Raw genomic sequence first — 55,344 nt, forward strand, 5'->3', positions numbered from 1 at the left:
CTCGGTCAGTTTGGCGGGCAGGTGCTGCACCGCAAAGGCACGGCCATTGGCCCGCGCCATGCGCTGACACTCCAGCAGCACGGCCAAGGCGCTGGAGTCAAACTGCTGCAAGGCCGCGCCGTCCACCGTCAGCATGGCCGCTTCCGTGCCCCCTTGGGCCGCAGCCTGGTCCAGCGTCTGGCGAAACAGACGCAACACATGCGGCACTTCGGCGTGCGTGATGACGGCAGGCAACAACAACATGGCTCAGTTCGCCGCGTTCTTGGCCACCAACTGGCGATTGCGTTCGGCCAGCTTGGAGATCAGGCCATCAATGCCCGAGGCATTGATCTCCTGCGCAAAGCTGCTCTGGTGGGTCTGCACCAACCAGGCACCCAGCACGTTCACGTCATACACCTTCCAGGTGCTACCGGCCTTTTCCAAGCGGTAGTTCAACTGAATGGGGTCGCCCTTGCCCTTGACCACGGTGCGCACGATCACATCCGTGTCGCTGGCGTGAGCACGCGACGGCAGGTACTCGATGACCTGATCCTTGACCTGGGAGGCCGCGCCGGCATAGGTGTGCACCAGCAAGGTCTTGAACTCGTTTTGCAGACGCTGACGCTGGTCGGGCGTGGCACGGCGCCAAGCCGGCCCGACCGCGGCCGCGGTCATGCGCACGAAGTTCACATTCGGCATGATCTTGGCATCGACCACGGCTGAGATCTTGCGCAGGTCACCCGACTGAATGGCCTTGTCGGATTTGACTGTGGTCATCACCTCATTGGTGATCGACTGGATGAAGGCTTCCGGCGTTTGAGCCGGTGCGGCGACCTGAGACGGCGCCGCTTGTGCCCACGCCTGGGAGACGCCCAAGGCCGATACGGCCAAGAGGGCCGAACTCACCACACGAACAGCGAACATACGGGAATGCAACACAAGGAGTCCTTTCTGCGATCCTGACCTCTGTCCTTTAACGCCCCAACGGGCAGACAGGATGACCGGATCATCTGGTTTGGGGCGAGCGCTGGGCGCCGGTCTGCCAGTGCGGCCGTGTCAGGGGGCACTGGCCGCCGAAGCAGCGGCGGCCGCGGCTGCCGCCTCCTCTTCTGTCTCGGGCAGGTCGTAGCGAGGCTGCGGCACTTCATCCTCCTCGTCCGACGGTGGGCGACTGTCTTCGATCAGGCTCTGGCGACGCTGCAGGTAGGCATCCCGCGTGAAGGTGTACTTGTCCAGCGCCACCCCATCGAGCAAGTCGGTGGCTGACAAGTAAGCCGCACGGGTACTGACGGCGTTGAGCAAGCGAATCAGGTTGTCCTCACGGGCACCGTCCACCAGGGTCGTGGCCGAGAAATACACGCTGCTGGCGATGTTGGCCGAGTCACGCACCGACGAGGGCCCCATGATCGGCCAGACGATGTAAGCGCCCGAGGGAGCCCCCCACACACCCAGCGTCTGCCCCAGGTCTTCGTTGAAGCGCTCCAGGCGCATGGGCGTGGCCAGGTCGATCAAACCGCCCAGCCCCAGGGTCGAGTTCACGGCGACCCGCATGGTGCTGGCGGCTCCCTCCTTGAATCGTCCCTGCAGGAACAGGTTCACCGACGACCAGACGTCGCCGATGTTGCCAAAGAAGTTGCGCACGCCGGTGCGAACCGGATCGGGCGTGACCTTCACATAGCCTTCGGCCACGGGCTTGAGCACGTGGACGTCCACCGTTTCGTTGAACGAGAACACGCCCCGGTTCCACGACTCCAGCGGGTCGGGCGAATGAGCGGTGGCACAACCAGACAGGGCCAACACCACCGGCAGGCTCACGGTGCACACCAGCGCACGGGCACGCCGCCCCAGACAGCGATCAAGCACGCTCATTTGCCACCGTCCTTACCGCCATCTTTGCCACCCTCAGCGGCCTTGCTGTAGAGGAACTGACTGATCAGGTTTTCCAGCACGATGGCCGACTGGGTGCTCTTGATGACGTCGCCCGCCACCAGATTGGTCTCGCCGTAGCCCGGCTCCAGGCCAATGTACTGCTCGCCCAGCAAACCGGCCGTCAGGATCTTGGCCGAGGTGTCTTTGGGGAAGGCAGCGCCCTGGTTCATCTCGATCTCGACCTTCGCCTGGAAGGTTTCGTTGTCAAACGAGATGGCCGTGACGCGGCCCACGACCACGCCCGCGCTCTTGACCGCCGCCTTGGGCTTGAGCCCGCCAATGTTGTCGAACAGGGCCGCCACCTTGTAGCCCGATTCAAACGACAAGGTCAGCAGGTTGCCGGCTTTCAGGGCCAGAAAGACGATCGCCGCCGCCCCCAGCATCACGAAGATGCCGACCCACACGTCATGTTTTGATTTCTGCATATCGTTCGTCCTTGCGACCGCGCTCGATCAGATCGAGAACATCATGGCCGTCAACACAAAATCCAGCCCCAGCACGGCCAGGGAAGCCATCACCACGGTACGGGTGGTCGCCAGCGACACGCCTTCGGGCGTCGGCTCGCATTCATGCCCCTGCAGCAGCGCCACAAAGGTGACCGTGAAGCCGAAGACCAGGCTCTTGAGCATGCCGTTGCCCACGTCGGCCCACACCTCGACACCGTTTTGCATCTGCGACCAGAAGGCGCCGTCGTCCACCCCGATCATGACCACGCCCACGACCCAGCCGCCCAGCACGCCCACCGCCGAGAACACCGCCGCCAGCAGCGGCATGGCGATCACGCCACCCCAGAAGCGCGGCGCCAGCACCCGCTGGATGGGGTCCACCCCCATCATCTCCATGGCCGACAACTGCTCGCCCGCCTTCATGAGGCCGATGCCCGCCGTCAGCGCGGTGCCGGCGCGGCCAGCAAACAGCAAGGCGGCCACCACCGGCCCCAGTTCGCGCACCAGGGACAGCGCCACCATCAAGCCCAGCGCCTCGCTGGAGCCATAGCTTTGCAAGATGTAGTAGCCCTGCAGCCCGAGCACGAAGCCCACAAAGGCCCCGGACACCGTGATGATGGCCAGCGAATAGTTGCCCAGGAAAAAGATCTGCTCGGTGAGCAAGCGCGGGCGCTTGAGGGTGGCCCCCAATGACAGCAACAGGCGCATGAACAGACGTGCGCCATAGCCCACGTCGTTCAACTTGAGGCGTACGGCCCGCCCGACGCGGGACGGATTGAGCCATGACATCATCCGCGCACTCCGAAATCATGACCGGCATCGACGGCCGGGTGGTGGAAGCGCACCGGCCCATCGGGGGCGGCGTCCACGAACTGGCGCACCAGCGGGTCACTGCTGGCGCGCATCTCGGCCGGGGTGCCCTGGGCCACGATGCGGCCATTGGCCAGCAGCACCACGTGGTCGGCAATCAGGAAGGTTTCTTCGACGTCGTGGGACACCAGCACGCTGGTGAGCCCCATCGTGTCATTGAGCTCGCGGATCAGGCGGGCCGACACCCCCATCGAGATCGGGTCCAGGCCGGCAAAGGGCTCGTCGTACAGCATGAGCTCGGGGTCGAGCGCCATGGCCCGCGCCAAGGCCACGCGCCGGGCCATGCCGCCCGAAATTTCGCTGGGCATCAGGTCGCGCGCACCGCGCAGGCCCACGGCATTGAGCTTCATCAGCACCAGGTCGCGCAAGATGGATTCGGGCAACTTGGTGTGTTCACGCAGCGGAAAGGCGACGTTCTCGAACACCGACAGGTCGGTGAACAGCGCACCAAACTGGAACAGCATGCCCATGCGCCGGCGAGCGGCCATCAACCCGTTCGCGTCCAATTGGGCCATGTCTTGCCCATCGAGCATCACCTGCCCCGACAAGGGGGTCAATTGGCGACCGATGAGGCGCAACACTGTGGTTTTGCCGCCACCTGAGGTGCCCATCAAGGCCACCACCTGGCCGCGTGGCACCACCAAATTGAGATCGGACAGGATCACCCGGTCGCCATAACCACAGGTGACCGCGCGCAAGGCCACCAACGGCTCGGGGGCCGCGGCAGCTACAGACGGAGAAGGCGTGGTTTCAACTTGTGACATGGCCATGAAAAAAAGGGCCAGTGAAGGTCACTGGCCCCAGGATCATAGGGGATTCACGCATCCCCGCTGAGTGCGCCGTCGTAAAGGCGCAATGCACTGTGGGGTCAACGCGGCAGCGTGGTCGAGCCCATCAGGAAGGCGTCGACCTCGCGGGCAGCCTGACGGCCTTCGCGGATCGCCCACACCACCAGAGACTGGCCACGGCGCACGTCACCGGCGGCGAACACCTTGGCGGCATTGGTCTTGTAGCCGCCGACGTCGGTCGAGGCCTTGGCGTTGCCACGGGCATCCTTCTCGACGCCAAAACCGCTCAGCAGCGTGTCCACCGGGTTCACGAAGCCCATGGCCAGCAGCACCAGATCGGCCTTGAGGATCTGCTCCGAGCCGGCGACTTCTTCGAACTTGCCGTTCTTGAACTCGACGCGCACGGTCTTGACCGCCGTGACCTTGCCACCTTCGCCAATGAATTCCTTCGTGGCGATGGCGAACTCGCGGTCGCAACCTTCTTCGTGGCTCGACGAGGTGCGCAGCTTGATCGGCCAATAAGGCCAGGTCAGCGGACGATCCTCTTCCACAGGCGGCTGAGGCATCAGCTCGAACTGGATCACGCTCTTGGCGCCATGGCGGTTGGAGGTGCCCACGCAGTCGGAGCCGGTGTCACCGCCACCGATCACGATCACGTTCTTGCCCGTGGCCATGATCTGGTCCTTGACCTTGCCGCCCGCGTTGACGCGGTTCTGCTGGGGCAGGAACTCCATCGCGAAGTGGATGCCGGCCAGGTCGCGGCCCGGCACCGGCAGGTCACGCGACTGCTCGGAGCCCCCGGCCAGGATCACGGCATCGAAATCCTGGTTCAGTTGCTCGGGGCTGACGGTGTCCTTGGCCCAGTTGGTGACCTTGGAGCCCTTGGGCATCTCGCCGACGATGGTGTTGGTCTTGAAGACCACGCCTTCGGCTTCCATCTGCTTGACGCGACGGTCGATGTGCGACTTGTCGAACTTGAAGTCGGGGATGCCGAAACGCAGCAGGCCCCCGATGGTGTCGTTCTTCTCGAACACGGTCACCGCGTGGCCGGCGCGGGCCAGTTGCTGCGCAGCGGCCATGCCGGCAGGGCCGGAGCCCACAACGGCGACCTTCTTGCCGGTCTTGACGGCAGCCGGCAGCGGCTTGACCCAACCTTCGGCCCAGGCGCGGTCGATGATCGCGTGTTCGATCGACTTGATGCCCACGGCGTCGTTGTTGATGTTCAACACGCAAGCGGCTTCGCAAGGCGCCGGGCAGACCCGACCGGTGAAGTCGGGGAAGTTGTTGGTCGAGTGCAGCACCTCGATCGCGTTCTGCCAGTCGCCCTGGTACACCAGGTCGTTGAAGTCCGGGATGATGTTGTTGACCGGGCAGCCGTTGTTGCAAAACGGGGTACCGCAGTCCATGCAACGTGCGCCCTGGACCTTGGCCTCTTCAGGCTTCAGACCAATGACGAACTCCTTGTAGTTCTTGACGCGCTTCTCGACGGGCTCGTAGCCCTCTTCCAGACGCTCGAATTCCAGAAAGCCAGTGACTTTTCCCATTTCAAACTCCTGATCGTGCGCTTCAGGCCTTGGCCTTGGCGGACTTGGCCTTGGCGACGGCGGCCGTTGCTTCTTGCTGGGCACCCTTCTCGGTCAGGGCGCGGCGGTACTCGTGCGGGAAGACCTTGACGAACTTGGGCAGCTGAGCCGACCAGTTGTCCAGGATCTCGCGGGCACGCAGCGAGCCGGTCCAGCGGTGATGGTCTTCGATGAGCTTCTTGAGTGCGACCTCATCGGCCACACCCTGGTGCATCGGGATGCCCGCGTCCAACTGCTCGGCAGCCGGCAAGACCTTGTCCAACGCCACCTGAGCGGTGTTGACGCGCTTGGCAAACAGACCATCTTCGTCGTAGACGTAAGCCACGCCACCGGACATGCCCGCCGCGAAGTTGCGGCCGGTCTTGCCCAGCACCGCCACCGTGCCACCGGTCATGTATTCACAACCGTGGTCACCCGTGCCTTCGACCACCGCCGTGGCACCGGACAGACGCACGCCAAAGCGCTCGCCGCCCACGCCGCGGAAGAAAGCCTCACCGCTGGTGGCACCGTACAGCACGGTGTTGCCCACGATGATGTTGTCGGTGGCGTTGCCGCGGAACTCGATGCTCGGACGCACGATCACGCGGCCACCCGACAGGCCCTTGCCGGTGTAGTCGTTGGCTTCACCGATCAGGTACAGGGTGATGCCCTTGGCCAGGAAGGCGCCGAAGGACTGGCCGCCCGTGCCTTCCATCTGGATGAACACGGTGTCGTCAGGCAGACCATCGGGGTGGTGCTTGATCAGCTCGCCCGACAGCATGGCGCCGACGGTGCGGTTGACGTTCTTGGCCACCTCCATGAACTTGACGGCTTCGCCGCGCTCGATGGCGGGCTTGGCCTTCTCGATCAGGCGTTGGTCCAGGGCCTTGTCCAGGCCGTGGTCTTGCGTCGACACGTGCAGACGAGGCACATCGGCCGGCACTGGGGGCAGTGCAAAAACGCGGCTGAAGTCCAGGCCCTGCGCCTTCCAGTGCGCGACGCCCTTGCGGGTGTCCAGCAGGTCGGCACGGCCGATCAGCTCGTCGAACTTGCGGATGCCCAGCTGGGCCATGATCTGACGCGCTTCTTCGGCCACGAAGAAGAAGTAGTTCACGACGTGCTCGGGCTTGCCAGAGAACTTCTGCCGCAGCACCGGGTCTTGCGTGGCCACGCCCACCGGGCAGGTGTTCAGGTGGCACTTGCGCATCATGATGCAGCCTTCGACGACCAGCGGCGCGGTCGCGAAGCCGAATTCGTCAGCGCCCAGCAGGCCGCCGATGACCACGTCACGGCCGGTCTTGATCTGACCGTCGGTCTGCACACGGACGCGGCCGCGCAGGCGGTTCAGCACCAGGGTCTGCTGGGTTTCAGCCAGGCCCAGCTCCCACGGCGTGCCGCAGTGCTTGATCGACGACCAAGGCGAAGCGCCCGTGCCGCCGTCGTGACCGGCGATCACGATGTGGTCGGCCTTGGCCTTGGCCACACCGGTCGCCACCGTGCCGACGCCCACTTCGGACACCAGCTTGACCGACACGTCGGCCTTGGGGTTGACGTTCTTCAGATCGTGGATCAGCTGAGCCAGGTCCTCGATCGAGTAGATGTCGTGGTGCGGCGGGGGCGAGATCAGGCCCACACCCGGCACCGAGTGACGCAGCTTGCCGATGTACTCGGAGACCTTGCCGCCGGGCAGCTGACCGCCTTCACCGGGCTTGGCGCCCTGGGCCATCTTGATCTGGATCTGGTCGGCCGACACCAGGTACTCGGTGGTCACACCAAAGCGACCCGAGGCCACTTGCTTGATCTTCGAGCGCAGGCTGTCGCCTTCTTGCATCTCGTAGTCGGCTTCGATGCGCGAGGCGCCGATCACGTCCGACACCTTGGTGCCCTTGACGATCTTGATACCCTTGAGCTCGTTGCGATAACGGTTCTCGTCTTCGCCGCCTTCACCGGTGTTGCTCTTGCCGCCGATGCGGTTCATGGCCAGGGCCAGGGTCGAGTGGGCTTCGGTCGAGATCGAGCCCAGCGACATGGCGCCGGTGGCGAAGCGCTTGACGATCTCGGCCGCGGATTCGACTTCCTCGACGGGAATCGCCTTGGCCGGGTCGATCTTGAACTCGAACAGACCGCGCAACGTCAGGTGGCGCTTGCTCTGGTCGTTGATGATCTGAGCGTATTCCTTGTAGGTGTCGAACTTGCCCGAGCGCGTGGCGTGCTGCAGCTTGGCGATCGCGTCCGGCGTCCACATGTGCTCTTCACCGCGGGCACGCCAGGCGTACTCACCACCGGTTTCCAGCATGTTGGCCAGCACCGGGTCGGTCCCGAACGCCGCCTTGTGGTTGCGGATGGCTTCTTCGGCCACTTCGAACACACCGATGCCACCGACTTGCGTGGGGGTGCCACGGAAGTACTTGTCGATCAGTTCCTTGTTCAGACCAATGGCTTCGAAGATCTGAGCGCCGCAGTACGACATGTACGTGCTGATGCCCATCTTGGACATGATCTTCGAGAGACCCTTGCCGATGGCCTTGGTGTAGTTGTAGATGGCCTTGTCGGCCGACAACTCGCCCGGCAGGTCCTTGGCCATGTCAGCCAGGGTTTCCATCGCCAGATAGGGGTGCACGGCTTCGGCGCCATAGCCGGCCAGCACGGCGAAGTGGTGCACTTCGCGGGCGGTACCGGTCTCCACGACCAGACCGGTCGAGGTGCGCAGACCCTTGCGGACCAGATGGTGGTGGATGGCCGACAGGGCCAGCAGCGCCGGGATGGCGATGTTGGCGCGGTCCATCTTGCGATCGGTCACGATCAGGATGTTGTGACCGGACTGGATGGCTTCGACAGCTTCGGCACACAGCGAGGCCAGACGCGCTTCGACACCTTCATGACCCCAGGCAGCGGGGTAGGTGATGTCGATTTCGTAGGCCTTGAACTTGCCGCTGGTGTGCTTTTCGATGTTGCGCAGGCGGGCCATGTCCTTGAAGTCCAGCACGGGCTGGGACACTTCGAGGCGCATCGGCGGGTTCACCGCGTTGATGTCGAGCAGGTTGGGCTTGGGACCGACGAAGGACACCAGCGACATCACCACGGCTTCGCGGATCGGGTCGATGGGGGGGTTGGTCACCTGGGCGAACAGCTGCTTGAAGTAGTTGTACAGCGGCTTGTTCTTGTCCGACAGCACGGCCAGGGGCGAGTCGTTGCCCATGGAGCCGGTGGCTTCTTCGCCGTTGGTGGCCATCGGGGCCATCAGGAACTTGATGTCTTCCTGGGTGAAGCCGAAAGCTTGCTGGCGGTCGAGCAGCGACTCGCTGAACTCACCGGCGGCGCCGGTGGCTTCGATGCTGTCGAGCTTGATGCGGACGTTCTCGATCCACTGACGGTAAGGCTTGGCCGAAGCGTACTGAGCCTTGAGCTCTTCGTCTTCGATGATGCGACCTTGTTCAAAGTCGATCAGGAACATCTTGCCCGGTTGCAGGCGCCACTTCTTGACGATCTTGTTCTCGGGGATGGGCAGCACGCCGGACTCAGAGGCCAGCACGACCAGATCGTCATCGGTGATGATGAAACGGGCGGGACGCAGGCCGTTGCGGTCCAGCGTGGCGCCGATCTGGCGGCCGTCGGTGAAGACCATGGCGGCAGGGCCGTCCCACGGCTCCATCATGGCGGCGTGGTACTCGTAGAAGGCGCGGCGGCGCTCGTCCATGGTCGCATGCTGTTCCCAGGCTTCCGGGATCATCATCATGGCGGCCTGGGCCAGGGGGTAGCCGGACATCGTCAGCAGTTCGAGCGCGTTGTCGAACGTGGCGGTATCGGACTGGCCGTCCAGGCTGATCGGGTACAGCTTCTTGAGGTCATCGCCCAGCACGGGCGACTTCATCACGCCTTCACGGGCGCGCATCCAGTTGAAGTTGCCCTTGACGGTGTTGATTTCACCGTTGTGGGCGACCATGCGGTACGGGTGAGCCAACGGCCACTCGGGGAAGGTGTTGGTCGAGAAGCGCTGGTGCACCAGAGCCAGGGCCGAGACCACGCGCTCGTCACGCAGGTCGAGGTAGTACTTGCCGACCTGGTCGGCCAGCAGCAGGCCCTTGTAGATGATGGTGCGGCACGACATGCTGGGCACGTAATACTCGTGGCTGTGCGTCAGGTTCAGGCTCTGGATCTTGGAGGACGCCGTCTTGCGGATGACGTAGAGCTTGCGCTCCAGGGCATCGGGCACCAGGATGTCGTGACCACGGCCGATGAAGACCTGGCGGATGACCGGCTCTTTTTCGCGCACGGTGGGCGACATGGGCATGTCGCGATCGACCGGCACGTCACGCCAGCCCAGCAGCACCTGGCCTTCGGCCTTGATGGCGCGCTCGAGCTCTTGCTCGCAGGCTTGGCGCGAGGCGCTTTCCTTGGGCAGGAAGATCATGCCGACGCCGTACTCGCCGGGCGGAGGCAACTCGACGCCCTGCTTGGCCATTTCGGCACGGTAGAACTCGTCGGGGATCTGGATCAGCAGACCGGCCCCGTCGCCCATCAGCGCATCGGCACCCACAGCGCCGCGGTGGTCGATGTTTTCCAGGATCTTCAGACCCTGTTGCACGATGTGGTGTGCCTTGAGGCCCTTGATGTGAGCGACGAAGCCCACGCCGCACGCATCGTGCTCGGCGTTGGCGTACAGGCCCAGTTCGGCTGCGGCCTGGATTTCCTGCGCGGTGGCCACGGAGGTGGCGGCTGCGTCAGACACGGGGAGGATAGGGAACGAGGTTCCCGAAGTCGCCTGGGTCATGGGGGGGCGCTCCAGAGTAAGTGTGGAAAAACAACGCGGTGAGCGGCGAGGATACTCTGGTTTCCCCCGGGCTTCAAGAAATTATAAATAGGGTCAGACCACAATTAAAAGGGTGCACGCATTTGGTGCGTTTATAAATGGGGGCAGATCATTTTTCAGGGGCCTCCGCCCCTTTACGGGGACGACCGCGCGGGCGAGGTGCCAGGCGGCGTCCGGCGGCCGCCTCTACCACCGGCAGCGCGTCCGGCGCCAGCAAGGCCCAGCCTGTGCGCATGGCCTCAGCCAGGATGCGTACCTGCTGTGCCGACAGCCCCTCCTCCAGGCGGCGACGCCACGCTGCCTCGCGTTCGAAGGGCGTGTTGCCCAGCGACCAGAACACCGCATGGTCACTGATCAAGGGATCCGAGTGCCTCCCCAGGTGATGACGGGCACTGGACCAGGCATCCTCCTGCAGGGGGGAGGCGCCGCCCGCACGCTGTGCGTGCGTCTCGATCCACACCATCGCGTCGAGCACATACTGTGCCGGGTCCAGCACCGTGGCCCGGTAACGCCCCGCCCACAACCCCCCCGTCCGGCCATGGCGGCGGTTGTAAGCGCTGACATAACGGCGCCCGACCGCCTGCATGAACAGACTCAGGGAGGTGTCGTGCTCGGGCGTGAGCAACAGATGAAAATGGTCGGGGGCCAGGCAGTAAGCATGGATGCTGACCCCGTGGGTGCGTGCCGCTTCACCCAAGGTCTGGAGCAGCAAGGTGCGGTCGGCATCGTCACGCGCCAGAGCCTGGCCATCGTGAACCCCCTGCACGACGAGATGCGGCCAAGCGGCCACCCCCAACCTGGGCAATCGGGCCATGATGATCCTCGCAATGTGATGTGGGCGGATTATGGGGCGGGCGCACCATCCTGACGCGCCAGCTGGTCCGTCGTCGACGGCCCAGCACACCTCGGCTCAAGTCGAGCGCCCTCTGACCGATAAAGTGAAAATGAGGCCCCGCCGAAACGGAAGTGGCCACACTGCCCATTTTGCCCGCGCCTGCACGCTGGCAGAACGGTTAGGATGCCCATCACCCCTTGCGCCTCCATCCACCATGTTTGTTCTCATCGGTTATCTCGTCTGTCTCGGTTGCATCTTTGGCGCCTTCCTGATCCACGGCGGCAACATCTCCGTGATCCTGCATGCCATGCCCACCGAAATGATGGCCATCGCCGGTGGGGCGATCGGCGCCTTCCTGGTGAACAACCAGCCCAAAGTCATCAAGGCGGTGCTCGGCAACTTTGGCTCCCTGCTCAAGGGCTCCAAGTACACCAAGACCCGCTACCTGGAGCTGATGGCCATGCTCTACGAGATCCTGCAGAAGGTGCGCAAAGAAGGCCTGATGTCGATCGAAAAGGACGTGGACGAGCCGGAAAATTCGGCCTTGTTCAAGAAATACCCGGTGCTGGGCAGCGATCACCACGTGGTCGAGTTCATCACCGATTACCTGCGCATGATGGTCTCGGGCAACCTCAATTCACACGAGATCGAGGCCCTGATGGACAACGAGATCGACACCCACCACCACGAAGGCCACGCGCCAGTGGCGGCCGTCGCCCGCCTCGCCGGCGCCCTGCCCGCCTTCGGCATCGTCGCGGCGGTGCTGGGGATCGTGAACACCATGAGTGCCATCGGCCAGCCTCCCGCTGTGCTGGGCGCCATGATCGGCTCGGCCCTGGTGGGCACCTTCCTGGGGATCTTGCTGGCCTACGGCATCGTCGAGCCCCTGGGGGGACTGATGGAGCAAAAGCTCGACGAAGGCACGAAGGAATTTCAGGTTGTGAAAACCGTGCTGCTGGCCAGCATGCAGGGCTACGCCCCTCAGGTCGCCATCGAATTCGGTCGCAAGGTGCTGTACTCCACCGAGCGCCCCAGCTTTGCCGAACTCGAAGCCCACGTGAAAAAGAAGTAAGCCATGGCGGGCGATTCGAAAAAAGTCCAACCGATCATCATCAAGCGCGTCAAGAAGGGCGGCCATGTCGCCCATGGCGGCGCGTGGAAGATCGCGTTTGCCGACTTCATGACGGCGATGATGGCGTTCTTCTTGCTGATGTGGCTGCTGGGCTCGACCACCGAAGGCGATCGCAAGGGCATTGCCGACTACTTCAGCAACCCGGTGAAGGTGTCCTTGATGGGGGGCTCCGGTGCGGGTGACGCCACCTCCATCATCAAGGGGGGCGGCAACAGCCTGACCGAGACGACCGGCCAGCAAAACAAAGGGCGCTCGGAAACCGTCGATGAAAAACTGCGCCAGAAAGCCCTGAAAGCCGAGCAGATGCGCGCGGAACAGGCGCGGCTCAATGCACTCAAGGCCAAGGTGCAAGAGGTGATCGCCAATGACACCCGGCTGTCGAAATACCAGTCCCAGTTGCGGCTGGACCTGACGGCCGAGGGCCTGCGCATCCAGATCGTGGACGACCAGAACCGGCCGATGTTCGCCAGCGGGTCGGAGACGGTGGAAGGCTATATGCGTGACGTGCTGCGTGCCATTGGCTTTGTGCTGGCCGATGTCCCCAACCGCCTGACGATCGAAGGGCACACCGACGCCAAGCCTTTTGTGGGCGGTGAAGCCGGCTACAGCAACTGGGAGTTGTCGGCCGACCGCGCCAACGCCTCGCGTCGCGAGTTGATTGCTGGCGGCCTCAAGGGCGATCGGGTCCTGCGCGTCCAGGGGCTGTCCGCCAGCATGCTGTTCGATGCCCAGCATCCCGAAAGCCCCTTGAACCGCCGCATCAGCATCATCGTGATGAACCGCGAGGCCGAAGAACGCTTCTTCGAAGCCGCGCGCACCGCCTCTGGCAGCAACACAAGTGCCGAAGGCGAGACAGAAGCCACACCTGAAGGGTCACTCCCCTCCGGCACGGGCGCGCCGAACCGATAAACTCCCCTCCCGAAGGCATCCTGTGAGAGATGCCGGCGTTTGACACAAGGACGAGCCATGAGCAACCCCGCCGACTTCAAGTTTCTGATCGTGGACGATTTCTCGACCATGCGCCGCATCGTCCGCGGCCTGCTCAAAGAAAGCGGGTACGTCAATGCCGACGAAGCCGAAGATGGCGTGGTCGCCCTGAACATGCTCAAGAACAACAAGTTCGACTTCGTGGTCAGCGACATCAACATGCCCAACATGAACGGCTTCGAGCTGCTCAAGGCCATCAAGGCGGACGACGCGCTCAAGCACATCCCGGTGCTGATGGTGACGGCCGAAGCGCGCAAGGAAGACATCGTGCTGGCCGCCCAGACGGGGGCCGCCGGCTACATCGTCAAGCCCTTCACCAAGGCGACGCTGGAAGAAAAAGTCCAGAAGATTCTGCAAAAGCTGGCCACCACGGCTTGAGGGAGCGCCACGTGCAGACCATTGACTTGCCCGACAACATGACGATGCCGGCGGCATCGCCCGAGATCTTTCAGCAACTGGGCACCCTGACGCGGCAGTTGCATGACACGCTGAACATGCTGGGCGTGCTGCCCAATCTGAAAAGCACGGTGGACAACCTGCCGGACGCCCGCAGCCGCCTGAACTACATCGCCACCAAGACCGCTGACGCCGCGGAGAAGGTGCTCAACCTGGTGGACACGGCCAAGGCCGACCAGGAGCACATTGCCCAGGAAACGCGCAAGCTGGCCCAACTGATCACAGCTGACCCGGTCAAGGCGGTGGCCAGTGGGGCGGTGTTCAACTTCGTGCAGGATGTCGAGGCCACAACCCGACGGGTGGACGCCCACCTTACCGACATCATGATGGCGCAGGACTTCCATGACCTGACCGGCCAGGTGGTGGCCAAGGTGGTGAACCTGGCCAACGATCTGGAATCGCAGCTGGTCAAGCTGCTGGTGCAGGCCGCACCGCCGGAGCAGGCCCACAAGGTGGAGGCAGCCTTGACCCACAGCCATGAGCCGGCCCCCATTGAGCCCAAGCTCGACGGCCCGGTGGTCAACGCGATCGGCCGCACCGATGTGGTGGCCAACCAGAGCGAGGTCGACGACCTGCTGGCCAGCCTGGGTTTCTGACCCGCTACGAGGGCGCCTTCAGTGGCAATCCCCCATGGCCTCACGCACGGCCGTCACCTGACGGCGTGACACCGTCAGCCAGGCCTGGGTGGGCATGATCTGCACTGCCCAGGTTTCGCCGCCTTCTTCGTCCCCGCCATCCGCCCGGCGCTGCAGCGCCTTCATGGCACGGCGGGCCACCAGCGCATTGCGGTGGACCCGGATGAAGCGGTCGCCCACGCGAGACTCCAGCTCGGCCAAAGATTCGTTCACCGGATGCACCTCGGTGGCGGTGTGCAGGGTCACCGCTTTCTGCTCGGCCTTGAAGTACAGCACATCGGCCACGGGGATGCGCAGCATGCGCCCCCGGTCTTGCACGACGATCACGTTCGCATCCAGGGCCTGCAGGCGCGGCCGCGTCTGACGCCAGCGCTGCACGCGGCACAGGGAAGCCTGCAAACGCTCCAACCGGACGGGTTTGGTCAGGTAGTCCAGCGCGGCCACATCGAACGCGCGCACGGCGTGCTCGGCATGCGCGGTCACAAACACAATGGCCGGCGGATCGCGCAATTCGCGCAGGCGGGCTGCCAGCACCATGCCATCGAGGCCCGGCATCTGGATGTCCAGCAAGATCATGTCAGGGCCCTGCCCCACGGCGTCCTGTTCGCGCAACCAGAGCAAGGCCGCCACGGATTCGCCGAACTCGCCCACCACCTCGCACGCGGGCTCGTTCTGCGCGAGCAGCGTGCGCAAGCGCAGTCGCGCCAAGGGTTCGTCATCGATCAGGGCCACGGTCAGCGTCGTCATGCCATTTCTTTCTCGGACAAGGGCACCCTCACCCGCACCTCGTAGAGGGCGGACTCGCCCGGCGTGGCAGCGGACTTGAGGCCCGCCGCAAAACCCAGTTGCACGTCGTGCATCAGTTGCAGGCGTTGACGCACATTACGCAAGGCCATGCCGTGTCCCGGCGCAAAGGGCAAGGCGCCTTGCTGGGGCACGCTGTTGCGCACCGTCAGCACCACGTGGCCGGCCTGTGCCTGCGTCTGCACCGAGACCCAGCCGCCCTCGGCACTGGGCTCGACCCCGTGGCGCACCGCATTCTCGACCAGGGGCTGCAGGATCAGGGGCGGCAAGACGGTGGCATCGGCCGCGGGATCGAGCTGCCAGTGCACCTTGAGGCGCTCGCCAAAGCGCAGCTGTTCGATGTCCAGATAGCGGCGCGACAGCGCGATCTCGTCGGCCAAGGTGCTGCGACCCTGCGGCGCCGCCAGGGCCTGACGGAAGAGTTCAGCCAGATCCTCCAGCACCCGCTCGGCGCGCGGCGGGTCGACCTGCACCAGCGCAATGGCGGTATTGAGCGTGTTGAACAGGAAATGAGGCCGGATGCGCGCCTGCAATTCGGCCAGGCGCGCCGCCGCATGGGCCGGCATCACGCTGCGGGCGCGGTGCTTCAACCAGGCCAGGCAAGCCGCGCCCATCCAGCCTCCCGTCAAGGCGGCGGGCACCTGTGGCCAGCCCCACTGCACCGGCAGGTCGGTCAACACCTGTGCCAGCCAGGCCAGCTCCCATTGGGCCAGCACCGCCACCCCGGCGCCCAGGCCGATGGCAAACAACCACTGCACGCCCTCGCGGGCGCGTTGCAGGGGCCGTCGCGCGGCGCAGGCCAGCACCAACCACAGCAAGCTGGCCGGCAAGGTGGCCACCGTGGTTTGCGACCAGCGGTTGAAGGCCTCGCCCGCATCGGGCGCGGAAAAGGCCAGCGCCAGCGCTGTCACGAGCTGCACCGTCAGCACGACACGCAGCACCACCCCGACGTGACACACGTCGAAAAGCACAGGGGGTTGCGCAGGGGGTTGAGCGGTCGGACTGGCGCCCGAGGCCACAGGGTCATTAAAATCCATGGTTTGCACATTCTGCGCGAAGAGCGCGCTGCCGGATCCCCTCATGAGCACCAACCAACTCGACAAGAAGTCCCAGGCCTGGTCGGCCCTGTTTTCCGAGCCGATGAGCGAGCTGGTCAAGCGCTACACCGCCAGCGTGTTTTTCGACAAGCGCCTGTGGGCGGCCGACATCCAGGGCTCGCTGGCCCACGCCGACATGCTGCAGGCCCAGGGCCTGATCTCGGCCGATGACCTGGCCGCGATCCAGAAGGGCATGGCCCAGATCCGCAGTGAGATCGAAGCCGGCACCTTCGAGTGGAAGCTCGACCTGGAAGACGTGCACCTGAACATCGAAGCCCGTTTGACCCAGCTGGTCGGTGACGCCGGCAAGCGCCTGCACACCGGCCGTTCGCGCAACGACCAGGTCGCCACCGACGTGCGCCTGTGGCTGCGTGGTGAAATCGACGAGATCGGCCTACTGCTGACCGAACTGCAAAAAGCCCTGGTGGACGTGGCCGAGCAGAACACCGACGTGATCCTGCCGGGCTTCACCCACCTGCAGGTGGCCCAGCCCGTGGCCTTTGGCCACCATTTGCTGGCCTATGTGGAAATGTTCGCCCGCGACGCCGAGCGCATGATCGACCTGCGCAAGCGCGTGAACCGCCTGCCGCTGGGCTCGGCGGCCCTGGCCGGCACGAGCTACCCGCTCGACCGCGAGCGCGTAGCCCGTACGCTGGGCTTCGAAGCGGTCTGCCAGAACAGCCTGGATGGCGTCTCTGACCGCGACTTCGCCATTGAATTCACCGCCGCGGCCTCGTTGCTGATGGTGCACGTCTCGCGCCTGTCGGAAGAGCTGATCCTGTGGATGAGCCAGTCGTTCGGCTTCATCGACCTGGCCGACCGCTTCTGCACGGGCTCGTCGATCATGCCGCAGAAGAAGAACCCTGACGTGCCCGAGCTGGCGCGTGGCAAGACCGGCCGCGTGGTCGGGCACCTGATGGGCCTGATCACCCTGATGAAGGGCCAGCCCCTGGCCTACAACAAGGACAACCAGGAAGACAAGGAACCCTTGTTCGACACGGTCGACACGCTGAAGGACACGCTGCGCATCTTCGCCGAGATGGCTGCGGGCATCACCGTCAAGCCCGAAGCGATGGAGCGTGCTGCCAAGAAGGGCTACGCCACCGCCACCGACCTGGCCGACTACCTGGTCAAAAAGGGCCTGCCTTTCCGCGATGCCCACGAGGTGGTGGCCCACGCCGTGAAGGACGCCATTGCCGCCGGCGTGGACCTGTCGGAGCTGCCGCTGGACAAGCTCAAGGCCTACAACCCCGCCATCGAACAGGACGTCTACGAGGTGCTGAGCCTGCGTGGCTCGCTCAACGCCCGCAACATCCTGGGCGGCACGGCGCCCGACCAGGTGCGCACCCAAGTGGCCCGCCACCGCACCCGTCTGGCGTGATCGTCAGAAAATCACGGGCGATGCCGACTCCCGCATACGGGGAGTGGGTACCGCCCGATTTTGTTGAGCCAGCTCAAACTTACCCGTGTACGACCCGGCTACCCTCGCCCCCGTGATGGTTGTTGGCCCCGATGCCGTGTGAGGAAGTACCCATGTCAAGTTTCACCTGGTCCCCGGACATGTCGCTGGACATGCACGCGCTGGACACCCTGCACACCGAGTGCACCGACCTGATCGCTGCGGTGCTGGACGCCGACGATGACACCCTGCTCGCCCAGTGGGGCCGGCTCATCGCGCACACGGCCGACCACTTTGCCCAGGAAGACCGCTGGATGCAGGCCACCGGCTTTGCGCCGAACAACTGCCACAGCTCGCAACATGCCACGGTGTTGCAGATCATGCGGGAAGGGGCAGAGCAAGGCGCCGGAGGGAATCTGGCCATCGTGCGCCAGATGGCCCACGAGTTGACCGTCTGGCTGCCGCACCACATCGACGCCATGGATGCCGGCCTGGCCCAGCACCTGAGCGAGGTGGGCTACGACACGGTCACCGGCCACATCAGCAAGCCAGAGATGCTGCCCCAGAACACAGTGAGCAGTTGCAGCGTGGAGCCCTGCGGCACCCACGGCTGAGCCTGCACGGCCCTCGCTGAGGGCCCGTACAGGCGGGTCGGGCTCAGAGCCCGTCAACCCGCCAGTTGCGCGCGCCGCTCGCGCACCGCCTGCTCGATGCCCTCGGCATCGAGACCGCACAGCGCCAGCAGCTTGGCCGGGTCGCCATGCTCGACAAACTCGTCGGGCAGACCCAGCATCATCAAGGGCGTGTTCACGCCGGCGGCCGACAAGGCCTCGGCCACGGCGCTGCCCGCACCGCCCTGCACGCAGCCCTCTTCCACGGTCACCAGCAGGTCGTGGCTGTGCGCCATTTCCAGCAGCAGTTCGGTGTCGAGCGGCTTCACGAAACGCATGTTGACCACGGTGGCGTCCAGCGCCTCACCGGCCTGCAGCGCGGGATACAGCAAGGTGCCAAAGGCCAGGATGGCCACGCGCTTGCCCGCCACCGGCGCGTGCACCTGACGGCGCACCTCGGCCTTGCCCCAGGGCAGCGGTGAGAGGTCGGTGGGCACCGGCACCCCGGCACCAGCGCCACGCGGGTAACGCACGCACACCGGGTGGTTTTGCGCGTGCGCCGCACTCAGGGCCTGATGGCACTCGGCCTCGTCGGCCGGCGCGATCATGCTCATGTTGGGGATGCAGCGCACGAAGGCGATGTCGAAGGCGCCCATGTGGGTGGCACCATCGGCCCCGACGATGCCAGCGCGGTCCAGCGCGAACACCATGGGCAGGTTCTGCAGCGCCACGTCGTGGATCATCTGGTCGTAGCCACGCTGCAGGAAGGTGGAGTAGATCGCCACCACGGGCTTGAGACCTTCGCAGGCCAGCCCCGCGGCAAAGGTCACCGCGTGCTGCTCGGCAATGCCCACGTCAAAGTAACGTGAGGGAAACTTCTTGTGGAACTCGACCATGCCCGAGCCCTCGCGCATGGCCGGGGTGATAGCCACCAGGCGCGGGTCATGGGCGGCCATGTCGCATAGCCACTGGCCGAACACCTGCGTAAAGGTGGGCTTGGGCGGCGTGGCGGGCACGGTTTTCACCAGGCCCACGGCCGGGTCGAACTTGCCGGGGCCGTGGTAGGCAATCGGGTCGGCCTCGGCCAACTTGTAGCCATAGCCCTTCTTGGTCACCACGTGCAGGAACTGCGGGCCACCGCGGTCGCGCAGGTTCTCCAGCGTCGGGATCAGCGAGTCGAGGTCGTGACCGTCAATCGGGCCGACGTAGTTGAAGCCGAACTCCTCGAAGATCGTGGCCGGCACCACCATGCCCTTGGCGTGCACCTCCAGCTTCTTGGCCAGCTCGAACAGCGGCGGCGCGTGGCGCAGCACCTCTTTGGCGCTTTCGCGCGCGGCGGCGTAGAAGCGCCCCGACATCAGGCGAGCCAGGTGGCGGTTGAGCGCCCCCACCGGCGGCGAGATCGACATGTCGTTGTCGTTGAGCACCACGAGCATGTCGGGCATCTTGCCGTCGTGCGGCACGCCAGCGTTGTTCATGGCTTCGAAGGCCATGCCCGCGGTCATCGCACCATCGCCAATGATGGCAACCGATTTACGCTTCTCGCCCTTGAGTTGCGCGCCCAGGGCCATGCCCAGCGCCGCGGAGATCGAGGTGGATGAGTGGGCAGTGCCGAAGGTGTCGTACACACTCTCGTCGCGACGCGGGAAGCCGCTCATGCCGCCGTACTGGCGCAGCGAGGGCATGCGATCACGGCGACCGGTCAAGATTTTGTGCGGATAGGTCTGGTGGCCGACGTCCCACACCAGGCGGTCATCGGGGGTGTGGAACACATAGTGCAAGGCAATGGTGAGCTCGACCGTGCCCAAGTTGGACGACAGGTGTCCACCCGTGCGGGAAACGCTGTGCAGCAGAAAGTCCCGCAGTTCGTGGGCCAGTTGCTTCAACTCGGAACGAGACAGGTGCCGGATGTCGGCGGGCTGGTCGATCCTGGACAGCAGGGGGTAGCTCATGGTGTGCACATCCTCGGGGGATTGTTCGGGGTGTCAGTGGTCGCGATGGACAATGCGCTCGGCCAGGCCACGCAGCGCCGCGGTGGCTTCGTCGCCCAGACCACTGCGCATCAGCGCCGCCAGGGCTTCGGCCAGCAAGGTGGCAGCTTCCTGGCGCGCGCCCTGCAGCCCGAGCAAACTGACATAGGTCGGCTTGTTGGCATCGGCATCCTTGCCCGCCGTCTTGCCCAGGGTCTCCGAGCCCTGGGTCTCGTCCAGCACGTCGTCCACGATCTGGAAGGCCAGACCGATGGCGTGCCCGTAGTCGGTCAGCGCCTGCCAGATGGGGCTGTCCGCCGCCACGCCGCCACAGGCTGCGCCCATCTGCACGCTGGCGCGCAGCAAGGCGCCGGTCTTGCGCTGATGCATGTCGCGCAAGGTGGCCTCGTCGAGCGACTGCCCCACGTTGGCCAGATCGATCGCCTGCCCACCGGCCATGCCTGCCTGCCCCGAAGCGCGGGCCAACAGCCTCACCAGTCGGGCCTGCAAAGCGGGCGGCACCCCGGCGCCCTCGCCGTCATCCGGCGTCAGGACCTCGAAGGCCAGGGCCTGCATGGCATCACCGGCCAGCATGGCCTGCGCTTCGCCAAACTGCACATGCACGGTGGGCTTGCCACGGCGCAGCACGTCGTTGTCCATGCAGGGCATGTCGTCGTGCACCAGCGAGTAAGCGTGGATCAGCTCCACCGCCGTAGCCGCACGCAAGGCCGCTTCCACGCCCACCGGGTGAGCACAGGCGCCCGTGGCTTCGGCGGCCGCCTGCACCAGCAAAGCGCGCAGCCGCTTGCCCCCATCGAGCACACCATAGCGCATGGCCTCGCCCAAGCCGGCCGGGGCCGACGCGGGCACCCAATCGGACAACGCCGACTCGACACGGGCCAGCACAGCGTCTGACCACGACAGGAACGCAAGAGAATTCATGCCGCGTCCCAGGGCTTGAGTTGGCCGTCTTCCAGCACCTTGACCTGCTCCTCCACCGCCTGTAGGCGGCTGCGGCAGAACTTCAGCAACTCGGCGCCGCGCTGGTAGCTGCCCAGCAACTGCTCCAGCGGCAAGGCGCCCGACTCCATCTGGCCCACCAATTGCTCCAGCTCGGCCAAGGCGGCCTCGTACGTGGACGGCAGCGATGCCGCCTTGCTACTGGATGTCAAAGAAGATCTGGCCATGAACTCGCCTGTGGGTGCCGGTTGCGGGCAAACGCGTATTCTATTTCGTGCAGAGACCGAGCTCCGGCAATCCTGCACAACGGCCCCGGCCTTTGCCCACACATCGGGGGCGCCCCCGCCACGCCAAGCCCCGCCGAGTCTTTGACCTGCCTCAGGGTGCGGACATTGACCCCGCCCCCCGGAAAACCCCCTAAAGGGTACAATCGCCCGCTCCCCCGTTGCCTGACCTGCCGTCCTGCCAACTCTGTTGCCAGCAGGACCAGCCTCATTTTGGCTGACAGGACAGCGTCACGGCCTTTCGCCCCCTGGCCTGCCCAGGGATGTTCCAAGCCTCCGGTCGCCCGGCCTTTGATGGCAGCACCGAGGTGGGTTGACATTGGTTTTTGGAGATCCTGGGGATCATGTCTGACCTGAGTCCTGCGCTCAATGCCCTTCACCGCAGCCACACACAGCTGCCCGTGTCCGTCTATTTCGACGAATCACTGTACAAGGAGGAGCTTGCACGCATCTTTCAGTCCGGTCCTCGCTACCTGGGCCACGCCTTGAGCGTGCCCGAGGTGGGCGACTACCACGCACTGGCTCAGGAAGGCGAGGGGCGCGCCCTCGTGCGCACGCCCGATGGCATCGAGCTGATCTCCAACGTCTGCCGCCACCGCCAGGCCGTCATGCTCAAGGGCCGCGGCAACAGCCGGCACAACATCGTGTGCCCGCTGCACCGCTGGACCTACAGCCACAAGGGCGAGTTGATTGGTGCCCCGCACTTCGACCACGACCCCTGCCTGAACCTGAACAACTACAAGATCCGCAACTGGAACGGGCTGCTGTTTGAGGACAACGGTCGTGACATCGCCGCGGATCTGGCTGGCATCGACGCCCGCTTCAAACCCGGTGGTGATCTGGACTTCAGCGGCTTCGTGCTCGACCGCGTCGAACTGCACGAGTGCAACTACAACTGGAAGACCTTCATCGAGGTCTATCTGGAGGACTACCACGTCGGCCCCTTCCACCCCGGACTGGGCAACTTCGTGACCTGCGACGACCTGAGCTGGGACATGGCCCAGGAGTACTCGGTGCAAACCGTGGGGGTGGCCAGCACCTTCGACAAGCCGGGCTCGGACGTCTACAAGAAGTGGCATGACGTGGTCATGAAGTACCGCAACGGTGCCAAGCCCACGCAAGGCGCCGTGTGGTTGACCTACTACCCCACGATGATGGTGGAGTGGTATCCGCACGTACTGGTCGTGTCCAACATGTACCCGCAAGGCCCGCAAAAGACCCTCAACGTGGTGGAGTTCTACTACCCCGAAGAGATCGCGGCCTTCGAGCGCGAGTTCGTCGAAGCCCAGCAGGCCGCCTACATGGAGACCTGCATCGAGGACGACGAGATCGGCGAGCGCATGGACGCCGGCCGCAAGGCCCTGTTCGAGCGCGGCGACAACGAGGTCGGCCCCTACCAAAGCCCGATGGAAGACGGCATGCAGCACTTCCACGAGTGGTACCGCCGCGCGATGGACTTCAAGGACTGAAGCCCCGCCGCACAAACCCAAGCCGCCTTCGGGCGGCTTTTTCCTTGACCACGATGTCCTCACGCGCCTCCCCTTACGTCCAGATGGTTCTGGCCACACTGCTGTTCGCCGGCATGGGGGTGTGCGTGAAATTCGCCTCGCATGACTTCAGCACCGCGATGGTGGTGAGTGCCCGCGGCACCGTGGGGGCCGTGATCATGCTGATCGTGGCCCGCGCCACCACCACCAGCCTGCGCACGCGCGTGCCCATGCTGCATGTGCGCCGCGGGCTGGCCGGGGTGTTCGCCCTGTCCATGTGGTTCTACAGCATGGCCCAGTTGCCCCTGGCCACCTCGGTCACGCTCAACTACATGTCCTCGGTGTGGATGGCCGTGTTCCTGTTGCTGCAGGCTGCCTTCCTGGATGGGCCTCGCATCGATCGCCGCCTGATCGTGGCCATTGCCGTGGGCTTTGCCGGTGTGGCCCTGGTGTTGCACCCCACTTTGAACCAAGACCAGATGTGGGCCGGCCTCATCGGCCTGGCCTCAGGCATGTTGTCGGCCATGGCTTACCTGCAGGTCACCGCTCTGGGCAAGGCCGGCGAGCCCGAAATCCGAGTGGTGTTCTATTTCTCGCTGATGGGCTCGCTCATGGGCGCCGCCACCTGGCTGCTGACCGGCCAAGCCAATCCGACGCTGCTGGCCGACATCCCGGCCCACTCATGGCTGGCACTGTTCGGCGTGGGCGCCTTTGCCACCGTGGCCCAGTTGTTGATGACACGGGCCTATGCGCGGGGCAGCACCCTGGTCAACGCCAACCTGCAGTACCTAGGCATCGTGCATGCCGGCCTGCTGGGCACCGTGCTGTTTGGCGAAACTCTGGGGTTGGACGCCCTGCTGGGCATGGCCCTCATCGTGGGTTCGGGCATGGTCGCCGCACGGCTCAAACCGGCCCGCAGCCCCAAACCCTGACGCCGCCACCGGCGGGGCCTCAGTGATCGGCGTGATCGTGATGCACGGCTGACGCGCCCTGGGCAGCTGGCACCGCATCATGCGCCTGTCCGTGGTCATGCGAGGCATGCAGCACGCTGACAATGCCCCCGATCATGAACAGACCGGCCCCCAGCCACACGATCTGCATGACGGTATCGCGCCCGCTCAGCCGCTTTTGCAACTGCGGGATCAGATCGGCCACGGCCACGTAGACGAAGCTGCTGGCCGCCACCACCATCATGTAGGGCAGGTAGTCCTTGAACGGCCCGATCAAGAAGTAGCCCAGCACCCCGCCGGCCACGGCCGCCATGCCCGACAAGGCGTTGTAGGCCAACGCCCGCAACCGTGAAAAGCCGGCGTTGATCAGCACGATGTAGTCGCCCACTTCCTGAGGGATCTCGTGCGCGATGATGGCCAGCGCCGTGACGATGCCCAGGTGTGGATCGGCCAGGAACGCCGCCGCGATCAGCACCCCGTCGCAGAAGTTGTGGATGCTGTCGCCCACCAGCACGCTCCAGCCGCCCCGTCCCGCCTGTTCGGCGTCAAAGCCATGGTGATGGTCGTGATGGTCGTGCTCATGGTGGTGCCCATGCCGATAGAGTTCGGCCTTTTCCAGCAGGAAGAAAAACAGCAAGCCCCCCAGCAAGGTCAGGAACAGGGCCTGTGGGGGCTCCCCCGAGCCAAACGCCTCGGGCAGCACATGCAGCAAGGCCGTCCCCAGCAGCACGCCGGTCGACAGGCTCACGAGATGGCGAACGATCAAGCCCAGCAGGGGCGCAGACAGTGCCGCAGCCAGCAGCACCGAAATCAGACCGCCCAGAAAGGTGGCGGTCACGATGTAAGTCAAGGTCATGAGAACATCTTATCAATGCTGTCAACAGCACCCCGCGCGACAGGGTCAACCCGCACGCAAAGCAGCGACAATAGACCTCATGGACAAGATGCTGACCGCCAAGACGAGCAAGGCCGCTGCCACCACCCTGGAGCAGAGCCGCTACCCCGACCTGTTGGCCGCCATCGACATGGGCTCCAACAGCTTCCGACTCGAAATTGGCCAGATCGCCAAGGGTCGCTACAAGCGCATCGAGTACCTCAAGGAAACGGTGCGCCTGGGCGGCGGGCTCGACAGCCACGGCATGCTGACAGAGGAAGCCACTCAGCGGGGCTTGGCCTGCCTGTCACACTTTGCCCAGCGCCTGAAGGGCTTCGCCCCCTGGCAGGTGCGTGCCGTCGCCACCCAGACCCTGCGTGAGGCCCGCAACCGCGATGCTTTCCTGCAACGTGCAGACCGCGTGCTGGGGCACCGCATTGAGGTCATCGCCGGCCGCGAAGAAGCCCGCCTGATCTACCTGGGTGTGTCGCGCCTGCAACCCAGCGAGCTGCCGCGCCTGGTCATCGACATCGGCGGTCGCTCCACCGAGATGATCCTGGGCCACGGCCGCACTCCGATCCGCAAGGAGTCCTTCGGCGTGGGTAGCGTGAGCCTGTCGATGCAGCACTTCCCACAGGGCGCCTACACGGCCGACAATTTCCGCGCCGCGCAGATCGCAGCCGGCGCCGAGCTGGAAGAAGCGCTCACCCTGTTCGAGCGCAACCAGTGGCAGGAGGCCCTGGGCTCGTCCGGCACCGTGGGGGCCGTGTCGCAAATCCTGGCGGCCAACGGCATCACCGACGGCAGCATCACCCCCGAGGGCCTGCGCTGGTGCATCGAGCGCTGCATCGAGGCCGGCTCGGCCGAGCTGCTCGCCTTGCCTGGCCTCAAGCCGGAGCGCAAGCCCGTGCTGGCCGGCGGCCTGTGCATCCTCTACACCCTGGCCTCGCATTTCGACATCGAAGCCCTGCGCCCCGCCAAGGGGGCCCTGCGCCAAGGCGTGATCTTCGACCTCGACGAACGCGTGGAAGCCGCGCGCAACCACCGTCTGCTCGACCCGCGCGACACCTCAGTGCGCGAGTTGCAGCAACGCTTCCGCGTCGACCCCACCCAGGCGCAGCGCGTGCGCCAGCGCGCCCTGAGCCTGTGGCAGGAGCTGGCCGAGCCCCAAGCCAGCCCCGACGGCGAACACGCCCGCGAACTGGGCTGGGCCAGCGCCCTGCATGAAATCGGCATGATGGTCTCGCACCACGACCATCACCGCCACAGCGCCTACCTGCTGGGGCACGTGGACGCGTCCAGCTTTTCGCAATCGCAACTGCGCCGCCTGGCCACGCTGGTGCTGGGACAGCGCGGTGAGCTGATCAAGCTGGTGGAACACCTGCAGGATCAGGCGCTGATGTCGCAGGTGCTGTGCCTGCGTCTGGCCATCATCCTGCACCACGCCCGTGTCGACCTGCCTCCGCGGATGGTCAGCCTGCAGCGCAGTCGCGGCAAGATCAAGCTGTTGGTCAACAAGCGCTGGTCCGTCCAGCACCCGCGCGCCCTGCACCTGCTCGACGAAGAGGTGCGCCGCTGGGGCGCACAAGCGCGCCGTCAACTGGAGCTGTCGCTGGTGGCTTGAACCGGGTAGAGCCGATGCTGGCGCTCAGCGCCAGATGGCCCAGCCGATCCCCCCCAGCGCCAGCACCCAGCCCAAGGCGGCCAAAGGCAGCAACCAGTGCTTCACTCCGCCTCGCCCTGCTCCCCGCGCCGACTCCCGCCTTTCGGCGGTCAGGTCCGGGGCGTCCGTGCGTTCAATCCACTCCCGCAAGGCCTGCGACAGGCGACGCGCCGAGCGAACGCGCTGGTCACGCTCGCGGTGCATGGCCTGCGCCACGATCTCCGAGAGCGCCCGGGGCACTTCGGGGTTGACCTCGTGCGCCAAGGGCACAGGCTGGCGCAACACGGCCTCGGCGATTTCTTCCAGGCTGTTGCCGGCAAACGGGCGCTGCCCGGTCAGCAACTCGTACAACACCACGCCCAGCGCGTACACGTCCACCCGACGGTCCACCGGCAAACGGCGCACCTGCTCGGGCGACATGTAATACGGCGAGCCGCCCACCAGCTCGTGGAAGCGGCTTTGCGGGTCTTCGCGCTGTGCCAGCGACTCGGCCTGGCGGATGCGGGCGATGCCGAAGTCCAGCACGCGCGGCTGCGTGCGCCCGGTCATGAAAATGTTGGCGGGCTTGATGTCGCGGTGGATCACGCCCTTGTGATGGGCGTACGACAGGGCGTCAGCCACACGCCGCACAATCAGGGCGGCCTGAGAAGGCGTCGGGCGCCAGCCCTGGGCCAGCAAGTGACGCAGGTCCTTGCCGCGCAGCAACTCCATGGCGATGTAGGGCCCCTGCTCGCTCGTGCCGGCGTCGTACACCGTCACGATCTGCGGATGGCTGAGCCCGCCAGCGGCCCGCGCCTCGTTCAGGAACAGCGCGTTGAAGCGCTCGGGGTCCGTCATCGACGGGTCCACATGCAGGGTCTTGATCGCCACCGCCCGCGACAGCAGCGGGTCGTGCGCGGCATACACCGTGCCCAGCCCGCCTTCGCCCAGGGTGTACTTCAGGGCGTAGCGCGAGATGTGCCCGATGGTGGGCAGGCTTTCCGTGCGTCCGCGGCGCGCCTCGGTCGAGGTCTCGTCGGCGTCCGGAAACGGACGGGTCAGGATGACCGTGTCCTGGTTGTCCGGCACCAGGCGATCGACATCGACCTGGTTCGGCTGGGTGTCAGCCAAAGAGGGAGCGGGCCGCTGTGCCACGGATCGGAGCCCTCCGGCGTGCGTCAGCGCGATGCCGGCCGGGCGGCCTTGACTTCATCTGGACGCAACTGGGGCGCCAGATGATCGAGCACGCCGTTGACGTACTTGTGGCCATCGGTGCCGCCGAAGCTCTTGGCCAGTTCCACCGCCTCGTTGATGGCGACCTTGTAGGGCACGTCCAGGCAGTGGGTCAGCTCGTACACACCGATCCACAGCACGGCATGCTCCACCGGCGAGAGCTCTTCGACCGAGCGGTCGAGAAACTGCAGCAGTTGGGCGTCGAGTTGCGCGCATTGCTCAATGCAACCGTGCAGCAAGGCATCGTAGTGAGCACGGTCACAGCGTGCAAAGTCTTCCTGCTCGCGGATGTGGGCATCGACCGAACCCCCATCGCGGGTGTTCAGTTGCCACTCGTACAGGCCTTGCAAGGCGAACTCGCGCGCACGGCGGCGCGACGACTTGGCGCGGGGTGCACCCGGCGCCCCTGGTTTGCGTGCGGGGCGGCCTTGCAGCGGCGCGGACTTGGGGGTGTCGTTCGCGTCGCTCACAGCAGCTCATCCAGCAGGTTGGCCATCTCGACGGCCACACGGGCGGCGTCGCGGCTCTTTTCTTCGACACGGGCTTCGGCCTGCGCCTGATTTTCCACGGTCAGGATGGCATTGGCGACGGGCACATGGTGGTCCAAGCTGACTCGGGTCACGCCCGCGCCGCTTTCGTTGGACACCAGCTCGAAGTGGTAGGTCTCACCGCGGATGATGCAACCCAGGGCCACCAGGGCGTCAAAACGCTCGCTGTCGGCCATGGCCTGCAGGGCCACGGGCACTTCCAGCGCACCGGGCACGGTCACGTGCTGAATGTGCTTGGCTTGGACGCCGAGTGCCGTCAGTTCCTCGATGCACAGCGCCGCCATCCGGGAAGTCAGTTCGTCATTGAAGCGGGCTTGCACGATGCCGACACGCAGATCGTGTCCATCGAGTCGGCCGGCTTGTCCTTTGTCAGCGCCTTGCATAGTGTGTGATCCAGAAAAAAGAGCGAAGAATCAGAAAAAAAGAGCAGCAAGTCAGAGCGGGTCCGGCGCCTCGCCGGCGCGCCCTCAGCTGGACGGGTCCAGTCGAGCGCCATCGGCCGTCAGGAAGCCAACGACCTCCAGTTCGTAGCCGACCATGCTGGGCATGCGACGCTGATTGCCCATCAGACGCATGCGCTGCACCCCGAGCGTGCGCAAAATCTGGGCGCCGACACCGTAGGTGCGCAGGTCCACCGGCTGCTTGACCGGCGCCTGCGGCTCGGTCGGCAAGGCGCGCTCCAGCAAGCGCTCGGCTTCGTCGCCCGCGTTGAGCAGCACCACCACGCCACGGCCGGCTTCGCGCACAGCGGCCAGGGCCTTGGGCAGAGGCCAGGCATGCGCGCTGTTGCCCGCATCCAGCCAGTCCATCACCGACAGGGGCTCGTGCACGCGCACCAGCACCTCGTCGTCAGGGGTCCAGTTGCCCACGGTCAGCGCCAGGTGCACGGCACCGGTGCGGTCGCGGAACACCGAGGTCTCGAACGCGCCCTCGGGGGTCTGCATGGTGCGCTCGCCCAGGCGTTCGATCAGGGATTCGTTGCGGCTGCGGTACTGGATCAGGTCGGCGATGGTGCCGATCTTGAGGTTGTGTTCCTTGGCAAACACCTCCAGGTCCGGCAGACGGGCCATGGTGCCGTCGTCGTTCATGATTTCGCAGATCACCGACGAGGGGGTCAGGCCGGCCATGCGCGCCATGTCGCAACCGGCTTCGGTGTGGCCGGCGCGCATCAGCACGCCACCGTCTTGCGCCTGCAGCGGGAAGATGTGCCCAGGTTGCACCAGGTCCGTCGGCTTGGCATCACGGGCCACGGCGGCCTGCACGGTGCGGGCGCGGTCGGCGGCCGAGATGCCGGTGGTCACGCCGGTGGTCGCCTCGATGGACACGGTGAAGGCCGTGCCATGCTTGGTGCCGTTGCGGGTGGCCATCGGGGGCAGTTGCAGCAACTCGCAACGCTCGCGCGTCAGCGTCAGGCAGATCAGGCCCCGGCCGTACTTGGCCATGAAATTGACGGCCTCCGGCGTGACGTGCTCGGATGCAATGACGAGATCGCCCTCGTTTTCGCGGTCTTCTTCATCCACCAGGATGACCATGCGACCGGCAGCGAGTTCGGCAATCAGCTCAGGAATAGGAGAAATGGGCATGGCGCGATTGTAGGCTTCTCAGGCCCGGATCAGAGGACACGACACAGGCGTCCCCATCGAAAACAGGCCTTCCAAAGCGCCAGGACGGCGCTTCTTCACATCTGTGGGGAGTTGGTGAGGGGGATCAGGCGCTCAGCTTGCCTTCGGCGCCGAGCATGCGTTCCACATAGCGGGCGATCAGGTCCACCTCCAGGTTCACCTTGGCACCGACCTTCAAGGTACCCAAGGCGGTGTTCTCGAGGGTGTGCGGGATCAGATTGATGCTGAACACGGTGCTGCCGTCGGCGGCGTCTTGCACGCTGTTGACCGTCAGGCTCACGCCGTTGACCGTGATCGAACCCTTGTAGGCCAGGAAGCGCGCCAGCGAACGCGGCGCGCGGATCTGCAGCAACCAGGACTCGCCCACCGGCTCGAACACCACCACCTCACCCACATCATCAACGTGTCCGGTGACGATGTGGCCGCCCAGGCGGTCGTGCGAGCGCAGGGCCTGCTCCATGTTGACCGTGCCGAGCTGGTCCAGGCCCACGGTGCGCGCCAGGCTTTCGGCCGACACATCGATGGTGAAAAGGCCGGCGGCCACGTCAAACGAGGTCACGGTCATGCAGGCACCGTTGATGGCGATGCTGTCACCCAGCCCCACGCCGTCCAGGTAGCCCGCAGGGGTCTGCAGGGTCAGGCGACGGCCATGGCTGGCGTCAGCGCCCAGGGCTTGGGAGTCGACGATCTGGCCCACGCCAGTGATGATGCCGGTGAACATGGTGCAAAACCCATCCAGAAAAATTGAAGAAGACGTGATCAGAAATCGGCCCGGCCTGCGGGTCGCGCAAGGATACGCAGATCCTCGCCCACCTGCTCGACCGCGTGGAATGTCAGGGTGCGTGCATCTGCCATGCGCGACAGGGGGGGCAAGGCGGCCAGCCCCCGTCCGGGACCCACCAGCTTGGGTGCCAGGTACAACAGGTACTCGTCCACCCAGTCGCCTTCGATGAGGGCGGCGTTCAAACGTGCACCGGCTTCCACGTGTAACTCGTTGATGCCGCGCGCGGTCAGGTCGGTCATCACGGCGCCCAGGTCCAAGTGGTGGCCACTGGCATCGGCCGGCACCATGGCCACGCTGGCGCCAGCGGCGGCCAAGGCCAGGCGCGCGGCCTGCGCCTCGCCCGACTCGTCGGCCAGACCGTAGACCAGCACCTCGCCGGGCGGCGGCAGCAGGCGCGCCGAGGGCGGCAGGCACCAGCGCGAATCCAGCACCACACGCAGGGGCTGACGGGCCACCTCAATGGCCCGCACATCCAGGCGCGGATCGTCATCGATCGCCGTGCCGATGCCGGTGAGCACGGCGCCGGCACGGGCGCGCCACACCTGACCGTCGGCACGGGCCTGGGGCGTGGTGATCCATTGGCTGTCACCGTTGTCCAGCGCCGTGCGGCCGTCCAGCGAGGCGGCGATCTTCATGCGCACCCAGGGGCGGTGACGCACCATGCGCGAGAGAAAGCCGATGTTCAGCTCGCGCATGGCCACGGCCTGGGGATGATCCGGCGGCAAGACCTCGACCGTGATGCCTGCAGCGCGCAACAGCGCCACCCCCTGCCCGGCGACCAGGGGGTTGGGGTCCATCAGCACCACGACCACCCGCGCCAGCTCGGCACGCACCAGGGCTTCGGCACATGGGGGCGTGCGCCCATGGTGTGAGCACGGCTCCAACGCCACATAGGCGGTCGCCCCGCGGGTGCTGTGCCCGCGAGCCTGTGCCTCGCGCAAGGCCATCACCTCGGCATGGGGGCCACCCGTCTGCTGCGTGTGCCCCTCCCCGATCACCTGCCCTTCAGCGTCGGTGAGCACACAGCCCACGCGCGGGTTGGGGTCCGACAGGCCGATGGCCCGCCGTGCCAGCGCGACCGCCTGGGTTACATGAAGCTCATCGCTGTTGTTGCAAAAGGTCTGCACCAGTTCATCCCTTGGGGTGCCCCTCGAAGGGGGAATGGGGGCGATTTTGACGCAAACCACTCCCGCCCCTTCTGGGGAACAGGCTTTCACACCCTGGATCCTTGCCAAGAATGCGGCGCATGTCCTGCCCTCCTCCCCAACTTCTGCCCCATGCGGTGCCACGCGGCTTCACCTGGCTCGAACTCCTGGTCACGCTGGCCATCCTCGGCACGCTGGCTGCGCTCGGTGCCCCCGGCCTGCGTGCACTCCTCGATCAGCGCCAGGTGGCCACCCAGGCCGGCGCCCTCGCCGATGCCCTGCGCCTGGCCCGCGCGGAAGCGGTCAAACGCCACCAGCGCGTCACCATCTGCAACACACCGAACCCCAATGCCCCTGCACCGGTCTGCGCCAACGTCAGCACCAATTGGTCGACGGGCTGGTTGATCTTTGACGATGCCAACGGCAACAAGATCAAGGATGCGCACGAAACGCTGCTGCACCTGCAGCAGGCACTGCCCCCGACGATCGGTCTGATGCTGGCGCACAGCAAACCCGCCATCACCTTTGGCGGTGTCGGGCTGGCGGTGGCAAACAACGCCAGCTTTCTCGTTCAGCCTCTGTCGTACGCCCGGGCCACCACCCCATCGCCCCAACGCTGCGTGCGCCTGGCCGTGTCCGGCCGCGTGCGTGTTCTGCCGGGAGTCTGCTGATGCCCCACCCCTTCATGGCGCGCCAGCACGGCGCCACCCTCGTTGAAGTGCTGATGGCCATGCTGCTGATGTCTTTTGGCGTGCTGGCCATGACCGCCATGCAGGCGCACGCCATCCAGCACAGCCAGACCACCGATTCACGCGCACGGGCCACCCTGCTGGCCCACGACCTGGCGGATCGCATGCGCGCCAACCCCGCCCCTCTGGGCCACTGGCAGGCCTACGATCTCACCGCCACTGCCACGACAGCAGCAACGCTCCCGACCTCGACGTGCCAAGGCCCAGCGGTGTGCACCTTCGACGAGATGGCCGCTGCGGATCTGGCGCAATGGCAACAACAGCTCGCGGGCAGCCTACCCCAGGGGCGGGGCCACGTGCGCACGATCGGCACACAAGCCGACGTCTGGGTGATCTGGGACGACGCCGACCACGCCGGCACCCAGGCGCATGACAGCTGCCCCACCGGCCTGAGCCTGGGCGCCCACACCCGCTGCCTCTACCTTCGGATCGCCCTGTGAGCTCACCCCTTGCCCTCCTCTCACGCAGGCAGCGCGGCCTGAGTCTGGTCGAGCTGCTGGTGGGCCTCACCCTGGGCCTGACTGTGATCGCGGCGGCCCTGGCGCTGTACCTGAGCTCCGGCCATGCCTTGCGCAGCACCCAGGCGGTGACGCAGATGACCGAAGACGCGAGCGTGGCCCTGTCCATCTTGCGCGCCCAGATCGCCCTGGCCGGCTACAGCACACCCACGGGCCTTGACAGCGCTGGGCAGATGACGCGCGCGTTCACCGGCCAAGGTCTCTTCGGCTGCACAGGCGGCATCACCAACGCCAGCCTCGGACACCCCCAGTTGCCCGACCTCGTGTGCCACAACGACCCTGACCAACCCGATGCCCTCGTCGTGCGCTACGAGGCGGACACGCGCAACACCTTGGCCACGGCTGCGGGCACACCCACCGACTGCCTGGGCAACAGCACGCCCCTGATCGATGGCACCCACCACCTGGCCGACAACCGCTACTTCGTCGATAACCACACCCTGTCCTGCCGTGGCAATGGCCACAGCGTCTCCCAACCCCTGGTCGACCACATCGTGGACCTGGATCTGCGCTATGGGATCGCTACCCCGGCCGCCAGCAACCCGGATGCCCTCACGCTGCGTTACCTCACCGCGCAAGAGGTGAGCGGCACGGCCACGCCCCCATCGACGTCGCCCTTGTGGCGCCAGGTGAAGGCGGTGCGACTGTGTCTGGTGCTGCGCAGCGAACTCGAAGTGCAAGACACCGTCATGACCTACACCAACTGCCAAGGCCTGAGCCAGACCGCACCGGATCGACGCCTTTACCGCGCCTTTCACACCACGGTGAGCCTGCCCAATCCGCTGTGACCCATGCCTGACCACCGCCCACCCCACCGGCAGCCCGAGGCCCACCCGCACGGCATCGCCCTGATCGTCGTCCTCGTCATGCTGGCGGTGATCAGCCTGGTCTCCGGCGCCTCGCTCCGCGCGGCCCTCAGTGCCGAACAGATCACGCACAACGTGCGACTCGAAAGCCTGGCCAAGGAAGCGGCGCACATCGGATTGCGTCACTGTGAAGAGGCCCTCTTGCAGATCCCGCCAGCCCTCACCGTGCACCCCGCCCCCGTGTCATCCAGCCCGGCGCTGTGGACACTCTGGTCCACCTGGCACGGCAGCCACGCCCTGGCCCACACCGTGCCTGCCAGCGCCATGAGTTCCGCCGACAGCGCCTTTGTGCCGGCCTTCCGGCCGCAATGCCTGCTCGAAACCCATCCGGCCCACCCCGATCTGATCACCGTCACAGCACGAGGCTTCAGCCCGGATCACCAGGCTGACCCTGCCGGACGCACCACCCGCGGCGCCATGGCCTGGGTGCAGTCCGTGGTGCACCGCTGCATCCCGGGCACGGCGCTGTGTCCGGACGCGCCTGCACCTGAGACCGCTCCCGCCTCACCTGCCACAGCCAGCGTCGCACCCGCACCCGCACCCGCCGTCGCCACGGTCACAGCCACGTCGGTCACTGCGGTCGCTCCACCCGCCAGCCCACGCCTGTACAGCCGGGTCTGGCGCGCCCTCCTCAACCCGCCCACACCCTGATCCCCCGCCCCATGCGACACCTCCCCCTGCGCCCACCCCACCGCCAGACAGGCTTCACCCTGGTAGAAATGCTGACCGTGCTGGCCGTCCTTGGTGTGCTCGCCGCTGTGGCTTATCCCAGCTACGCAGCACACCTGTACCGCGCACACCGCGCCGATGCCCAGGCCGCCTTGATGGATGCAGCGCTCTTCATGCAGCGCCACTACGCCGCCCACCACCGCTACGACACAGGGGATGCCACGGCGCCGCTCGTGAGCCTGCCAGCCCCACTGAACCAGTCACCGCGCCAGGGCTCAGCGCACTACGTGATCAGCGTCACCCAGGCCGACAGCGGCAGCTATACCCTGAGCGCGACCCCGGTGGCCACCGGCCCCATGGCCCACGACCCTTGTGGCAGCCTCACCCTGAATCAGCACCACGCCCGTGGCATCACCGGCAGCACGGTCAGCATGACCCAATGCTGGCGCTAGCCGCAAACGCGTCGGCCCCGCCCCTCACCGATCTCCCGATCAGTCCTCGCTCGCCCCATCCTTGGCGCCGCGCTTGTTGCCCGTCTCCTTGATCGCCGCCACAAACTCGCTGACATCGTCAAAGCTGCGGTACACCGAGGCAAAGCGCACATAGGCCACCTTGTCGAGCTTGCGCAACTCGCGCATCACCCACTCGCCCAACTGTGTCGAGTTCACTTCCTTCTCGCCGCACTGGCGCAACTTGGCCTCGATCGACTCCAGCGCCCCTTCCAGTGCCTCGGCACTGACCGGCCGCTTGCGCAGCGCAATCAGCATCGAGCCCTTGAGCTTGGCACGGTCGTAGTCGGTGCGGCGACCATCGCGCTTGACGATCGCCGGCAGGTCGATTTCCGCCCGCTCATAGGTCGTGAAGCGTTTGTCGCAGCCATGACATTTACGACGGCGACGGGTGGAGTCGCCCTCGTCAGAATCACGCGTTTCCACGACCTGGGTGTCGTGGTGTCCGCAAAAAGGGCAACGCATGGGTTTGGCTCTCTCGGTTCAAGACAAGAAAAACCCGGCGAGGACATCACATCCAGGCCGGGTTCCGAATCACGCACGCATCAAAGCGTCAGCGCTCAGCGGTAGACCGGGAAGGCCTTGGTCAGGGCCGACACCTGCTCACGCACGCGAGCCAGGGTGGCTTCGTCGTGCGGATTGTCCAGCACGTCGGCGATCAGGTTGGCCACCTGCACGGCCTGCTCTTCCTTGAAACCACGGGTGGTCATCGCGGGCGAGCCCAGGCGGATGCCCGAGGTCACGAACGGCTTTTGCGGGTCGTTGGGGATGCCGTTCTTGTTGCAGGTGATGTGCGCTTGGCCCAGGATGGCTTCGGCTTCCTTGCCAGTCAGGTTCTTCGGACGCAGATCCACCAGCATCACGTGGCTTTCTGTGCGGCCCGAAACGATGCGCAGGCCGCGCTTCGTCAGGGTGTCAGCCAGCGCGGCGGCGTTCTTGACCACCTGTTGCTGGTAGGCTTTGAACTCGGGCGAGGCGGCTTCCTTGAAGGCCACGGCCTTGCCAGCGATGACGTGCATCAGCGGGCCGCCCTGGATGCCCGGGAAGATGGCGCTGTTGATCTTCTTGGCGATCTCTTCACCGCGCATCAGGATGATGCCGCCACGCGGGCCGCGCAGGCTCTTGTGGGTGGTGGAGGTGACCACGTCGGCAAACGGCACCGGGTTGGGGTACACGCCCGCGGCGATCAGGCCAGCGTAGTGGGCCATGTCCACCATGAAGTAAGCGCCGATCTCCTTGGCGATCTTGGCAAAGCGCTCGAAATCGATGCGCAGGGCGAAGGCCGATGCACCGGCAATGATCAGCTTGGGCTTGTGCTCACGCGCCAGCGCTTCCATCTTGTCGTAGTCGATGTCTTCGGCGGCGTTCAGGCCGTAGGAGACGACCTTGAACCACTTGCCCGACATGTTCAGCGGCATGCCGTGGGTCAGGTGACCGCCTTCGGCCAGGCTCAGGCCCATGATGGTGTCGCCGGGCTGCAGCAGACCGAAGAACACGGCCTGGTTGGCTTGCGAGCCGGAGTTGGCCTGCACGTTGGCGTACTCGGCGCCGAACAGGGCCTTCAGGCGATCGATGGCCAGTTGCTCGACCACGTCCACGTGCTCGCAACCACCGTAGTAGCGCTTGCCGGGATAGCCTTCGGCGTACTTGTTGGTCAACTGGGAGCCCTGGGCTTCCATGACGGCCGGCGAGGTGTAGTTCTCGGAAGCGATCAGCTCGATGTGGTCTTCCTGACGCTGGTTCTCAGCCTGGATGGCCGCAAACAGCTCGGGATCAACGTTGGCAATGGTGTGTTGGGCACGGTCAAACATGACTTGGCAGTCCTCTTCAAGGTTGAAGTCCCGCAGCACTGACCCATCCAGATCAGGTGTGAGGGCTGCCCAGGCGAACGGCTGACTCAGCCCGGGCATTAGAAGCCCCTAGGGCTGGCTGCGCTCCCCGGTGGTTCACCACCTCAGGCGGCGCCGTCAGAAGATGACGGCAACACGCCATGTATCGCCAGTTGCGCAGCGTTTTCCATTGTAGCGGCATGGACCCGGCTCGCGCCAGTGCGGGGGCTTCAGGCCCCACCGCCATGAACTCAAACGCTCACAGCGTCAGCAGTGCCACCTGCTCGACGGCCGGGCTGGCCACCGGCGGCTTGACGCTGCTGGCCGCAGGCGCCACCGACACCGGAGTCGCCATGGCCGGCACTTGCGCAGACTGGACTGCCGAGGCCGCCACCGGCGCGGGAGCCTGGGCCACCATGCGTGGCGCGTTGGACACGGTCACCGGGATCTGCTTGCCCAGGGCCACCTGCCTCAGAAAGCCCTGCTCGGCCAGCACCTTGGCGCCATAGCCACCATCGTGGGTCATGTTGGCGGCCCCCACGTAGTACTTCAGGCCCCCTTCCACGCTGCCCGCACGGCGGATGCAGTCCTTGAGCACCTGCACGCCCACGCGCAAGTTCGTCACCGGATCGAAGGCCGCATTGCGTCCGCCGAACACCTCGTACTTCTCGCGGTGAATGCCGGTCATCACCTGCATCAGGCCTTGCGCACCCACATGGCTCTGCGCAAACGGGTTGAAGCCCGATTCGATGGCCATGATCGCCAACACCAAGGTTGGCTCCAGCCCCACGCGTTGCCCGACATCCCAGGCCTCCTGAACCAGGCGGCTGATGGGCTCGGGGGCCACGCTGTAGCGACGGGCAATCCAATAAGCCACGGCGGCCTGCTGACGGCTCAAGGCCGACGGGTCGGTGGCGGTGGCACGCTGAATGGCCTCCGGCTCGGCCATGGCCAGCAAGACGTCGTGACTGCTTGTCTCGGCATCGTCACTCGCCATGGCCCGAGACGTGGCGCGGTCGGTCAACCATCCCAGGGTCTGGTGCTCCAGGCGGTAACGCACATCGGGGCGGCCGGCCAGAAAGACCACGCCCACCACGGCCACCAGGCCCAGCATGGCCAAGGTGTTGTGGCTCACGCGACGCAAGCCCAACAACACATCCTGCACAAATTGCCGCACAACCGCCCGCCAAGCCTGGGGGCGGGGCGACGATGCCAACGTCACCTGCGACACTTCCACTTCTTCAACCATCACGGCGGCCTCAAAGCCTGCCGTTGCACGTTCACACGCTGTCATGGGTGCTCCTTTCTTCGCCGCCGCACTCACAAGGGGCACGCAATCGGTCTCGATCACGCGCCGCGCAGATGCGGCATTGATAATGACCCTGGCAGGAAAGATGGCGGGACCGTGCAAGTCACTCACCACCGCGAAGGGGGTCTGTCGTGTACATCAACGTACAGACCCAGATGAAAACGCCAGGGCTGGCAGCGGTGCGCCACGGTGTGCGGCGCAAGGGGAAACCCGGTAAAAATCGTCACCGGATCCAACAGGGGCGGATTCTAGGCAAGCCTGTAATAACCAGTCAAGCATAAAGAAACACTTCTTTATTACAAAAATCATGAAATATCGCGACTTGCGAGAATTTGTATCCGGCCTGGAACGCCAGGGAGAGCTCACCCGCATCAGCGAGCCTGTGTCCACCTACCTGGACATGACCGCGGTGAGCGACCGCGTGCTGCGCGCTGGCGGCCCCGCCCTTTGGTTCGACCACCCAATTGGGCGGGTGGAAGGCGCGACAGACACGCCACGCACCTTTGCCACCCCGGTGCTCGCCAACCTGTTCGGCACCCCCAAACGCGTGGCCCTCGGGATGGGGGCCGACGACGTCAGCGAGTTACGAGACATCGGCCGCGTGCTCGCCAGCCTCAAGGAGCCCGAGCCCCCGCGCGGTCTGAAAGACGCCGGCAAGCTCATCCAGATGGCCAAGGCCTTGTGGGACATGAAGCCCAGCGCCGTGCGCAGCGCGCCCTGCCAGGCCGAAGTGCGCGAAGGCAGCGAGGTCGACCTGACCGAGCTGCCCATCCAGCACTGCTGGCCCGATGACGCCGCCCCCCTGCTCACCTGGGGACTCGTCGTCACCCGCGGCCCCCAAGGCGTCCCCACACCGCGTCGGCGACAAAACCTGGGCATCTACCGCCAACAGCTGATCGGCAAGAAGCAACTGATCATGCGCTGGCTGGCCCACCGCGGCGGGGCCCTCGACTTCCGCGAGTTCGCGCTGGCCAACCCCGGCCAGCCCTTCCCCATCGCGGTGGCACTGGGTGCCGATCCGGCCACCATCCTGGGCGCCGTCACCCCCGTGCCGGACTCATTGAGCGAGTACCAGTTCGCCGGCCTGCTGCGAGGCAGCCGCACCGAGGTGGTCAACACGGGCGTCGGCGAGGCGGATCAATATCTGCAAGTTCCCGCTAGCGCCGAGTTCGTGCTGGAAGGCCACATTCCCACCGCCGCCGCTGGCTACAAAGGCGTGAGCGAACACGGCGTGCCCCTGATGGAGCGCGGTGGCTACCTGCACGCCCTGGAAGGCCCGTTCGGCGACCACACCGGTTACTACAACGAGCAGGACTGGTTCCCCGTGTTCGAAGTGCAGCGCATGACGAACCGCAAGGACCCGGTCTACCACTCCACCTACACCGGCAAACCGCCCGATGAGCCCGCCGTGCTGGGCGTGGCGCTCAACGAAGTTTTCGTCCCCATCCTGCAAAAGCAGTTTCCGGAAATCGTGGACTTCTATTTGCCGCCCGAAGGCTGCAGTTACCGCATGGCCATCATCAGCATGAAGAAGGCCTATCCGGGACACAGCAAGCGATTGATGTTCGGCCTGTGGAGCTTCCTGCGTCAGTTCATGTACACCAAGTTCATCGTCATCGTGGACGACGACGTGAACATCCGCGACTGGCAAGAAGTCATCTGGGCCATCACCACCCGCATGGACCCGGTGCGCGACACCACCCTGGTCGATAACACCCCCATCGATTACCTGGACTTCGCCTCACCCATCAGCGGCCTGGGCGGCAAGATGGGGCTGGACGCGACCAACAAATGGCCGGGGGAAAGCAGCCGCGAATGGGGGCGCACCATCACCATGCCCGACACCGTGAGCCAGCGCACCGAAGACCTGGTGGCACGCATTCTGAAAGGTGCATGAGGCCCGGCCAACGCATAGACAAAAAATATTGGCCTCGCCTCCACGACCGACTTAATCTGCAGATGTCTGCAAAGCAGGCAAACCATCAAGGCGCAGTCACTGCGTCTGGGGAAGTAGCAAACCTAATCTTTGCCCTTTCCATGGACGGCCCTCGTGCCGCCCCCACCCCCGGCTTCGTCCGGGGGTTTCTGTTTGTGGTGCCACCAACCGGCTCTCTGGTGCGGCCCTTGTCATCCGCCGCCCAAAGCACCGCCATGATCAGGGTCTTCTGCCGCACGCGTGCAGCCAGGGCAGCCGGCGCATAGTCTCTGACCCATCTGCAGCATTGCCTTCAGGGCTCTCTCCCTACCCACATGGCCAACATCTCGCTCCCCCCCTCGTCCGACACCATTGAGGAAGCCACCTTGGCGGGCGGGTGCTTTTGGTGCCTCGAAGCCATCTTCAACCAGTTGCAGGGTGTGATCGAGGCCGAGTCCGGGTACAGCAATGGCCACCACCCGACCCCCACCTACGAGGCTGTCTGCGGCGGTCATACCGGTCACGCCGAAGTGGTGCGCGTCCGCTTCGATCGACATGTGATCAGCTTTCAGGCCTTGCTGGAGGTCTTTTTTGCCAGCCACGACCCCACCACCTTGAACCGTCAAGGCAACGACGTCGGCACGCAGTACCGATCAGGCATCTACACGCACAACGCGCAGCAGGCGGACACCGCCCGCCAGGTCATCGCCGACCTGACCCAGCATCAGGTCTTTGGTGCCCCCATCGTCACCGAGGTGGCGCCTGTGCACAACTACCACCCCGCCGAGGCCTATCACCAGCGCTACGCGGCGCACAACCCGCACCAGGGCTACTGTGCCTATGTGGTGACCCCGAAGGTGGCCCACTTCCGGCAACGCTTTGCGGATCGACTCAAACCCGACTGAGCCCGACCGCGCCATCCCACCTCAAGGGGCCAGGCGTTGAATCTGCCAGGCACCATCCGCCTGCTTCACATACACGATGCGATCGTGCAGGCGAGACGGACGCCCCTGCCAGAACTCCCAATAAGCGGGCACGAGTCGGTAGCCACCCCAATGCGCCGGGCGCACCGGATCCTGCCCTTGCCGCGCCTGAATGTCGGCCCAACTGGCCTCCAGTTGTCCACGCGACGCAATCACCTCACTCTGCGGCGAGGCCCAGGCACCGATGCGCGAGCCCAAGGGGCGTGTCTGGTAGTAGCTGTCGGATTCTGCTTCAGCAATCTGCTCGACCCGGCCCTCGATGCGCACCACGCGCTCCAACTCGGGCCAGAAAAACTGCAGCGCCGCCTGCGGATGAGAGGCCAACTCACGGCCCTTGCGGCTTTGGTAATTGGTGTACCAGACCAAACCGCGCTCATCCAGGCCTTTGAGCAGCACCACCCGGGTGGACGGCCCGCCGTCCTCGCCCACCGTGGCCAAGGTCATCGCGTTGGCTTCCAGCGCCTTGGCGTGCACAGCGGCATCAAACCAATGCTGAAACTGGTCCAGCGGATCGGGACGCACATGCGTTTCATCCAGCTCGGCCCGCTCGTAACTCTTGCGCATTTGCGCCAGATCGTGAGATGTCTTGTTCATGTTTTCAGTATCCGTCAAACCTGGCAAGCGGCGGCATGACCCGCATCAACCCGTCTCGGGGGTATGCACTTAAGTAGAGGCTCGGTGGTGCATCGCAACAAAACGGCTCACAGTGAAACGCCGATACCGCGACCCGCACCATGTCTGAAATGCCCACCCTCATCATTCTGGCTGAATCAGAAAGCCGTCACATGACGGACGGGCCCCATCTCGCCAACGCAACGACGGCGCCTGCGGCGCTGGCAGTGCCAGACACCGTGCAACACACCATTCGCAAGGGACTCGCCAGCGGCCTGCAGGTGCTCCTGGTGGCGCCCCCCATGGTGGCAGCGCAAGCACACCATCTTCTGCCCGCAGACCACGTCATCCTGCTGCCAGAGCCCCAAGCACCGAGCTTGTCTGGCAGCAACGACCAAATGGCTTTGGGCGTAGCCATCGCGGTCATCGCCAGTGCACGTTCCCCAGGGTGGCTGCTGCTGCCCGGCGACATGCCCCTGCTGCAAGCAGAGACCCTGAGGACCATGGGCCAGGCAGTCACGCAAGAATCGCTGGTCTTTCCCGAGTACCGCCACCGTCGCGGTCACCCTGTGGGCTTCTCTGCCGAGTTCTACTCTGAATTGATCCGACTGCAGCGAGAGCGTGACCTGCAGCGCCTCTTGGCCCAATACCCAGCCCGTGGCGTCGAAGTCGACGACGCCGGCATCCTCATGACGCAGGCCCCCCACAACAGCCTGGCGCTCTTTCGCACGGTGCTGCAAGGTCATGCCGGACTGAGCGCCCAGCGCTGACGTCCGGCAGGCGTCGCACCGGGTGTGACGCCTTCTCACCCCAGGTTGGTTAACCCTGAGCCTCCAGCCCCCAACGGACCCAAGGCTTACCCTTAGCGCAGTCAGCTTATGCGCCCTCCCCCCCTCAGTCATGGGGACCTCGTGCGAAGGCGGTTCAACAACAATTTGAACCATGGACACAGCGTGAAACGCGGTCCGTAACCCTAAACACCAACAGGAGTTTCACATGACCTTCGCAACCGTCCGCTCCGTCTCCATCGCTGCCGCTGTGGCACTGACCGCTTTCTCGGCTCAAGCGCTGACCATCCCGACCAACGCACTGCAGGCAGACTCGTTCCAGGTGTTCTCTGACGCCGCGCTGGAATCGTATGCGCTGTTCGACGTCTCCATCAAGGCTCTCGGTAACGGCACTGCCGTTGCAGGTACGACCAACACCTTCAGCCTGCCTGTCACCAGCATCTCCATCGCCCTGAGCGGCGGCGTCAAGATTGAAAACGGCAAGGCCGCAGGTTCTGCGCTGGAGATCGCTCGCCTTGATCCCAAGACAGGCAAAAAGCGCGGCCTGACCATCGCCAACTTCACCATCGACTTCGACAAGAAACAAGTGCTGGCGGACACGACTGTGATTGGTGGCGCCACCCAGCCCCAAGCCCCCGTCTACAACTTCACCAAAACGCAAGAATTGGCACTGAAGTACAAATTCCCCCTGAGCATCAGCCTGAAGGAGCAACTGGGTGATCTGCGTCTGGTCGACGTGAACGGCACCGCCGACGCCCTGGGCATCCCTCGCGCCTTGGCCAACATCGTGATCCCCGAGATCGATTTCGGCGTCATCAACATCGACATCGGTGTGGCATTCCGCTCCAAGCCTGTTTCCACCAAGGCTTACGTCCCGGCTCAATAATCGGTCTTGTTCACCCGGTGGCCTGAAAGCCACCCTTGGTGGAACTTGATTTCAAACGCCCGATGCACCATCGGGCGTTTTTTTATTCCTACGCTCAAATCCCGCATGATCCACACTGAAAAACTCTCCAGCCTTTGACCCTCAAATGAGGGTTGCCCTGATCTGAGCTCACAAAACCGAGCCACCTGAAACGATAGTTTTCCGGCACATTGGCCCCAGCAGGGGCCACCGGAGGACATGATGAGGAAGAGTCGGTTTTCGGTTGAACAGATGGTTGCTGCGATCAAGCAAACGGAGATGGGGATGCCTGTGGCGGACCTATGCCGCAAGCTTGGCGTCAGTGAGCCTACGTACTACCGCTGGAAGAAGCAGTACGGCAGCCGCGAGCCCGACCAGGCGCGTGAGCTCAAACAACTGCAGGAAGAGAACGCCAGACTTAAGAAGTCTGGTGGCCGATCTGAGCTTGGACAAGGCCATCTTGCAGGACATCGCCGCAAAAAAATGGGGCGGCCCGCGCTGAGGAAGCAGGCCCCGGCCTATGTCGTGGGCCACTACTGCATCAGTCAGCGTCGGGTCTGCAAGTTGGTCAAAATGTCGCGCAGTACGCTGTACTACTTGCCGGTGCGTGACGCCCGGCTAGAGCTGCGTCGCCGAATGAAAGAGCTCGCGCAGACGAGGATTCGATATGGCTACAGACGATTGCATGTGCTGCTCAAGCGCGAAGGCTGGCAACCTGGGCGCAAGCAGTGCTACCGCATCTACCGAGAGGAAGAACTGCAGCTGCGCTCAAAGCTGCCCAAGCGTCGCAAGATGGTCGTGCAACGACGTCAAAGGTTTGCCGCCACGCGTCCTGGTGAGGTTTGGTCGATGGATTTTGTGGCCGATCAGTTCGGCAATGGGGGCAAGTTCAGAATCTTGACGGTGGTCGATATCTTCACCCAACAAGCCTTGGCGGTCGATGCGGGCCATCGCCTCAAGGGAGAACATGTGGTGGAGATCCTCAATCGACTGGTCAGGCTGCATGGCCCGCCCAAAGTAATTTTCGTCGATAACGGCAGCGAGTTCACTGGCCGACTGATGGACATGTGGGCCTACCACCATGGAGTTCGACTGGACTTCAGCAGGCCTGGCAAGCCGACAGACAACAGCTTCGTCGAAACCATCAACGGCACCTTGCGGGACGAATGCCTGAACTTGAATTGGTTCGCTTCTTTGACCGAGGCGCAGCGGCTTCTGGAAGCCTGGCGTAGGGACTACAACGAGAGTCGGCCTCACAGTGCTCTCGAATACCTGACGCCGTCTGAATACGCCCGTAAGATCAAGGAGTTGGAACCTGCCTAGTGGCTCCTTGACCAGCCCGGACTATCAAAATGGCTGGCTCGGCAAACGGGATCGGATCAGCTCCAATTACTCGCTTCAAATGCTTGCCGTTGTCGCCGTGACATGTGCAGTAATGCCAAGAGCGGCTAGCCATATAAGTAAGTTCGCATGCTGCGATGATTCAGTTCTAAAAAAAAGAGGCCGAAGCCTCTTTCCCATCGCGCGACCTGATCGATCAGAACGATTTGCCAACTGACAGCATCAAAATGGTGTTGTCCAAAGTTGAGCGTTGCTTGCGGACGAAAGTACCCAAAGTACCATCGCCACCTTGCGCAACCTGCTTATAGGCCGCCAGATCCTTCATCAACTCGGTGGTCATCCCACTCGGCGCGATGTTGTAGGTCGTTGATGCAAACGGAGTGAGCCTTGCATTGTTGGCATTTCGGGCGTTGTTGTTGGCCGTGGTCAGCAAGCTTTCTGCCTGATCAATCGCGTCCCTCGTGGTCTGCTTGTAGTCCATCAAAGCCAAGTCGCCTGTCTTGAACATCGTGCCACGTGTCACCAGGGTCGCTTCTGTCTTGATCTTGATCTTGCCCACCGACAATCCGACGTTCCAGCCCGACTTGGCCACATCGCTCTGCAGGCCGATAAAAGGCCCCACCCCGAAGGCATTTTTCAACGAAATTGACGTTTTACCGCCTTGATATTGATCGAAATAAGACGTGGTCTTGCTGTCAAAGAAAATCGCATACATGGCCGCGACACCAACATAGGGACGCACAACCCAGTTCTTGTTGCCAAAGTAGTAACCGAACTTGGCCATCGGCGGCAACATCTTCGTACGAATGATCTCCTGCCCCGCCAGTTGATTGGGTTCACCACGATCATTGGTGCCAGCGCCAGAGACCGTGGCTCTCAATGGGGCGCCCAAAACCAAAGCTTCGACCGCCCAGTTTTGATCATCATTGAGGTAATAACCGACGCTCAGGGCGAGCGTTTCAGAGGGATTGCCGGCCTTCGCACGGATCCCTTGAGGCGTCGTCAAATAGCCCTCCCCAGAGGCAAAGCCATAACCGACCGGCGAATCTGGATCAGTCGGGTCGGCTGGCACAAGTGGTGCACTCAAGGCGGCATCCAGCAAATTGTTTGCAGTCAAGCCGCCTGCGGTTGGCGTACCGTAATACCGAACCTTGACCAGATCAATCAGGTCTTGCTCTGTTTGCAAGGCATTGCGAATGCTCGTCATGGTCGCATTGCCGCTGCTGAGTGCCGTCGACGAATTCACCGCAGCAAAAAACTGTTCCGAGGACACTGTGGTCAACTGCCCCGCAGCCCGCAACCGCTCATACAGATCTGTGGCCCGCTGATTGCGCATCGCCGTCAAATCGGCAATGCTGACAATCTGGGGGGTCATGTCTCGGGGTTGCTCTGATTTTGTCTTGGTCTTGGTACTGACCACACTCAAATTCCAGAACATCCGATCCCGAATACCCTTGCTCATACTGAGTGCCAAACTGTCTTCAACAGACGGGCCAGCGGCGGCAGGCAGGGCCGTCATGACCAACAAGGCACCCACGGCCAGGGAAAAGCGACTACGCACGGGATTAAACATGAAAACTCCGGAAGAATGGCCAACAAGACGCCAATCAAGAGAAAAGCCGCTCAGCAGGTGCACTGAGCGGCTTCGGTCAGCACCCCTGCAAGGCAGGGGCACCCAATCGCACAGCAATTACTTGGCAGCGCGACGACGGGCTGCGAAGCCGATGCCAACCAGGCCCAAGCCCATCAGAGCGTAGGTGGAGGGCTCAGGAACAGCCGCCACGGTGAGCGTCGACTTCAGGGTACCGAAGTCAGCCGATGCACCCTGCAGAGCGATCAGGCCGATGGAGTACAGGCCCAGACCGTTCTTGAGGTTGTTGAAGCCATCGGTGGTCAGCGCCAAACCAGACAGGGTGGTGTCAAAGGTGCCTGCCGTGGTCAGCGAGGTCGGACCAGCGATGTCGGTGAAGGACCAAGCCAACACATTGGTGGCGTTGACGTTGACGGTAGCGCCAGCGCTGTTCTTGCCTGCACCCACGAAGTCAGCGTAGATGTTCTTGTTGATCATGTCGATCTTCAAGTTGGTCACGCTGATGGTGCCGCCGTAGGACACGCCCTTGACCGCAGCTGCGATCTGGGTGGCGCCGCCCACGCTGGTGGCCGTATTGATCAGGCCATTGGCAGCGACGTCCAACTTGGTAACGGGAGCAGCCACACCCACTGCGGTGTAGTCACCGGGGACACCGGCGATGTTGGAAGTGGCAGGGGCAGCAGCGACCACCTGCACGCCACCGGTGTTCAGGGCATCAATCAGCGTTTGGCTGAAAGTCAGGGCACCCGAACCGCTCACCAAGTACAGACCATTGACGGTCTGCGAATTGTTACCAGCAGTCAGCGTCGCGGCGCCAGCAGTGCCAGCAGCAACAAACGCAGCAGCAACAACGATGCTCTTGAATGCAAATTTCATGTCTATCTCCACTAGAAACAAAGCGGCCCTTTGAAACTTCTCTGCTTCTGTCAGAAGGCATCCGCGTATTCCTTCGACCGGCCCAGACTTGTGTGTGTCTGTTGGGTCTCAGATTAACGACGTGCCACAACTCCGACAACGGCCGACTCCCCCTGAACGCGTGCTTTGCGCCTCAGGAAACCACCAGTGGAGCCTGAAATCCCCCGCATTCAGGCGTCGGGGCAACCCCTTGGTGACGTCAAATCACCCTTTTAGAGTCACTTGGGCGAACTTGCGCTTGCCCACTTGCACCACATAGGTCCCGGCCGGCAGCTTCAAGGCCTTGTCTCGCACCGCACCGCCGTCCACCTTCACGCCGCCCTGCTCAATCATGCGCACCGCTTCGCTGGTGGACGGCACCAGCCCCGCCTGCTTGAGCAACGCACCAATGCCCAGACCGGCGCCGTCATCGGGCAAGCTCAGCGCAACCGCCGGGATGTCGTCGGGCACACCGCCGCGTGCGCGGTTGACGAAGTCCGTCAAGGCGTCTTCGGCGGCTTGCGCACTGTGGAAGCGGTTGACGATCTCCTGGCCCAGCAGCACCTTGGCATCACGCGGGTTGCGACCAGCCGCGCATTCGGCCTTCAGGCGCTCAATCTCGGCCATGGGGCGGAAACTCAGCAAAGTGAAGTACTTCCACATCAGCTCGTCGCTGATGCTCATCAGCTTGGCAAACATGGTGTTGGGCGCTTCGCTGATGCCGATGTAGTTGTTCTTGGACTTGGACATCTTCTCGACGCCGTCCAAACCTTCCAGCAAGGGCATGGTGAGAACGCACTGAGCCTCCTGACCATATTCGGCCTGCAGGTGGCGCCCCATCAGCAGGTTGAACTTCTGGTCGGTGCCGCCCATTTCCAGGTCGGACTTCAAGGCGACCGAGTCGTAACCCTGCATCAGCGGATAGAGGAACTCATGAACGCTGATGGAGGTGCCGGCATGGAAGCGGTCGTGGAAGTCGTTGCGCTCCATCATGCGGGCCACGGTGTAACGGCTGGCCAGCTGGATCATGCCGCGCGCGCCCAAGGCGTCGCACCATTCGCTGTTGTAGCGAACCTCGGTCTTGCTGTCGTCCAGCACCAGGCTGGCCTGCCGGTAGTAGGTTTCCGCGTTGTGCTTGATCTGCTCTGCCGTCAAGGGAGGGCGCGTGGTGTTGCGCCCGGACGGATCGCCGATCAAGGAAGTGAAGTCCCCGATCAGGAAAATCACCGTGTGCCCCAGATCCTGCAACTGGCGCAGCTTGTTGAGCACCACGGTGTGCCCCAGGTGGATGTCGGGTGCCGTCGGGTCCAGGCCGAGCTTGATGCGCAGGGGCACGCCCGTGGCTTCAGATCGGGCCAGTTTGCGCACCCACTCGGCCTCGGGCAGCAATTCGTCCACGCCGCGCTGGGTAACGGCCAGCGCCTCCCGCACACGTTCAGTTACAGGAAAGTCAGGCTGATTGGCGGTGTTTTTTTCGGGTTGCGACATGATGGACCGATCAGTGGAAATCAGCAGCACAGCACCCTCTTTAGGGGGCTATACTCAAAAGATTGTGGGCGCCCAAGGCATGCACTTTGCATGCAGCGCGGGCTGATTTTAGAGGACGGCGTCCTCACCACCAGGTTTGAGGAGAAATCGAGTTTGAAAACGTCCAAGCAGTACCAGGCCACCCGGCCTTCTCGCCTCGACTCGATCGTCTCCGCCGCCACCGCTCTGCAAAGCATGGTTCACCGCCACCCCCGCCGCGTCAGCGCAGCGGTGTTGACGGTGCTCGCGGGTTCGGCCATGACGGCGTTTGGTGTGGCCCCGCTGGCCGCCCTGCCGCAAGCCCCCGCACCGGTGGTCACCCAGATCAGCGAAAGCATTCAGGCTCCTGCGCTGCAAGAACAATTGCTGCAACTCGACGGACAGTCCCTGGCTCTCTATCGCAGCGATGTCACACGCTCGGCCGACACCGTCGACAGCTTGCTGCAACGTCTGGGCGTGAGCGATGCTCAGGCCGCACAGTTCATCCGTCAGGACCCGGTGGCAGGCACGCTGCTGCAAGGTCGCACAGGCAAGTCAGTGAAGGCCATCGTGGAAGATGGTCAACTGAAGCAACTGGTGGTGCGTGGACCGGCGGCGGCCAACGGCGATTTCGAGACGCATTTCACCCGCCTGACCATCGAGCGCGACGCCACCCGCCGCAGCTTCGTCGTCAAGCAGGAAATCGCCCCATTGGAAGCCAGCACGCAACTGGGCTCGGGCATGATCCGCTCCTCACTGTTTGCTGCGGCCGACGATGCCCAGATTCCAGACGGCGTGACCAACCAGATCGCCGAAATCTTTGGCAACGAGATCGACTTCCGTCGCGAGTTGCGCAAGGGCGATGCCTTCAGCGTGCTGTACGAAGCCCACTTGGCCGATGGTGAGCCCATCACCTGGGGCAGCAGCCACGGCCGTGTGCTGGCAGCGCGCTTCATCAACAAAGGTACATCGCACGACGCCGTGTGGTTTCAGGAAGCCGGTCGCAAGGGTGCGTATTTCGATTTGAACGGGCGCTCCACCACGCGCGCCTTCCTGGCATCGCCCCTGGCATTCTCGCGCGTGACCTCTGGTTTCGCGATGCGCTTCCACCCCATCCACAAAACCATGCGCGCCCACCTGGGTGTCGACTTTGGCGCGCCCACGGGTACCCCGGTGCGCAGCGTCGGCGATGGCGTGGTGACCTTCTCGGGTTGGCAAAACGGCTACGGCAACGTCGTGCAGGTGGAGCACAGCGGCGGCCGCAGCACGGTCTACGCTCACCTCAGCCGCATTGACGCCCGCCGCGGCGCGCGCATAGAGCAAGGTCAGTTGATTGGTGCCGTTGGCGCCACCGGTTGGGCCACCGGGCCCCATCTGCACTTCGAGTTCAAGCTCGGCGGCAAGCAGGTCGACCCCATGCAGGTGGCACGCGCTTCAGAAAGTCTCCAGCTGTCACCCCAGTCGCTGGCCAAGTTCCGCACCATGGCCGTGTCCGTGGCTCAGCGTTTGGAGCGTGCCGACACCTTGCAAACAGCCGGCCTGCAACTTGGCGCCCGATTTGAATGACGCACATTCACACCCCCTCAGCCCGCGTCAGCGGGCTTTTTTCTGAGCTCTACATCGGCTTGATGTCTGGCACCTCACTGGACGGCGTGGATGGCGTCCTGATGTGCCACGACGACGGCCAGTGGCGCACCCTGGCCCACGCTCATCGCCCCTTTCCACCGGCGCTACGCCAGGCCTTGCTGGACCTGAACACCCCCGGGGACGACGAACTGCACCGCAGCGCCCTGGCCGCGCAAGCCCTGGCGGTGGTCTACGCCACCGTGATCGAGGCCGTGTGTCAGCAAGCGCAGGTGCCCCCTGCCGAGATTCAGGCCATTGGCGCCCACGGACAAACCGTGCGCCACCGCCCCGACCAGGGCTACACACTGCAACTCAATCAACCCGCCTTGCTGGCCGAGTTGACTGGCATCGATGTGGTGGCGGACTTTCGCAGCCGTGACGTGGCCGCCGGAGGCCAGGGTGCGCCGCTGGTGCCGGCATTCCATCAGGCCATCTTTGGACGCCCGGATGAAACCGTGGCGGTGCTCAACATCGGCGGCATGGCCAATGTGAGCATCTTGCGCCCCGGCCAGATCCCGCTCGGCTTTGACACGGGGCCGGGCAATGCCCTGCTGGACATGTGGTGCGACCTGCAGACCGGCCACGCCTTCGATGCCAATGGCGAATGGGGCGCGGGCGGCGAAGTGCGCGAAGACTGGCTGGCCGATGCGCTGGCCGACCCCTTCTTCCATCAAGCCCCCCCAAAAAGCACCGGGCGGGACCTGTTCAACGCCGAGTGGCTGACACGCTGGCTGGCCCCGCACGGCTTGACCGACGGTCCACAGGCCGATGCGGCCCTGGCGCGCGATGTGCAAGCCACCTTGTGCGAACTGACCGCACGCAGTGCGGCGCTGGCCTTGCGTGAGCACGCGGCCGATGCCGGCGATGTGGTGGTGTGTGGGGGCGGCGCCCTCAATGGCGACCTGATGCGGCGCCTGGGCGAGCAATTGCCGCTCGTGCGCGTGGGGCGCTCTGACACCCATGGGCTGGATGTGATGCAGGTGGAGGCCGCGGCGTTTGCCTGGCTGGCCTGGACCCATTTGCAGCGTTTGGCCGGCAACGTGCCGGCCGTCACCGGAGCGCGTGGGCCCCGCGTGCTGGGTGCGCTGTACCCAGCGCGCTGATCAGACCGAGAAGCTGGAGCCGCAGCCGCAGGTGGTCTGGGCGTTGGGGTTGCGGATGACGAACTGAGCGCCTTCCAGATCGTCCTTGTAGTCGATTTCGGCACCCACCAGGTACTGCAGGCTCATGGCGTCGATCAGCAGGGTCACGCCGTTCTTTTCCATCTTCGTGTCGTCTTCGTTGACGAGTTCGTCGAAGGTGAAACCGTACTGAAAGCCCGAGCAACCGCCACCCTGCACGAACACGCGCAGCTTCAGATCAGGGTTACCCTCTTCGGCCACAAGCTCGGCCACCTTGCCAGCGGCCGCGTCGGTGAAGACGATGGGCGCGGGCAGATCGGACGAGAAGGTGTCGGCAGAGGTTTCAGCTACGGCGGTCATGGGGTTGTGCTCCGAAATCAACAGTCAATTCTTGCAGGCGCGAATGGCAAGGCCCTGCCTGAAGGCGCATTGTGCCGCACAGGTGCGCAGCCACGCCCGGACAAGAGATGCCACAAGGTGATTCATGATGACATGAAGCGCCCCGACCTTGCCATGAACGCGGGCTTTGGGTGCCCGCGTCCGGACCTCAGGGCAACACAGGCACGTGGGTCAGCCCCAGGTGCTCGTCGAGGCCACACATGAGGTTCATGCACTGCACAGCCTGACCGGATGCACCCTTGGTCAGGTTGTCCTCCACCACCAGCACCATGACAGTGTCGGGTTGGGGCTTGTGCACCGCGATGCGCACGGTGTTGCTGGCGCGCACGCTGCGGGTCTCCGGTGCGCTGCCCGCTGGCAGCACGTCGACAAAGCGCTCGCCGGCGTAAAAGGACTCGAACAGCGCCTGCAGATCGGCGGCCTGGCCTTCGGGTGTCAGTCGGCCGTACAGGGTGGAGTGGATGCCTCGGATGATGGGCAGCAAATGCGGCACGAACAGACAGTTGACGCTGTCGTCGCCCGCAATGGTGCGCAGTTGCTGGTTGATTTCCGGACCGTGACGGTGCCCCTTCACGCCATAGGCCTTGAAGTTGTCACCCGCTTCGGCCAGCAAGGCACCGACCTCGGCCTTGCGCCCGGCGCCGGAGACGCCCGAGGCGCAGTTGGCAATCAGGTGCGTGGGCTCGACCAGCTTGCTCTTGAGCAGCGGGGCCCAGCCCAGTTGCACGGACGTGGGGTAGCAACCGGGGTTGCCGATGACGCGCGCCTTCTTGATGGCCTCGCGGTTCAGCTCGGGCAGGCCGTAGACGGCTTCGGCCAGGATGTCGGGACAGCTGTGGGGCATGCCGTACCACTGCTCGAACACGGCAGTGTCCTGGAGACGGAAGTCAGCCGCCAGGTCGATGACCTTGACGCCCGCCGCCAGCAGTTCGCGCGCCTGGGCCATGGCCACGCCATGCGGGGTGGCGAAGAAGACCACGTCGCACTCGGTCAGCTTGGCGTCATCGGGCGTCACGAAAGCCAGATCGACATGCCCGCGCAGGCTGGGGTACATGTCGGCCACCGGCAGCCCGGCCTCTTTGCGCGAGGTGATGGCCTGCAGTTGAACCTGGGGGTGCTGGGACAGCAAACGCAGCAATTCGACCCCGGTGTAGCCCGTGCCACCCACGATACCGACTTTGATCATCTCTCAACCTTTCAGCCTCAGCGGCACCAGTGGCCCAACCACTGACACCTGCGGGAAAACCGCCATTCTAGGAAACATTCATGACACCCGTGGACCAGCGGACGGATGTCCCGCTCAAAGGCCCATGAAATGCCCATGAAAAAACCCGCCGAAGGCAGGGCCTTGAGCGGGTTTTGATCGGGAGTCCAGCCCGGCAGAAAACCAGGCGGAGCACCCTGAAGGATCAGCGCTTGCTGAACTGCTTCCGACGACGCGCGCCGTGCAGACCGACCTTCTTACGTTCGACTTCACGAGCGTCGCGGGTCACGAAACCAGCGCGGCTCAGTTCAGGCTTCAACGTCGCGTCGAAGTCGATCAGAGCGCGGGTCACGCCGTGGCGCACAGCGCCGGCTTGACCGGATTCGCCACCACCGTGCACGTTCACCTTGATGTCGAAGGCTTCGACATTGTTGGTCAGCGCCAGAGGCTGCTTGACGATCATGATCGAGGTTTGACGGCCGAAGTACTGCTCGACCGGCTTGCCGTTGACGATGATCTGGCCAGTGCCCTTCTTGATGAAGACGCGGGCGACGGACGACTTGCGACGGCCGGTGCCGTAGTTCCAGTTACCAATCATGTGGCCGCTCCTTAGATTTCCAGGGCCTTGGGCTGCTGGGCTGCGTGAGGATGCTCACCGCCTGCATAGACCTTCAGCTTCTTGATCATGGCGTAGCCCAGGGGACCCTTGGGCAGCATGCCCTTGACGGCCTTCTCGATGGCGCGGCCAGGGTGCTTGGCTTGCATGTCCTTGAACTTCGTGGCGTAGATGCCGCCGGGGAAGCCCGAGTGACGGTAGTAAACCTTGTCGTTGGCCTTGGTGCCAGTGACGCGGATCTTGTCGGCGTTGACGATGACGATGAAATCGCCGGTGTCCACGTGAGGCGTGTAAATGGCCTTGTGCTTGCCGCGCAGACGGAGAGCGACTTCGCTGGCCACTCGTCCGAGCACCTTGTCGGTGGCGTCGATCACAAACCACTCGTGCTTCACTTCGGCCGGCTTGGCGCTGAAGGTCTTCATGAGATTTCCTTGGTAAAAAACTGGTTGACTGTCGCCATTGGAACCACTTCTTAGGATGTGGTGGCCTCTCAAGCAACGGGCGGCGGACCTGCGGTGCACTCAATGCGTGTCCCAGCGTCTTGGCCTGCGTCCCCGATTGCGCGCAGTTTCGTGCACACAACCCTCCCGGCAACCATGTCGGGAATCGCGCAGTATAGCCCGCTTTGGCAGAGCCTTGCAAACTTTGCCCGCAAAAGTACCTCACAGAACGCTCGCCAGGGCCGCCGACGCCACTAGACTTGATCTGCATTGAGGCGTGGGAGGCGCGACACGTCTGTCGCATTGGTGTTAACCCTAGGTTATGATGCATTGCAACACGGCACAACGAGACATGCGTTTCACAGGTTCAGAAAGGGGTCAGCGATGACTGCCATCAAGCCAAGCTCCGATCTGGATCGATTCGGACTGGGGCCGGACCTGGGCGCACCGAATCCAAAGTCTGGCCTGCATGGCGAACACTGGGTGCCGATCCGTGACCTGCACGCCCGGCACCGTCGCCGCATCCTGGATCACCTGCTCCACTTGGACGAACGGGATCGCTATCTGCGTTTCGGCTTCCCCGCCACGCAGCACCAGATGACCCAGTACGTGGCCTCGATTGATTTCAAGCGCGACGAGGTGTTCGGCATTTTTGACCGCAAGCTGCGCTTGGTGGCCGTGGCCCACCTGGCCGCGCTGCCCGGCCATGGCCCGCACGAGGCCCACCCCGACACCCGCGCGATGGAGTTCGGCGTGTCGGTGCTGCCATCCGGGCGCGGCAAGGGCCTGGGCATGCGCCTGTTTCAGCATGCCATCACCCATGCGCGCAACCAGCACGCCACCCACATGATGATTCACGCACTGAGCGAGAACGCCCCGATGCTGCGCATTGCGGCCAAGGCGGGGGCGGTGATCGAACAAGATGGCCCCGACTCTCAGGCATGGCTGAAACTGCCGCCTGACACCGTGGGCAGCCACCTCGACAGCTCCTTGCAATCGCTGGCGGCCGAGGTGATCTACCGCGTGAAGTACCGCGTGATGCACATCAGCGACTGGCTGCGCATGCTGATGACCTCGTCCTGATCCTTGACGAACCCCTCGGCGGAGGGGTTTCCA

The 55,344-nt window shown here is 64.4% G+C and carries 54 protein-coding genes and 1 riboswitch (1 of these 55 cut by a window edge); of the genes, 22 read left to right on the forward strand and 32 right to left on the reverse strand.

The genetic code is table 11. From position 1 onward, the window contains the following. The 9 genes from AC3WW4_RS15475 to AC3WW4_RS15515 form a co-directional block, all read right to left on the reverse strand. On the reverse strand, positions 1-243 hold the 5' portion of the coding sequence (locus AC3WW4_RS15475; protein ID WP_339583123.1) for an STAS domain-containing protein. 45 nt of this gene lie to the left of the window's left edge; the window shows 243 of its 288 coding nt (coding positions 1-243); the start codon lies at positions 241-243; the stop codon falls past the left edge of the window. A 3-nt stretch (positions 244-246) separates the two neighbouring features. Continuing rightward, positions 247-903 (reverse strand): MlaC/ttg2D family ABC transporter substrate-binding protein, encoded by a 657-nt coding sequence (locus AC3WW4_RS15480; RefSeq protein WP_488829348.1) that lies wholly within the window; start codon positions 901-903, stop codon positions 247-249. 132 nt (positions 904-1,035) lie between these two features. Next, positions 1,036-1,848, reverse strand: coding sequence for an MlaA family lipoprotein (locus tag AC3WW4_RS15485; RefSeq protein WP_488829349.1), 813 nt, complete (start codon positions 1,846-1,848; stop codon positions 1,036-1,038). After that, on the reverse strand, positions 1,845-2,333 hold the full coding sequence (gene mlaD, locus AC3WW4_RS15490; RefSeq protein WP_488829350.1) for an outer membrane lipid asymmetry maintenance protein MlaD: 489 nt from the start codon (positions 2,331-2,333) through the stop codon (positions 1,845-1,847). The genes AC3WW4_RS15485 and mlaD overlap by 4 nt, the downstream gene beginning before the upstream one ends. A gap of 27 nt (positions 2,334-2,360) precedes the next feature. Then, entirely contained in the window at positions 2,361-3,143 is a 783-nt protein-coding gene (gene mlaE, locus AC3WW4_RS15495; RefSeq protein WP_488829777.1) for a lipid asymmetry maintenance ABC transporter permease subunit MlaE, read from the reverse strand. Continuing rightward, positions 3,143-3,988, reverse strand: coding sequence for an ABC transporter ATP-binding protein (locus AC3WW4_RS15500; RefSeq protein ID WP_488829778.1), 846 nt, complete (start codon positions 3,986-3,988; stop codon positions 3,143-3,145). The genes mlaE and AC3WW4_RS15500 overlap by 1 nt, the downstream gene beginning before the upstream one ends. Positions 3,989-4,092: 104 nt before the next feature. Further along, positions 4,093-5,556: a glutamate synthase subunit beta gene (locus AC3WW4_RS15505; RefSeq protein ID WP_488829351.1), complete on the reverse strand. Its 1,464-nt coding sequence runs from the start codon at positions 5,554-5,556 to the stop codon at positions 4,093-4,095. 22 nt (positions 5,557-5,578) lie between these two features. Continuing rightward, a complete protein-coding gene (gltB, locus tag AC3WW4_RS15510; protein WP_488829779.1) occupies positions 5,579-10,279 on the reverse strand; it encodes a glutamate synthase large subunit in 4,701 nt (1,566 codons plus the stop codon). Between the two features lie 214 nt (positions 10,280-10,493). Beyond that, positions 10,494-11,198 (reverse strand): transposase, encoded by a 705-nt coding sequence (locus AC3WW4_RS15515; protein WP_488829352.1) that lies wholly within the window; start codon positions 11,196-11,198, stop codon positions 10,494-10,496. 235 nt (positions 11,199-11,433) lie between these two features. On the opposite strand from AC3WW4_RS15515, the gene motA reads away from it, so the two are divergent. From motA to AC3WW4_RS15535, 4 genes are read left to right on the forward strand one after another with little or no spacing between them, the layout of a single operon-like run. Beyond that, positions 11,434-12,291, forward strand: coding sequence for a flagellar motor stator protein MotA (gene motA, locus AC3WW4_RS15520; protein ID WP_488829353.1), 858 nt, complete (start codon positions 11,434-11,436; stop codon positions 12,289-12,291). A gap of 3 nt (positions 12,292-12,294) precedes the next feature. Beyond that, complete coding sequence (gene motB, locus AC3WW4_RS15525; protein WP_488829354.1) at positions 12,295-13,260, forward strand: flagellar motor protein MotB; 966 nt, start codon at positions 12,295-12,297, stop codon at positions 13,258-13,260. Between the two features lie 57 nt (positions 13,261-13,317). After that, complete coding sequence (cheY, locus tag AC3WW4_RS15530; RefSeq protein ID WP_488829355.1) at positions 13,318-13,716, forward strand: chemotaxis response regulator CheY; 399 nt, start codon at positions 13,318-13,320, stop codon at positions 13,714-13,716. 38 nt (positions 13,717-13,754) lie between these two features. Continuing rightward, the gene (locus tag AC3WW4_RS15535) at positions 13,755-14,390 is read left to right on the forward strand and encodes a protein phosphatase CheZ (RefSeq protein ID WP_488829780.1); all 636 of its coding nucleotides are present in this window, start codon (positions 13,755-13,757) and stop codon (positions 14,388-14,390) included. Between the two features lie 18 nt (positions 14,391-14,408). Here AC3WW4_RS15535 and AC3WW4_RS15540 read toward each other — a convergent pair whose 3' ends face one another. Then, on the reverse strand, positions 14,409-15,176 hold the full coding sequence (locus AC3WW4_RS15540; RefSeq protein ID WP_488829356.1) for a LytR/AlgR family response regulator transcription factor: 768 nt from the start codon (positions 15,174-15,176) through the stop codon (positions 14,409-14,411). Beyond that, complete coding sequence (locus AC3WW4_RS15545) at positions 15,173-16,270, reverse strand: sensor histidine kinase (protein WP_488829357.1); 1,098 nt, start codon at positions 16,268-16,270, stop codon at positions 15,173-15,175. Before AC3WW4_RS15545 ends, AC3WW4_RS15540 begins: the two co-directional genes overlap by 4 nt. 43 nt (positions 16,271-16,313) lie before the next feature. On the opposite strand from AC3WW4_RS15545, the gene argH reads away from it, so the two are divergent. Together argH and AC3WW4_RS15555 are read left to right on the forward strand one after the other, a co-directional pair. Then, positions 16,314-17,711, forward strand: a complete 1,398-nt coding sequence (gene argH, locus AC3WW4_RS15550; RefSeq protein ID WP_488829358.1) for an argininosuccinate lyase — start codon at positions 16,314-16,316, stop codon at positions 17,709-17,711. A gap of 152 nt (positions 17,712-17,863) precedes the next feature. Further along, positions 17,864-18,343, forward strand: coding sequence for a hemerythrin domain-containing protein (locus tag AC3WW4_RS15555; protein ID WP_488829359.1), 480 nt, complete (start codon positions 17,864-17,866; stop codon positions 18,341-18,343). 53 nt (positions 18,344-18,396) lie between these two features. Here the strand turns inward: AC3WW4_RS15555 and dxs are convergent, their stop codons facing one another. Genes dxs through AC3WW4_RS15570 form a run of 3 tightly spaced genes read right to left on the reverse strand, consistent with a single transcriptional unit; the run spans position 18,397 to position 21,497 of the window. Then, a complete protein-coding gene (gene dxs, locus AC3WW4_RS15560) occupies positions 18,397-20,292 on the reverse strand; it encodes a 1-deoxy-D-xylulose-5-phosphate synthase (RefSeq protein WP_488829360.1) in 1,896 nt (631 codons plus the stop codon). 33 nt (positions 20,293-20,325) lie between these two features. Beyond that, positions 20,326-21,252, reverse strand: a complete 927-nt coding sequence (locus AC3WW4_RS15565) for a polyprenyl synthetase family protein (protein WP_488829361.1) — start codon at positions 21,250-21,252, stop codon at positions 20,326-20,328. After that, positions 21,249-21,497 carry an exodeoxyribonuclease VII small subunit gene (locus tag AC3WW4_RS15570; protein ID WP_488829362.1) on the reverse strand — a complete coding sequence of 83 codons (249 nt, stop codon included), beginning with the start codon at positions 21,495-21,497 and terminating at the stop codon, positions 21,249-21,251. The genes AC3WW4_RS15565 and AC3WW4_RS15570 overlap by 4 nt, the downstream gene beginning before the upstream one ends. A gap of 401 nt (positions 21,498-21,898) precedes the next feature. Here AC3WW4_RS15570 and AC3WW4_RS15575 point away from each other — a divergent pair, with 401 nt between their 5' ends. Together AC3WW4_RS15575 and AC3WW4_RS15580 are read left to right on the forward strand one after the other, a co-directional pair. Then, positions 21,899-23,023 (forward strand): aromatic ring-hydroxylating oxygenase subunit alpha, encoded by a 1,125-nt coding sequence (locus AC3WW4_RS15575; RefSeq protein WP_488829363.1) that lies wholly within the window; start codon positions 21,899-21,901, stop codon positions 23,021-23,023. Between the two features lie 53 nt (positions 23,024-23,076). Continuing rightward, the gene (locus tag AC3WW4_RS15580) at positions 23,077-23,973 is read left to right on the forward strand and encodes a DMT family transporter (protein WP_488829364.1); all 897 of its coding nucleotides are present in this window, start codon (positions 23,077-23,079) and stop codon (positions 23,971-23,973) included. Between the two features lie 19 nt (positions 23,974-23,992). On the opposite strand, the gene AC3WW4_RS15585 is transcribed toward AC3WW4_RS15580, so the two are convergent. Beyond that, positions 23,993-24,847: a ZIP family metal transporter gene (locus AC3WW4_RS15585; RefSeq protein ID WP_488829365.1), complete on the reverse strand. Its 855-nt coding sequence runs from the start codon at positions 24,845-24,847 to the stop codon at positions 23,993-23,995. Positions 24,848-24,935: 88 nt separating this feature from the next. On the opposite strand from AC3WW4_RS15585, the gene AC3WW4_RS15590 reads away from it, so the two are divergent. Further along, the gene (locus AC3WW4_RS15590) at positions 24,936-26,489 is read left to right on the forward strand and encodes a Ppx/GppA phosphatase family protein (protein ID WP_488829781.1); all 1,554 of its coding nucleotides are present in this window, start codon (positions 24,936-24,938) and stop codon (positions 26,487-26,489) included. Positions 26,490-26,513: 24 nt separating this feature from the next. On the opposite strand, the gene AC3WW4_RS15595 is transcribed toward AC3WW4_RS15590, so the two are convergent. The 6 genes from AC3WW4_RS15595 to ribD form a co-directional block, all read right to left on the reverse strand. After that, a complete protein-coding gene (locus AC3WW4_RS15595; protein ID WP_488829366.1) occupies positions 26,514-27,662 on the reverse strand; it encodes a serine/threonine-protein kinase in 1,149 nt (382 codons plus the stop codon). A 23-nt stretch (positions 27,663-27,685) separates the two neighbouring features. Then, on the reverse strand, positions 27,686-28,210 hold the full coding sequence (gene nusB / locus AC3WW4_RS15600; RefSeq protein WP_488829367.1) for a transcription antitermination factor NusB: 525 nt from the start codon (positions 28,208-28,210) through the stop codon (positions 27,686-27,688). Continuing rightward, a complete protein-coding gene (gene ribH / locus AC3WW4_RS15605) occupies positions 28,207-28,671 on the reverse strand; it encodes a 6,7-dimethyl-8-ribityllumazine synthase (protein WP_300157338.1) in 465 nt (154 codons plus the stop codon). Before ribH ends, nusB begins: the two co-directional genes overlap by 4 nt. 84 nt (positions 28,672-28,755) lie before the next feature. Then, the gene (gene ribBA, locus AC3WW4_RS15610) at positions 28,756-29,871 is read right to left on the reverse strand and encodes a bifunctional 3,4-dihydroxy-2-butanone-4-phosphate synthase/GTP cyclohydrolase II (RefSeq protein WP_488829368.1); all 1,116 of its coding nucleotides are present in this window, start codon (positions 29,869-29,871) and stop codon (positions 28,756-28,758) included. Between the two features lie 124 nt (positions 29,872-29,995). Next, positions 29,996-30,631: a riboflavin synthase gene (locus AC3WW4_RS15615; protein WP_488829369.1), complete on the reverse strand. Its 636-nt coding sequence runs from the start codon at positions 30,629-30,631 to the stop codon at positions 29,996-29,998. Positions 30,632-30,669: 38 nt separating this feature from the next. Further along, a complete protein-coding gene (ribD, locus tag AC3WW4_RS15620; protein WP_488829370.1) occupies positions 30,670-31,821 on the reverse strand; it encodes a bifunctional diaminohydroxyphosphoribosylaminopyrimidine deaminase/5-amino-6-(5-phosphoribosylamino)uracil reductase RibD in 1,152 nt (383 codons plus the stop codon). 119 nt (positions 31,822-31,940) lie between these two features. Between ribD and AC3WW4_RS15625 the strand changes: the two genes are divergently transcribed. Genes AC3WW4_RS15625 through AC3WW4_RS15645 form a run of 5 tightly spaced genes read left to right on the forward strand, consistent with a single transcriptional unit; the run spans position 31,941 to position 35,093 of the window. Beyond that, a complete protein-coding gene (locus AC3WW4_RS15625) occupies positions 31,941-32,510 on the forward strand; it encodes a GspH/FimT family pseudopilin (RefSeq protein WP_488829371.1) in 570 nt (189 codons plus the stop codon). Continuing rightward, positions 32,510-33,028 carry a type IV pilus modification protein PilV gene (gene pilV / locus AC3WW4_RS15630; protein WP_488829372.1) on the forward strand — a complete coding sequence of 173 codons (519 nt, stop codon included), beginning with the start codon at positions 32,510-32,512 and terminating at the stop codon, positions 33,026-33,028. Before AC3WW4_RS15625 ends, pilV begins: the two co-directional genes overlap by 1 nt. After that, on the forward strand, positions 33,025-33,894 hold the full coding sequence (locus AC3WW4_RS15635; RefSeq protein WP_488829373.1) for a PilW family protein: 870 nt from the start codon (positions 33,025-33,027) through the stop codon (positions 33,892-33,894). The genes pilV and AC3WW4_RS15635 overlap by 4 nt, the downstream gene beginning before the upstream one ends. Positions 33,895-33,897: 3 nt before the next feature. After that, the gene (locus AC3WW4_RS15640; RefSeq protein WP_488829374.1) at positions 33,898-34,623 is read left to right on the forward strand and encodes a pilus assembly PilX family protein; all 726 of its coding nucleotides are present in this window, start codon (positions 33,898-33,900) and stop codon (positions 34,621-34,623) included. An 11-nt stretch (positions 34,624-34,634) separates the two neighbouring features. Next, the gene (locus tag AC3WW4_RS15645; RefSeq protein WP_488829375.1) at positions 34,635-35,093 is read left to right on the forward strand and encodes a type IV pilin protein; all 459 of its coding nucleotides are present in this window, start codon (positions 34,635-34,637) and stop codon (positions 35,091-35,093) included. 39 nt (positions 35,094-35,132) lie between these two features. Here AC3WW4_RS15645 and nrdR read toward each other — a convergent pair whose 3' ends face one another. The 3 genes from nrdR to AC3WW4_RS15660 all read right to left on the reverse strand — a co-directional run bounded on the left by nrdR (position 35,133) and on the right by AC3WW4_RS15660 (position 38,273). Continuing rightward, positions 35,133-35,615, reverse strand: coding sequence for a transcriptional regulator NrdR (gene nrdR / locus AC3WW4_RS15650; protein WP_300157355.1), 483 nt, complete (start codon positions 35,613-35,615; stop codon positions 35,133-35,135). Between the two features lie 95 nt (positions 35,616-35,710). Further along, on the reverse strand, positions 35,711-36,961 hold the full coding sequence (gene glyA, locus AC3WW4_RS15655) for a serine hydroxymethyltransferase (RefSeq protein ID WP_488829376.1): 1,251 nt from the start codon (positions 36,959-36,961) through the stop codon (positions 35,711-35,713). 60 nt (positions 36,962-37,021) lie between these two features. After that, positions 37,022-37,166, reverse strand: a riboswitch (ZMP/ZTP riboswitch). Positions 37,167-37,238: 72 nt separating this feature from the next. Then, entirely contained in the window at positions 37,239-38,273 is a 1,035-nt protein-coding gene (locus AC3WW4_RS15660; protein WP_488829377.1) for a transglycosylase SLT domain-containing protein, read from the reverse strand. A 322-nt stretch (positions 38,274-38,595) separates the two neighbouring features. On the opposite strand from AC3WW4_RS15660, the gene AC3WW4_RS15665 reads away from it, so the two are divergent. Both AC3WW4_RS15665 and msrA read left to right on the forward strand, forming a co-directional pair. Further along, complete coding sequence (locus AC3WW4_RS15665) at positions 38,596-40,185, forward strand: UbiD family decarboxylase (protein WP_488829378.1); 1,590 nt, start codon at positions 38,596-38,598, stop codon at positions 40,183-40,185. Between the two features lie 353 nt (positions 40,186-40,538). Then, positions 40,539-41,108: a peptide-methionine (S)-S-oxide reductase MsrA gene (gene msrA / locus AC3WW4_RS15670; RefSeq protein ID WP_488829379.1), complete on the forward strand. Its 570-nt coding sequence runs from the start codon at positions 40,539-40,541 to the stop codon at positions 41,106-41,108. A gap of 21 nt (positions 41,109-41,129) precedes the next feature. Here the strand turns inward: msrA and pdxH are convergent, their stop codons facing one another. Further along, positions 41,130-41,780 carry a pyridoxamine 5'-phosphate oxidase gene (gene pdxH, locus AC3WW4_RS15675; RefSeq protein ID WP_488829380.1) on the reverse strand — a complete coding sequence of 217 codons (651 nt, stop codon included), beginning with the start codon at positions 41,778-41,780 and terminating at the stop codon, positions 41,130-41,132. Positions 41,781-41,971: 191 nt separating this feature from the next. Between pdxH and AC3WW4_RS15680 the strand changes: the two genes are divergently transcribed. From AC3WW4_RS15680 to AC3WW4_RS15690, 3 genes are all read left to right on the forward strand, one after another. Then, the gene (locus AC3WW4_RS15680; RefSeq protein ID WP_488829381.1) at positions 41,972-42,568 is read left to right on the forward strand and encodes an NTP transferase domain-containing protein; all 597 of its coding nucleotides are present in this window, start codon (positions 41,972-41,974) and stop codon (positions 42,566-42,568) included. Positions 42,569-42,794: 226 nt separating this feature from the next. After that, complete coding sequence (locus tag AC3WW4_RS15685; protein ID WP_488829382.1) at positions 42,795-43,472, forward strand: hypothetical protein; 678 nt, start codon at positions 42,795-42,797, stop codon at positions 43,470-43,472. A gap of 240 nt (positions 43,473-43,712) precedes the next feature. Further along, positions 43,713-44,813 (forward strand): IS3 family transposase, encoded by a 1,101-nt coding sequence (locus AC3WW4_RS15690; protein WP_488829782.1) that lies wholly within the window; start codon positions 43,713-43,715, stop codon positions 44,811-44,813. 214 nt (positions 44,814-45,027) lie between these two features. Here AC3WW4_RS15690 and AC3WW4_RS15695 read toward each other — a convergent pair whose 3' ends face one another. The 3 genes from AC3WW4_RS15695 to tyrS all read right to left on the reverse strand — a co-directional run bounded on the left by AC3WW4_RS15695 (position 45,028) and on the right by tyrS (position 48,804). Continuing rightward, positions 45,028-46,467 carry an OmpW/AlkL family protein gene (locus AC3WW4_RS15695; protein ID WP_488829383.1) on the reverse strand — a complete coding sequence of 480 codons (1,440 nt, stop codon included), beginning with the start codon at positions 46,465-46,467 and terminating at the stop codon, positions 45,028-45,030. A gap of 54 nt (positions 46,468-46,521) precedes the next feature. After that, positions 46,522-47,298, reverse strand: a complete 777-nt coding sequence (locus tag AC3WW4_RS15700) for a PEP-CTERM sorting domain-containing protein (RefSeq protein WP_488829384.1) — start codon at positions 47,296-47,298, stop codon at positions 46,522-46,524. Positions 47,299-47,541: 243 nt separating this feature from the next. Next, positions 47,542-48,804, reverse strand: coding sequence for a tyrosine--tRNA ligase (gene tyrS / locus AC3WW4_RS15705; RefSeq protein WP_488829385.1), 1,263 nt, complete (start codon positions 48,802-48,804; stop codon positions 47,542-47,544). Between the two features lie 153 nt (positions 48,805-48,957). On the opposite strand from tyrS, the gene AC3WW4_RS15710 reads away from it, so the two are divergent. Both AC3WW4_RS15710 and AC3WW4_RS15715 read left to right on the forward strand, forming a co-directional pair. After that, on the forward strand, positions 48,958-50,388 hold the full coding sequence (locus tag AC3WW4_RS15710; protein WP_488829386.1) for a M23 family metallopeptidase: 1,431 nt from the start codon (positions 48,958-48,960) through the stop codon (positions 50,386-50,388). After that, the gene (locus AC3WW4_RS15715) at positions 50,385-51,551 is read left to right on the forward strand and encodes an anhydro-N-acetylmuramic acid kinase (protein ID WP_488829387.1); all 1,167 of its coding nucleotides are present in this window, start codon (positions 50,385-50,387) and stop codon (positions 51,549-51,551) included. Before AC3WW4_RS15710 ends, AC3WW4_RS15715 begins: the two co-directional genes overlap by 4 nt. On the opposite strand, the gene erpA is transcribed toward AC3WW4_RS15715, so the two are convergent. From erpA to rplM, 4 genes are all read right to left on the reverse strand, one after another. Then, complete coding sequence (gene erpA / locus AC3WW4_RS15720) at positions 51,552-51,929, reverse strand: iron-sulfur cluster insertion protein ErpA (protein ID WP_320362524.1); 378 nt, start codon at positions 51,927-51,929, stop codon at positions 51,552-51,554. A gap of 187 nt (positions 51,930-52,116) precedes the next feature. Next, positions 52,117-53,154 carry an N-acetyl-gamma-glutamyl-phosphate reductase gene (gene argC / locus AC3WW4_RS15725; protein ID WP_488829388.1) on the reverse strand — a complete coding sequence of 346 codons (1,038 nt, stop codon included), beginning with the start codon at positions 53,152-53,154 and terminating at the stop codon, positions 52,117-52,119. Between the two features lie 223 nt (positions 53,155-53,377). Then, a complete protein-coding gene (gene rpsI / locus AC3WW4_RS15730; RefSeq protein ID WP_488829389.1) occupies positions 53,378-53,770 on the reverse strand; it encodes a 30S ribosomal protein S9 in 393 nt (130 codons plus the stop codon). A gap of 11 nt (positions 53,771-53,781) precedes the next feature. Then, the gene (gene rplM / locus AC3WW4_RS15735) at positions 53,782-54,210 is read right to left on the reverse strand and encodes a 50S ribosomal protein L13 (RefSeq protein ID WP_488829390.1); all 429 of its coding nucleotides are present in this window, start codon (positions 54,208-54,210) and stop codon (positions 53,782-53,784) included. A 402-nt stretch (positions 54,211-54,612) separates the two neighbouring features. Between rplM and AC3WW4_RS15740 the strand changes: the two genes are divergently transcribed. After that, positions 54,613-55,311 (forward strand): GNAT family N-acetyltransferase, encoded by a 699-nt coding sequence (locus AC3WW4_RS15740; protein ID WP_488829391.1) that lies wholly within the window; start codon positions 54,613-54,615, stop codon positions 55,309-55,311. Positions 55,312-55,344 lie beyond the last annotated feature (33 nt).

Source organism: Aquabacterium sp. TM01 (assembly GCF_057808345.1).

What these genes read in the sequence shown, in the direction of transcription:
- AC3WW4_RS15680 (WP_488829381.1), top strand. Translation starts at nt 41,972, where the DNA reads ATGACGGACGGGCCCCATCTCGCCAACGCAACGACGGCGCCTGCGGCG.
- rpsI (WP_488829389.1), bottom strand. Translation starts at nt 53,770, where the DNA reads ATGATTGGTAACTGGAACTACGGCACCGGCCGTCGCAAGTCGTCCGTC.
- motB (WP_488829354.1), top strand. Translation starts at nt 12,295, where the DNA reads ATGGCGGGCGATTCGAAAAAAGTCCAACCGATCATCATCAAGCGCGTC.
- AC3WW4_RS15640 (WP_488829374.1), top strand. Translation starts at nt 33,898, where the DNA reads ATGCCTGACCACCGCCCACCCCACCGGCAGCCCGAGGCCCACCCGCAC.
- glyA (WP_488829376.1), bottom strand. Translation starts at nt 36,961, where the DNA reads ATGTTTGACCGTGCCCAACACACCATTGCCAACGTTGATCCCGAGCTG.
- cheY (WP_488829355.1), top strand. Translation starts at nt 13,318, where the DNA reads ATGAGCAACCCCGCCGACTTCAAGTTTCTGATCGTGGACGATTTCTCG.
- AC3WW4_RS15580 (WP_488829364.1), top strand. Translation starts at nt 23,077, where the DNA reads ATGTCCTCACGCGCCTCCCCTTACGTCCAGATGGTTCTGGCCACACTG.
- AC3WW4_RS15485 (WP_488829349.1), bottom strand. Translation starts at nt 1,848, where the DNA reads ATGAGCGTGCTTGATCGCTGTCTGGGGCGGCGTGCCCGTGCGCTGGTG.
- pilV (WP_488829372.1), top strand. Translation starts at nt 32,510, where the DNA reads ATGCCCCACCCCTTCATGGCGCGCCAGCACGGCGCCACCCTCGTTGAA.
- AC3WW4_RS15615 (WP_488829369.1), bottom strand. Translation starts at nt 30,631, where the DNA reads ATGTTCACCGGCATCATCACTGGCGTGGGCCAGATCGTCGACTCCCAA.
- erpA (WP_320362524.1), bottom strand. Translation starts at nt 51,929, where the DNA reads ATGACCGCCGTAGCTGAAACCTCTGCCGACACCTTCTCGTCCGATCTG.
- ribBA (WP_488829368.1), bottom strand. Translation starts at nt 29,871, where the DNA reads ATGCCCATTTCTCCTATTCCTGAGCTGATTGCCGAACTCGCTGCCGGT.
- rplM (WP_488829390.1), bottom strand. Translation starts at nt 54,210, where the DNA reads ATGAAGACCTTCAGCGCCAAGCCGGCCGAAGTGAAGCACGAGTGGTTT.
- AC3WW4_RS15505 (WP_488829351.1), bottom strand. Translation starts at nt 5,556, where the DNA reads ATGGGAAAAGTCACTGGCTTTCTGGAATTCGAGCGTCTGGAAGAGGGC.
- AC3WW4_RS15540 (WP_488829356.1), bottom strand. Translation starts at nt 15,176, where the DNA reads ATGACGACGCTGACCGTGGCCCTGATCGATGACGAACCCTTGGCGCGA.
- motA (WP_488829353.1), top strand. Translation starts at nt 11,434, where the DNA reads ATGTTTGTTCTCATCGGTTATCTCGTCTGTCTCGGTTGCATCTTTGGC.
- AC3WW4_RS15565 (WP_488829361.1), bottom strand. Translation starts at nt 21,252, where the DNA reads ATGAATTCTCTTGCGTTCCTGTCGTGGTCAGACGCTGTGCTGGCCCGT.
- argH (WP_488829358.1), top strand. Translation starts at nt 16,314, where the DNA reads ATGAGCACCAACCAACTCGACAAGAAGTCCCAGGCCTGGTCGGCCCTG.
- AC3WW4_RS15715 (WP_488829387.1), top strand. Translation starts at nt 50,385, where the DNA reads ATGACGCACATTCACACCCCCTCAGCCCGCGTCAGCGGGCTTTTTTCT.
- mlaD (WP_488829350.1), bottom strand. Translation starts at nt 2,333, where the DNA reads ATGCAGAAATCAAAACATGACGTGTGGGTCGGCATCTTCGTGATGCTG.
- AC3WW4_RS15665 (WP_488829378.1), top strand. Translation starts at nt 38,596, where the DNA reads ATGAAATATCGCGACTTGCGAGAATTTGTATCCGGCCTGGAACGCCAG.
- msrA (WP_488829379.1), top strand. Translation starts at nt 40,539, where the DNA reads ATGGCCAACATCTCGCTCCCCCCCTCGTCCGACACCATTGAGGAAGCC.
- AC3WW4_RS15515 (WP_488829352.1), bottom strand. Translation starts at nt 11,198, where the DNA reads ATGGCCCGATTGCCCAGGTTGGGGGTGGCCGCTTGGCCGCATCTCGTC.
- AC3WW4_RS15545 (WP_488829357.1), bottom strand. Translation starts at nt 16,270, where the DNA reads ATGGATTTTAATGACCCTGTGGCCTCGGGCGCCAGTCCGACCGCTCAA.
- dxs (WP_488829360.1), bottom strand. Translation starts at nt 20,292, where the DNA reads ATGAGCTACCCCCTGCTGTCCAGGATCGACCAGCCCGCCGACATCCGG.
- AC3WW4_RS15690 (WP_488829782.1), top strand. Translation starts at nt 43,713, where the DNA reads ATGAGGAAGAGTCGGTTTTCGGTTGAACAGATGGTTGCTGCGATCAAG.
- pdxH (WP_488829380.1), bottom strand. Translation starts at nt 41,780, where the DNA reads ATGAACAAGACATCTCACGATCTGGCGCAAATGCGCAAGAGTTACGAG.
- AC3WW4_RS15575 (WP_488829363.1), top strand. Translation starts at nt 21,899, where the DNA reads ATGTCTGACCTGAGTCCTGCGCTCAATGCCCTTCACCGCAGCCACACA.
- AC3WW4_RS15590 (WP_488829781.1), top strand. Translation starts at nt 24,936, where the DNA reads ATGCTGACCGCCAAGACGAGCAAGGCCGCTGCCACCACCCTGGAGCAG.
- argC (WP_488829388.1), bottom strand. Translation starts at nt 53,154, where the DNA reads ATGATCAAAGTCGGTATCGTGGGTGGCACGGGCTACACCGGGGTCGAA.
- mlaE (WP_488829777.1), bottom strand. Translation starts at nt 3,143, where the DNA reads ATGTCATGGCTCAATCCGTCCCGCGTCGGGCGGGCCGTACGCCTCAAG.
- AC3WW4_RS15555 (WP_488829359.1), top strand. Translation starts at nt 17,864, where the DNA reads ATGTCAAGTTTCACCTGGTCCCCGGACATGTCGCTGGACATGCACGCG.
- nrdR (WP_300157355.1), bottom strand. Translation starts at nt 35,615, where the DNA reads ATGCGTTGCCCTTTTTGCGGACACCACGACACCCAGGTCGTGGAAACG.
- AC3WW4_RS15480 (WP_488829348.1), bottom strand. Translation starts at nt 903, where the DNA reads ATGTTCGCTGTTCGTGTGGTGAGTTCGGCCCTCTTGGCCGTATCGGCC.
- AC3WW4_RS15625 (WP_488829371.1), top strand. Translation starts at nt 31,941, where the DNA reads ATGTCCTGCCCTCCTCCCCAACTTCTGCCCCATGCGGTGCCACGCGGC.
- tyrS (WP_488829385.1), bottom strand. Translation starts at nt 48,804, where the DNA reads ATGTCGCAACCCGAAAAAAACACCGCCAATCAGCCTGACTTTCCTGTA.
- AC3WW4_RS15700 (WP_488829384.1), bottom strand. Translation starts at nt 47,298, where the DNA reads ATGAAATTTGCATTCAAGAGCATCGTTGTTGCTGCTGCGTTTGTTGCT.
- AC3WW4_RS15740 (WP_488829391.1), top strand. Translation starts at nt 54,613, where the DNA reads ATGACTGCCATCAAGCCAAGCTCCGATCTGGATCGATTCGGACTGGGG.
- ribH (WP_300157338.1), bottom strand. Translation starts at nt 28,671, where the DNA reads ATGCAAGGCGCTGACAAAGGACAAGCCGGCCGACTCGATGGACACGAT.
- AC3WW4_RS15535 (WP_488829780.1), top strand. Translation starts at nt 13,755, where the DNA reads ATGACGATGCCGGCGGCATCGCCCGAGATCTTTCAGCAACTGGGCACC.
- AC3WW4_RS15570 (WP_488829362.1), bottom strand. Translation starts at nt 21,497, where the DNA reads ATGGCCAGATCTTCTTTGACATCCAGTAGCAAGGCGGCATCGCTGCCG.
- AC3WW4_RS15585 (WP_488829365.1), bottom strand. Translation starts at nt 24,847, where the DNA reads ATGACCTTGACTTACATCGTGACCGCCACCTTTCTGGGCGGTCTGATT.
- AC3WW4_RS15685 (WP_488829382.1), top strand. Translation starts at nt 42,795, where the DNA reads ATGACCTTCGCAACCGTCCGCTCCGTCTCCATCGCTGCCGCTGTGGCA.
- AC3WW4_RS15660 (WP_488829377.1), bottom strand. Translation starts at nt 38,273, where the DNA reads ATGACAGCGTGTGAACGTGCAACGGCAGGCTTTGAGGCCGCCGTGATG.
- AC3WW4_RS15500 (WP_488829778.1), bottom strand. Translation starts at nt 3,988, where the DNA reads ATGTCACAAGTTGAAACCACGCCTTCTCCGTCTGTAGCTGCCGCGGCC.
- AC3WW4_RS15645 (WP_488829375.1), top strand. Translation starts at nt 34,635, where the DNA reads ATGCGACACCTCCCCCTGCGCCCACCCCACCGCCAGACAGGCTTCACC.